We start from the raw sequence: 54,391 nt of genomic DNA, 5'->3' as shown, positions 1-54,391 counted from the left end.
ATCACTTTTGCGCATTTTCGCGGCGGCCACCCATAACCCCTGAATCCGCCGCCATCCCGCACCGTTGCGGGCTATTCACCTACCAGCCCGCTCTCTTCCCCCGTGCCAAAACGATCACCTCCCCACAAATTCCCCCGCTGCCGAGCCGGCCGGGGTTGGCGTGTGGTGGACGAAGGCGGGGTCCGGGGCCAGACCGCTATTGGGGTTGGGATTATGGTTTTCATCCCCGGCCTGGCCACCCCAGGAAGTATTTTTCCCCGTGGAATACACCACTGCGGCGGCGCTGTCGGTGATTTTGCCGCTGCTGTCGCAGGCGGCGTTGGCCGTTCCCGCCGCCACGATGGTGCTGCTGCCCGTGCAGATGCTGAGCAAGGGATTGGCTCCCATGTGGGCTGACAACGCGGCCAGGGTCGCGGTGCGCAAACCGTTGGCGGTGACGAACACGCCCGTGCTGATGCCGCCGAAATTGGCGCCGCTGACCGCGTAGCGCAGGGGTTGCTGCCAGCCATCCTGCATCCGCCCTTGGCCGTCGCTGGGGAGCCCCAGTTTGGCGGCCGGCAGGTAGCCGTAATAACCGCCATTACCGGCACTGCCGGCACAATCCTCCTGTCCCTGGGACGTCGTCGTGGCGGGACAGGGCAGTCGGCCATTGATGGCGGCGAAACCGGTCAGGGCTTCGCTGGCATCGGTCAGTCGATGCTGGGTTTCCTCCAGCGCCCGCATTTCCTGTTGGGTGGAGAGGGGGAGTGCCAGGCCACCGATCAACAGGGCGACGATGACCAGGACGATCGCCATCTCGGTTAGGGTGAAACCCCGTATTTCCTTATCGCAGTTCATCGCCGTACCGCCTGGAAGTTGCCGATATTGACCTGCTGGCTGCCACCCCCCTGCATGGAGGTGGTGAAGCCCAGGTAGATCTTCTGCATGGCCTCGCCATGGTCGGGTAGGTCGGTCAGGGCAATGCTGTCCGAGACCATGGATAGCCCGCTGGCACTGGTGTTGAGGGAAGGACAGAGCACATCCAGGTCCTGGCTCAGATTGGCGAAATCGCTGGACAAGCAGTTCATTCCCGAAAAACTCTTGGCCAGGTAGGCGACGATCTGGTACTTCCCTGTCTGGTTTGCAGGGGAATAGCTGCGGCTGATATCCAGCCGGACATAAACCCTGGTGCCGTTGGCGATGTTGCTGCTGGGGTGGGCCAGGCCCGGCGTACTGCTGGGATTACGCGGCGTTGCCATGCCGTCGCCCGCACCGTGGGTCACGTCGTCGCTGCCGTCATCGTCTACTCCCCAGTAGTCGATGGCGAAGTGCAGGGCGGGCGCAGTGGCTGGATCGTGACGGTCGATACCCAGGGGGCCGGGATTGCTGGTGGCGAAATCAAATTCGACGGCCATCTTGGGCGGGCGGATGGGCGCGACGGCGCCGTTATTGCCGGCATAACCCAGGGCATCGCCATGGCTGCCGCACATATTCGTCGACGGATTACGGCGTGTATCGGCATCGGCCAGGGTGAAAGTGAAGCCCTCACTGCGGGCGCTGACCACATAGTCGAAGTAAACCCGCAGTCCGCTGCCAAAGGGTTGTGGCAGTGGATACCAGAAGCAACCGTAATAGTTGAGGGGGCTGACGCTGCCGGAAGGACTGGGGGTGCCCAAGCGCAAGTTGGTGCCGGTGGTGGTAACGAGGGCGGCATAGCCGGTCACCCTCGGATTGGTGGCGCTCATCATGTCGCTGTTGCTGATGGGCTTGGGCGTGAGACACAGTACCAGGTCGGTCGTAGGGGACAAGTTGCTGAAGTTTTGCGGCGCGTTGTTCAGGCTGGTGGTGGTCCCCGCCAACAAGGGGAGCGCGCCGGCGGGTTCAAAGTAATGGGCGTCGCTCCGCAGGGAGCTCGGTCGTGGCGAGGCCGTGCCGTTGGCGACGGCGTCAGCGCTGCCAGCAAACAGCAGCAAGCCGTCGCAGGCTGCGCCGTTGAGGCTGTAGCAGTAGCTGTTGGCGGTGGCGCAGCGCAGATAGCGCAGGTGGTCCTTGAACGCGGCGTAGTCGTTGGCCAGGGCCGTGTTGCTGCCATAGACCAGGTTGGTCGGCATGGCGCGGTTGGGGGCAGTTGAATAGCTGTTCAGGTTATTGCTCAACTTGGCCTGGAGGTCCAGCAGCAAGGCGTTGATCCTGGCATCCAATGCGCTGCTCAAGTCCTTGCGTTTGAGGATCGATTGCCAGAGTTCCTTGGGCGTAATCCAGACCAGGCGGTCGTTGTTGCGACCTGGGACGTTCGCACCCTGGACCAGACGAAGGGGCGCGAGGGATTCGCCGGGGAAGGGCGCAGAAAGGGTGGGGTCTGCCCGGCGGGGATCCACGTCCACATATTGGGCATAAACCTCGGCCGCCGGATGGGCCGCCGAGACTCCGCAGGGCTGGGATGCGCCGATGCTGCGATCCTGGCCGGGAAGGGGTGGCCCGACGGCAAACACAACGGCCGCGGCACCGCCTCGGGGATCATCGGGAGCTTCCAGGATGGCATCCTGTGCGTCGCGAATATCGAATTGGCCTTGGGTGTCCCAGTTCAGGGCAGGCGCCTTGCTGGTGGCGGCCTTGAAGGCGCCCGACACCGCATACCAGAGGCATTGCCCGCTGCCGTCCTGATTGTCCGCGAGACCGAGGGTTTTATAAGGCAGCAGGCCGATAGTTGCCTTGCCGTCATTGCCGCCGCAGGCGGCGTCCGCAGAGTCGGCGTCACCGTCGCCATCGCTGTCGGGGCAGGGAAAGTAGCCGAAAACCTGGTTGGGATGGCTGTCGGGATAGGTGGCGGCGTAAGCCAGCAGGGCATCCTTGGCCCATTGCAGTTGTCGGCCGGTGGTTTCCGCTTCGTGACGTATCCACCCCTGTTGCCCCAGGCCGCCTGCGACGTCATAGAGCAGGGCCATCGCCAATAACGCCAGCAGGGCCATCAAGGCAATGCCCCGATGGCGTCGGGGGTGCAGCGGGCGACGGTGACCTTGGCCCATGGCGGACTGGGGAGATTCAGCGTTGGCGCTGAATCAGCAGGATGCCCGAGCCCAGCAGCGGACGTCTTTGTCCCGAGGGGCGATGGAAGCCTTCCCCGACGGCCAGGGTTTCGCCGCCGGTTTGCGTTGCCAAGCGGGCCTGATCGGGCGATGTTCCACGGGGGACCACCAGTGGCCCCACACTGCCCGGGGCGAGGCGTTGGCCATTGACCCAGACGGTCGTCGCTCCGCCGCCGCGACGGACGATGCCATCGAGGCGCAGGACCTCCCCGGTGAGGAGCGATGCCTCCCCCTGGGCGGATTGGCGTTGCCGATCCAACAACTGGCGCTGTTCCGGGGTGAGGAATAACCGGCCCAGGAGGGCGTTGGTTGCACCGGCCTGGGGTGGAAAAACACCGAGGCCCCAGGCCGCGAAGAAGGTAAACAGGGACCATCGATGACTCATCGTGCATCCTCCAGGGTGATCCAGTCCAATTGGCACTCGGCCCGCAGTGTCGCCAGTGTTGGAGCGGACTCGATGGGGAGGCGGGACAAATCACAACGGCGGGGGCGGACGAAGGCGGGCGCTGCTTGTGCCAGGTCGTCAAGCAGGTGCAGTAGATCCTCTTCGTGCAGCAGGTTGAGGCGTAGGGTCATGGTGCTGGATTTCCATTGGGCGCCCAGGCCCCTGGTGGACGGGGCGGCAATGTCCACGGGCCGTTGGGCGGCAAGTTCGTACTGAAGGTCCGGTAGTTTTCTGTCTTGGCGTATGCGATCAAGGGTCGCCAGCCACGCCCAGCGCTGCTCCGGGCCGACGATGCCCCGGCTTTCGAGGCGACCGTAGCCGGCGATGGCCCTCCGCAACTCGTTTTCCTCTTCCTGTAAGCGGGACAGCTTGTGGTGTAAGTCGCGGCTTTCTGCTGAGAGGCGTTGGGCTTCGTGCTGGATTTGGTTGTCGCGGTCACGGGCGGCGGTGAGGACGCCGGCACCGAGGCAGGTCGCCAGCAACAGCCGGGTCAAGCTGCCGCGCAGGGGTTTGAGTGTCGCGAGGGAAAGCGGCGGAGCCATGGTCAGTCCAGTCGCCGGATGAAGCGCAGGCTGAAGGCCTGTGCGGGGCGCTCATCGATGGTCGCTGCACGATCACGCAATACGCCTGCCGAAGCGTCGGTCTGGGCGTGGCGCCGGATGGCGACGTGGGTCCGTGGTGTCTGGGTCAGGGCCTGGGCAAGGCTTTCGATGTCATCTCTCTGATCCCGGTTAATCGTGACCGGCATGAGCTTGGCGTCGAGTTCCAAAATGGAAAACTGTCGTCCCGCCGTATCTTGACGGTTATTGGCAGGGGGGCGGACTGTTTGACTCAATCCAATATCTTCGTTCGGCGTATCGCTCAGCCGCCAGTGGATGTGCTCGAGTTCAATCCCGGGAAAATCGTCCAGCGCACGACTCAAGGGGGTCAGGACGCTGTCCAGGGAGGGGGAGTGCTTTTCTAATGAGAAAAACGAAGCCATCCGGTCGCGCAGGGCATCGAACCCGATCGGGACGGTCGGTAGTGTCGCCAGCATGGCTTCGTAGCGCTCGCGGTCTTGCTGGGCCGCGACGGCCATGTCCTGATTGCGTTGGGCCTGGGTATGGGCGTGGAGCAGAACGCCGACGGCGAGTAAGAGGCAGACGGTCAGTCCTGCCAAGGCGACGAGATCGAGACCGCGTCGTAGCCACCAGAGTCGATGGGGGCGGAGCAGGTCAGCGCTGGCGAATTGGGGCAGCCTTTGCCAATGCTGTTGCTCTGATAGCAGAACTTCTTCGCATAGGGAGTGATCGGCCGTGCTGGCGGGATGCAAGCGCCTGTATTCCTGCGCCAAGTCCAGGAAGATGAAAGACAAGTGATCCGTATCGTGGCAATGTTGGCGTAGCAGCGGGTGGTCGTCGCGATGGGCGAGCAAGAGGACCGGGAGTGGGGCCTGATCACCGGTGGGGGATTGGCCTGCCAAGTAGTGGCTGATCTTCATGGCTTCCGCCATGCAGTGGCGGGCGATGTCCTCGGCCGCCAGGGTGGCCATGGGCGTCAATCGTGAGAAGCGAACCTGGCCTTGCGCGCAATAAGTCTGGCGCAAACCGCCACGGCTCATGGTGAGTACCAGTTGCCCGACGCCCGCTGTCTGCCTGCGGCGATGCCAGGCGGCAACGAGAAAGGGCATCGAGTACAGTCCGCTACAGCGGCTACCGGTCGTCTTGAGTATCTCCAACCAGGGAGAAATCAAGGCGGTGCGGGGCAGGGCCGCCAGCAGAACCGATTCGTCCCGTCGACCCTGGCGGGATCTCCCCAGGGATAAGGTGGCTAAATGGGGTAGGCCATGGAAGCATTGTTCCAGGCGCCGAGCCAGCAGTGCCCGGCGATCGCGGCCATGGACGGGGGGAATCCGTTCCTCGCGGAATTCCTCGTCTACCAGGTCGGCCACCACGGTGAACCGGCTGTCCTCATGGCGGCGAAGATAGGTGGCAAAGGCTTCCCGGCCTGGTGCGTCGGCACCGAACGTTTCCTCCAGGGACAGGGCGCGCCCGTGTTTCCGATATGCCCGTAGTCCCAGGTCGTCGAGCAGCAACAGACGTCGTGGCGAGAGGAGGGCCATGGTTCTCAGATTTTCAGCCGGGCGATGGTGTCGTAGATGGGGCCCAGCACCGAGAGTATGATCCAACCTAGGAGAAGACCCACCAGCAAGGTCATCACCGGTTCGATCATGGCCTGTCCCCGCTCAATGGATTCCTTGACGTCCCGGCCGTAGAAATAGGCGATATTGGCCAAGGCCGTGTCGAGGGCGCCGGTGCCTTCGCCGATTTTGAGCATGCGGATGACCAAGGGCGGGAACAGGGGCAGTTGCTGGAATGCACCGGCGACGCTGTGCCCCTCGGCGATCAATGAGGCGGCCTGCTGCAAGCCCTGGCGTAGCACATGGTTGTTCACCACCTGTCCGCTGCTGCGCAGGGCATCGAGGATGGGAATACCCGCGCCGTACAACATGGCGAATACGGTGGCGAAGCGCGAGAGCAGGGCTTTTTTCAAAATACCCCCGATGAGCGGTAGCCCCAATTTGATGCCGTCGAGTCGATGCCGGAGTTGAGGGGACCGACGTGCCGCTTCGTACACGGCCAGGCCAGCAAGGATGGGTGTTGCCAGCACCAGCAGCCAGTGATGGACGATGAAGTCCGAGGTCGCCAGAAGGATTTTTGTTTGCAGGGGAATTTGCTGTCCCATGTGCTGGATGAAGATCACCATCTTGGGGACCAGATAGGTCATCATGAAAAAGAACACGGCCAGGACCACGACGCCGAGAAAACTTGGATAGAGGATCAGGCGCTTGGTCTGGGCCACCAACTCGTCCTGCCAACGTAAGGAAGACCCCAGGCTTTGCAGCACTTCGGGCAGGCGTCCGCTTTCCTCCCCCGCCCGGACCATGCTGACAAAGACCTCATCGAAAATCCTGGCTTGCTCACCCATGGCCTGGGACAGGGATTTACCGCCGCCAATGCCCTCGATCAGGCCGGCGATGACCTCCCGTCCCCGTATCGTTTCAAGGCTGTCGCGCAAGTCCACCAAGCTATCGGCGATGGGTACGCCGGCACGCCCCAGCTGTTCCAGGTGAAAACAAAGGTTGATCAACTCCCGACGGGACAGGTGTCCGCTGCCGCGCCAGGCCCGATGGCGGCAGGGGGAACCGACGATCAGGTCCAGGTCCATGCGGGCAAGGCGCATTTCCAAATCCGTCGAATTGATGGCTTCCAATCGGCCGACGACGACACGACCGTCCACCGTCATGGCTTTGTAGGCGTGCAGGGTCATGGACGTTGCTCAGTGTCGCCTGCCGAGGTCCACCACCCGGGCCACCTCGGCCAGGGTGGTAACGCCTTCCGCCACGCGGCGCAGGCCGTCCTCGGCGAGGGAGCGGAAGCCCCGCTCCTCCGCGACAGCGCGCATTTCCTGGGCCGTGGCGCGGCGGGCGATCAGGTCGTCCAATTCCTGGTCCATGGGCAAGAGCTCCATGAGGGCGATCCGCCCGCGATATCCCTGGAAGTCGCAGGCCTCGCAGCCGACGGCTGCGTAGTGCACGATGTCGGCCAGCATGGGCGATGCCATGGTGGCGGTTGTGTCCGCTGCGATCCGGCGACAGTGGTGGCAAAGCTTGCGAACCAGGCGCTGGGCGATGATGCCGATGATGTTGCCGGCCATGATGTCTGGCAGGATGCCGATGTCCAGCAGGCGGGGAATGGCGCCGATGGCGGAGTTGGTGTGCAGGGTGGCATAGACCTGGTGGCCGGTCATGGCGGCACGGAAGGCCATGTCGGCGGTGTCGCTGTCACGGATTTCGCCCACCAGGATCACATCGGGGTCCTGGCGCATCATGGAGCGAATGCCGTTGGCGAAGTCCAGCTTGACCGACTCGGCGATGGAGGTCTGGCGGATCATGGCCATGGGGTATTCCACCGGGTCCTCCAGGGTCATGATGTTCACGCCCTCCCGATTGATGTGGTGGAGCATGGAGTAGAGGGTGGTGGTCTTGCCGCTGCCGGTGGGGCCGGTGACCAGGATGATGCCTTCGGGACGGGCGATCATCCTGGTCAGCAACATCTGTTGCTGTGGGTCAAGGCCCAGGTGGTCGATGGGAACGATGCCGTTTTGCCGATCAAGAATCCGCAACACGAGATTCTCGCCGTGGATGGTGGGATGGGCGGCCACCCGGAAGTCCACGGGGCGTCCGTTGATGCCCAGGGTGATGTGGCCGTCTTGAGGGGCCCGGGTCTCGGCGATATTCATGCCCGCCATGACCTTGAGCCGTACCGCCATGGCCGGCCAATAGGATTTGTGCAGGGCCCGTATCTGACGCAGCATGCCGTCGATGCGGTAGCGTATGCGGAGGAAGCCGGCTTCCGGTTCGAAATGGATGTCCGAGGCGTTGCGTTTGACGGCATCCGTCAACAGCGCATCCATCAGGCGCACGACGGGTTGTTTGTATTCCTCCGTGGAGACTGCCAGGGAACGGTAGTCCACTTCCCCGGTTTCGATTTCGTGGAGGATGCCGTCAATCGAGAGCTCATGGCCGTAATACTGGTCAATGGCGCGGTAAATCTCCTGTTCGCCGGCCAGCAGGGGTTCGATGTGGGGCGTTCCTCCCAGTTGGATTTTTAAGCGATCAAGGGCAACGATGTCGTTCGGATTCGCGGTGGCGATGGTGAGCCGCTGCTGGAGCGCGTCGTAGGCCAGGGGAAGCAGGCCGTGGCGCTTGGCCAGTTCCTGCGGCACCATGCCAAGCGTCGCTGCATCGACGGTGACGCGGGCCAGATCTACCGCCACATGGCCCAGGGATTGCCCGAGGGCATCGCGCAGGGTTGCCTCCGTGATGAAGCCGAGTTCCACCAACAGCTTGCCCAGGGTTTGCGGCGATCTCTCCTGTTCCAGCAAGGCGATGCGCAGTTGATCCTCGCTGATCAGCCCCTGATCCAACAGGATTTGGCCGATAGGACGACGACTGTCGGTTCGCAGGGGGTAGGGGGTGTCCATGGGCGGCTTTCCGGTCAAGGGGAAAGAAGGCGTAGTCGTGCCTCGGCCTGTGATCGCTCGAAGGCAGGGGGCACGTGTTCCGCGACTGCCAAGGCCTGGGCGTAATAGCGGCGCGCCAAGGGCCACTGCGCCAATTGATCCAGGCTGACGGCCAGGTTGAACAGATAGTCGGGGTTGCCGGGCTCCCCTTCCACGGCCAGGGCATAGGCATGACGGGCGTCCTGCCAACGCCCCTGGCGGGCATATAGGTTGCCCAGACCGAAATACAGAATCGGTACACCTCCCTGATCGGCCAGTGCTGTCTTGAGATGGCTTTCCAGCAGCGGTGAGGCCATGCTTGGCCGTAGGCTCACCAGGGCGTTATGGGCGAGGCCGTTGCGCGGGTCGAGTTCCAGCACACGCTGGAACAGGGACAGTGCCTGGGCATCCTCCCCCTGGCGCAGGCGGCTTGCGGCCAGGCCCGTGAGCGCGTCGATATGGGTGGGCTCCCGTTTGAGCACTGCCTCGTAGTTTTTGATGGCAGCGTCGAGTCTGCCCTCTTGAAAGAACGCATAGGCACTTTCCAATAAGGGGTCGTGGGCCGGACGGAATTTCTCGATACGGATCGCCGTGGCCCCGGCAAAGACTGCGGCAGTCTGATTCCGTACTGGACTATGGCCTTGATCCTCATCACTGGATGCGGATCGGTAGGCGCTACGTCCCGACGCTTTCCGGGCAGCGGCGGATGAATGTCGTGGTGGTATGTCGTCGAGGCCCTGGTTCTTTACCCCGGCAGCACTGGCCGAGGAATGCGGAGGGACGAGCGGCCATGAAATGCCCGCTTGGGTCTTGCCTTCCAGGCTGGGCGTTCCGCCGAGCCAGAGGCAAAGGGCCAAGGTCCCGGTCACCAGAGAATTTTGGTGGGAGTACGTGCATCCTCGGCGTGCTTGTTTGGCATGGAAAACATTCAACACCGCCAGCCGGGCCAGGGTTTCCGGTGGAGGAATGCCATCGCTTCGAATTTGGATGGTTTTGCCAAGGGCATTCGCAAGTAGGCTCACGGTGTTCCCCCCTTGCGTCAGCGCGAGTCCTGGGGCATTGAAAAGAATTCCTTGCCCGGAAGATTGTCTTGCATGGCCTGAAAGTCACCCCTCAGGCTGGCTTCCTTGATGACAGTGGGCCTGAGAAAGACGATGAGCTCTGTTTTGTTCCGGCTGTCGTTGCGCTGTTGAAAGAAGTTACCGACCCCTGGCAGCCGGGACAGGCCGGGGATGCCGTCCCTTTGTTCATTGAGTTCATCCTCCATCAAGCCGCCCATCACCGCGATGTTGCCGTTGTCGATGCGCATCATGGATTCCATTTCCCGGGTGCGGATGACGGGAATCTTGCTGGTCACGCCAGCGGCCTTCAGGGCTGGATTGGGATCGTCCACATAGTCGACGATGCGCGAGATACTGGGGCGGATGTTCAACAACACGGTGTCCTGTTCCCCGATTTGCGGCGTCACGTTCATGACGAAACCCACGGGTACCGATTGCAGGGTGGTCGTGTAGGTGGTGGTGCTGGTGGTCTGGTTGGTCGTGGTGTCGGCCTTGATCGTGAAGTACACATTGTTGTCCACGACCTTGAGCACGGCTGTCTGATTGTTGATGACGGAAAGTTTGGGACTGGAAAGGACGCGGACGTTGCCAAAGCTTTCCAGCAGCTTGATCGTGCCGGAAAGGTTGCCCAGGCGGGAGGCGTTATTGCTGTAGGACAGTTCCAGAAAGCTGGCGGTGGGCGCGGTCAGGGCACCGGCTGCTCCTTGCTTGACGGTGAAACCGGCCCGTCCCAAGGCAAGCGCTGACCAATTGATCCCTTGCTGATAGTTGTCGGCCAGCCGCACCTCGGCGATGGTGGCTTCGATCATGACTTGGCGTCGAGCAGAAGCGAGCACCTGGTCGAGGAATTCCTGAATTTTTTCGTGCTGCCTGGCGGTAGCGCGTACGGTGACAACGCCTGCCTCGGCGTTGACGATGACGGCAGCCGCTTCTCGGAAGGTGCTACGCCGGACGAAGGTGGAGCCTTCTTCCTGGCTTGTGTCCACTCCCCCGTGGGAAGGGTTGAGATTTCCATTCTTGTGCTTGAGTGGGGATCCGTTCCTTTTTTCGCTTTCCACCGTTCTCTGATCCGTGCGCTCGATCAGGGTCTCGCTGGAGCCTTCCGGCAGGATCTTGTCCGTCTCGTGGAGGATGTCCTTGATGTTTTTTTCCAGGGTGCCCCAGAAGTGGTGCTGGGCCTTGTTCTCTATCCGCGTCAGGGAATTGTTGTTGCCACCGCTGGTGGGGCTCCCGGCCACCGTCGTCGTCCCGGCCATGCCCGGCGACGAGGCGATCTGGGTGGTGACCGTTACCGTGCCGCTGGTATCCCGGTTCATGTTGACGTAATCGACCCGGTAAGTGCGCAGGAAAGGCGTATCGGGCACGACTGCCAGGTTCTTGCCGTCCAATTCCCAGCGCATATCCACTTGTTTGGCGATACGCCCCAGTAGTTGTTGCAAGCTTTGGTCGATGGCGTTGAGGGTGACGTTGCCGTCGATGCCGGGATGGATATCGATGTTGAGCTTGGCATCCCGTGCCAAGGCAAACAATAAATCCTGGGCGCGAACGTTATTGACGACGACGCTATAGGTTTCGGTTTTGGTGCTTAGGCGTGGCCTGGGCAGCGACAACGTGGTTTGTACCGGTGCCGGAATGGTTCCCGTGACTAGCGGGAGGTCCTCGGTACTGAGATGGGCCGACGCGGGCCCCATGGCACGTGGCGTGGCGCAGCCCAGGACCAGGGAAAGGGGCAGTAGTACAGCGGCGGAGGAAAGTGGGAGCCGGGACACTGGAATCACCTTGTCGAGGGACATGGCCATGCCTGGATGGGCATGGATTTATGCCAAGGGGATTCAGCTTATCCTGTTATGCCAAGGGAATTTGTTGACCTTGGACAAATTTCGGCGGGTTTTCCGGATTGGGAACTAGCGAAGCTGTTTGATGGGCCGGGCGAAGGGATTACTGGATTGGATGGCTGGCGGCAGGTGGGCGATGGCCTGGTGGGCCTCCTGGGCGCTGCCGTAGTCGCCGTAGATGACGCCGAGGCGCATGCGGCCACTGAGGTCGGACTGGTAGCCGCGGGTCTGGCCCATGTCCAGGCCGGCAGTCTTGGCCTGGGTGAGGAAGGTTTCCACTTGCGGCATCTTGCTGGCATCCACGGAGAACAATTGGATGAACCAGCGGTCGGTCGGGGCGGTCTTGATCCACTGGCTACCCGAGGCCAGAGCGGTATCCCAGAGGGGATTGGTTGCGGCCGTCGGTGTGCTTGCCTGGGGCGTCGGCACGGCGGGTTTGGACGCTTCCGGGCTGGCGACGGGTGTCGTTACAGGTGCGGAGGGGGCGCCAGTTGCCACTGCAACCACCGGGGCGGCGGCGGGTGGTGTGACAGGTGCAGGCACGGCGGCCATGGGCGGTTGTTCGGCCGGGGCGGGTTGGGCCTGGGCCGAGGATGGTGCTTGGGGAGGCTCTCCATCCTGGCCGGAGAATTTGGTGAGGAGGTAGGTGGCGCCGATCAGGGTCAGGGCGATGGTGGCCGCCAGGTAGGGGCGCGCCTGCTGGGGGGGGCGGTAGCCGGGAAGGGTGGCGGGGCTAAAGTCACAGTCCTTGATGGCGGTGCGGACGTGTTTGGCGGTGATCTGGTGGGTGTTCTCGGAAAAGGCCGCCAGCAGGGTCTTGTCGGCGAGTATGTTGATGCGTCGGGTCAGTCCCAGGGAGGCCTCGGCGATGAGCCGGGTGGACTGGGGGCTGAAGACGTTGGGACCGCGATAACCGGCGGCCCGCAAGCGGAATTCGATGTATTCGGCTACGTCGTCCCGCACCAGGGGTTCCAGCAGGAAGTTGTGGGTGATGCGTTCCTTCAGCTGCCGCATGTCAGGCCGGGCGAGGATGTCGTTGATCTCTGGTTGGCCGAACAGCACCAGGTGCAGCAGCTTGTGGCGCTTGGACTCCAGGTTGGAGAGGAGGCGGATTTCCTCGAGGGCCTCGACGGGCATGGCGTGGGCTTCGTCCACCAGGATGACGACCCGCTTTTCCTCCCGGTTCAATTGGGTCAGGTGTTCCTGAAGCTGGCGCAGCACGGAGTTGGGGCGCATGCCCTCGGTCAGGTGGAGGTTCAGCTCGTCGGCGATGGCGTAGAGGATATCGTCCCGGGACAGGCTGGGATTGGCCAGGTAGACAATGGCGACGGAGGCGGGCAGTCGTTCCATCAACACCCGGCAGAGCATGGTCTTACCGCTGCCGACCTCGCCGCTGACCTTGACGATGCCTTCGTCATGGGTGATGGCGTAGAGCAGGGCGTCGAGGGTCGAGCCCCGATTGGCGCCGGAGAAGAAGAATTCCGTATGGGGGGTGATACGGAAGGGAAGCTCGTTCAGGCCGAAGTGATTGAGATACATCGGAATGTCTGAATAGAGGAACGATTGCTCGATGCCGACCACCGGGGCGCGGCCGGAGGGTAAAACCATGGTCCGGCGCTGCCCGAATCCGTCGCGGGCAAGGGCGGCGGCAGGGCGGTGGCGAGGCCCATGGCGGCCGATCATAGCCGAAGGTCAGTCATTAAGGGAAAAGGCGGCATCTGATAGAATCCAGCCTCTTTTACGTCAGGATTCGTTTCAGCCGTGTCTACCCAGCCGCTGGTCAAGATCAGCAACCTCAATTTCACCTACGACCGTCGGCCTGTGCTGACCGGGATCAATATGGAGATCCATCGGGGCCAGGTGGTGGCGATCATGGGCTCCAGCGGTTGCGGCAAGACCACCACCATGCGCCTGATCGGGGGGCAGTTGCGTCCCACTTCCGGCTCGGTGTCCATTGACGGCCAAGTGGTGCATGAGTTGGATGGCGACGGCCTCTACGCCCTGCGGCGACGGATGGGGATGTTGTTCCAGTTCGGTGCCTTGTTCACGGACATGTCGGTTTACGACAACGTGGCTTTCCAGATGCGGGAGCACACCGATCTGCCCGAGTCCCTGATCCACGACCTGGTGCTGATGAAACTCCACGCGGTGGGTTTGCGCGGCGTGCACAAGCTGATGCCCTCCGAGCTGTCGGGCGGCATGGCGCGGCGGGTGGCCTTGGCCCGGGCCATCGCCCTGGACCCGATGATCATGATGTACGACGAGCCTTTCGCCGGGCTGGATCCCATCTCCCTGTCGGTGGTGGGGCAATTGATCCGCACCCTGAACGACGCCCTGGGCGGCTGCTCCATCGTGGTGACCCACGATGTGCAGGAGTCCCTCAAGATCGTCGATTACGTCTATTTCGTTTCCGAGGGCAAGATCGTGGCCGAAGGCACCCCGGAGCAGATCAAACAGTCCCGGACGCCTTATGTACACCAATTCGTCTGGGGGGAGGCCGATGGCCCCGTTCCCTTCCATTATCCGGCGCCGCCCTATGGCGCCTCGTTGCTGCAAGAGGTAGCCCGTGCTTGAGAAAGTCGTTCGCGCTCTGCGCTCCCTGGGTCGTAGCGTCACGGACCGCATCTGGCGGCTGGGGTTTGCCAGCCGTTTCTTCCTGGCCATTTTTCTGTATTCGGGAACCGCGCTCCGCCGCTTTAATCTCACCATCCGGGAAATCTATTTCACCGGCGTCCTGTCCCTGATTGTTATTCTGGTTTCCGGCCTTTTCGTCGGTATGGTGCTGGGCTTACAGGGCTACGACACCTTGCAGCGGTATGGTTCATCCGAAGCGGTAGGGATTTTGGTGGCCGTTTCCTTGGTGCGGGAATTGGGCCCGGTGGTGGCTGGCCTGCTGTTCGCTAGCCGCGCAGGCTCCGCCATTACCGCCGAAATCGGCCTGATGAAGGCCACCGAGCAGCTTTCTGCCATGGAGATGATGGCGGTCAATCCCATTGCCCGCGTCGTGGCGCCCCGTTTCTGGGCTGGCGTGATTTCCATGCCCTTGTTGGCCGCGCTGTTTTCCGCCCTGGGGGTGTTCGGCGGCTATTTGATCGCAGTAAAGATGATCGGCGTGGACGAAGGCTCCTTCTGGTCCCAGATGCAGGCTTCCGTCGATTTTCGTGAAGATATTGTGAATGGCGTCATCAAGAGCTTTGTTTTCGGCGTCATCATCAGTTGGATTGCGGTATTCGAGGGCTATGATGCCGATCCGACTGCGGAAGGTGTTTCCGGCGCTACGACCCGCACAGTGGTGACCTCCTCCCTGGCCATCCTGGCGGCTGACCTTATCCTTACTGCAATCATGTTCCGAGGTGTTTAAATGAATCGTGCCACGCTCGACCTTTGGGTTGGTTTTTTTGTCGCTATCGGCATCGTCGCGCTGGGTTTCCTGGCCATGAAGGTCGGTAATCTCACCGGCGCCAGTAGCGGCGAGACCTATACCTTGCAGGCCAAATTCGACAATATCGGCGGCCTCAAGCCCCGGGGTGCTGTCAAGAGCGCCGGCGTCGTCGTGGGTCGTGTTTCCGCCATCACCTTCGACCCGGAAAACTATGTCGCCCAGGTGTCCATGCAGATCGACGCCCGTTACAAGTTCCCCCGGGATACCTTTGCCACGATCAACACCTCCGGCCTGCTCGGTGAGCAATACGTCGGTTTCGAGGTGGGCGGGGACACCGAAATGCTGAAAGCCGGCGATAGCATCAAGAAAACCCAGTCGGCGGTAGTGTTGGAAAAGCTCATCAGCCAGTTCATGTTCAACAAGGCTTCCGAGCCTGCCGCCGCCAAGTAAATGGCAAAATCGGGAAAATTTCAAAAAGGAAGGGGCTGTTCGTGAGGTCTAATCGAAACAAGCGCTTGGCAACGTTTGCCGCTTTGGCTGCCACCGCCGGGTTGTTGGGCGGCTGCGCCACCTCGGGGAATCCCAAGGATCCCATCGAAGGGTTCAACCGTGCCATGTTCGCCTTCAACGAAGGCCTCGACAAGGCAGTGCTCAAACCCGTGGCCCAAGGCTACGACGAAGCCCTGCCCACGCCCGCCAAGACCGGCGTGTCGAATTTCTTCGGCAATATCCGCGACGTCTTCATCGGCGTGAACAACCTGTTCCAGGGCAAGGTGCCCGAGGCTGCCAGCGATCTGGGCCGTGTCGTGGTCAACAGCACCATCGGCGTGCTCGGTCTGATCGACTGGGCCAGCGACATGGGGCTGGAAAAGCACGATGAGGACTTTGGTCAGACCTTCGGTCGTTGGGGTGTCGGTCCGGGCGCCTATGTGGTGGTGCCGGTCTTCGGCCCCCGCAACGTACGGGATACGGTGGGCTTGGTGGCTGACGTAGCGGCCGACCCCGTGGCCGACATGCATAATGTCGCTGCCCGCAACACCTTGATCGTGACCCGCTTGGTGAGCGACCGTGCCGAGTTGCTGCCGGCCGACAAGGTGATCGAGGAAGCTGCCCTCGACAAATATTCCTATATCCGTGACGCCTACCTGCAACGTCGTCGTAGCCTGGTCTACGATGGCGCGCCGCCGCGTAACACTGACGACGAGTGATTGACTGGAATCGGAAAATGAAAAGACTGTTTGCCCTGCTGGCCTGTGCTGCTCCCTTGTTCTTGTCCGCCCCGGCCCATGCCGATGACGCGCCTGATGTCTTGGTGAAGAACGTTTCCAATGAGGTCCTGGAAATCATCCGCAAGGACAAGGATATCCAGAACGGCAACACCAAGAAGGCCATCGAACTGGTGGAGGCCAAGGTGCTGCCCCATTTCAACTTCCAGCGCATGACCGCTCAGGCGGTGGGCAAGGACTGGCGCCAAGCGACCCCGGCTCAGCAGAAGGTGCTGTCCGACGAGTTCCGTACCCTGTTGGTCCGCACTTACTCCAATGCCTTGACCGCCTACAAAAACCAGACCATCGACTTCAAGCCGCTGAAAATGGCTGCTGCGGATACCGAGGTGACCGTGCGCACCGAAATCAAACAGCCTGGCGCCAAGGCCATTGGCATCAACTACGAGCTGGAGAAGAATGGCGCTGGTTGGAAGGTGTACGACGTGGTGATCGCCGACGTCAGCATGGTGACCAGCTACCGTGACCAGTTCCGCCAGGAAATCGCCAACAATGGCCTGGACGGCCTGGTGAAGTCCCTTCAGGCCAAGAACAAGGCCGCTGACACTCCCGTTGCCAAAAAATGATTCGTGAGGAAACCGGTCGCCTGGTGGTTGAGGGCGACATGAATCTAGGCTCCGCCAAGACCCTGCTGGAGGCCGGCAACCAGGCCTTGGTCAAGCTTGCCGAGGGTGGTAAGCCCGTGTTCGACCTGGCGGCCGTGACCGAGGTCGACTCCGCTGGCTTGGCCGTGGTTTTCGGTTGGTTGCGGGCGAGCAAGGCGCGCAACCAGACGTTGCAATTGATCAATCCTCCCCAAGGCCTGCTGAGCATGGCTGACGTCTACGGCGTCAGCGATCTGCTGCCCCTGGCCTGACGGTTCGCCGGCAGGCATTTATGACTCCGGCGATTGCGATCCGCCAGGTTGCCAAGCGCTATGGCGATCTCCAAGCCTTGGCCGGCGTCAGCCTGGACGTTGCCCAAGGGGAATTCTTCGGCCTGTTGGGTCCCAACGGGGCTGGCAAAACCACTTTGATTTCTGCCCTGGCCGGCTTGGTTGGGGTGGATAGCGGTTCCTTGGCGGTGATGGGGCACGACGTGCGCAAGGATTTTCGCCAGGCCCGTCGGCATTTGGGCGTGGTTCCCCAGGAACTGGTGTTCGATCCCTTCTTCACCGTGCGGGAAGTACTGCGCTTTCAGTCCGGGTACTTCGGCATTCGCCGCAACGATGATTGGATCGATGAGGTCTTGCACAATTTAGACCTGACCGACAAGGCGGATGCGGGCATGCGTTCCCTGTCCGGCGGCATGAAACGGCGCGTCTTGGTAGCCCAGGCCCTGGTTCATCGGCCGCCGGTGATCGTACTCGATGAGCCCACGGCGGGGGTGGATGTGGAGTTACGCCAGGCCCTTTGGCGTTTCATCCGCCGATTGAACGAGGAAGGCCATACCATCGTTCTCACCACCCACTATCTGGAGGAAGCGGAAACCCTCTGCGGCCGTATTGCCATGCTCAAGGGCGGGCGCATCGTGGCTTTGGATAGCACGGCCAATTTGCTGCGCCGTTTCTCCGCCCATGCCCTTCATGTCCGTTTGTCGAACGGGCAATCGCTGCCCCAGGATCTGGCCGTCGTGGCCCGATCCCTAGGCGATGGCTGGGTCATCCCCTTCGCCCAGGCGGACGAGGTGGAGGGAATCTTGGCACGGCTGCGTCAAGCGGGTTGTGCATTGGCAGATGTGACCGTGAGCCAGACCGACCTGGAAGAGGTCTTCGTCCGCCTGATGCAGGAAGATCGGCACAGCGAGGGGGCGGCATGATCAGTTTCCTGACCTTGCTCTACAAGGAAATCCTGCGTTTCTGGAAGGTGGGTTTCCAGACCGTGGCGGCACCGGTGTTGACCTCGCTGCTGTATTTGCTGATCTTTTCCCATGTGCTGGAAGACCACGTGCGGGTGTACGACACCTTGCCCTACACGGCCTTTCTGGTGCCTGGCTTGGTCATGATGGCGGTGTTGCAGAATGCCTTCGCCAATTCCTCTTCGTCCCTGATCCAGGCCAAGGTCATGGGCAGCATTGTTTTCATTCTGCTCCCGCCCATTTCGCCCTTGTCCCTGTTCAACGCCTATGTGCTGTCATCCACCATTCGCGGGTTTATCGTGGGGATCGGGGTGTTGGCGGTTACCTTGGCCTTCGCCCCCGTGGGATTCAACAGCCCGGTCTGGATTGTGGCTTTCATCCTGCTTGGCGGCGCTTTGATGGGGGCCCTGGGCATTCTGGCCGGGCTGTGGGCGGACAAATTCGACCAACTGGCGGCTTTCCAGAACTTCGTGATCGTGCCGTTGACCTTCCTTTCCGGGGTGTTTTACTCGATTCACTCCCTGCCGCCGTTTTGGCAAGGAGTGTCCCGGTACAATCCTGTTTTCTACATGATCGACGGCTTCCGCTACGGCTTTTTCGGTATTTCCGACGTGTCGCCTTGGCAGAGTCTGGCGGTTGTTTCCTTCTGCTTTGCCTGCATCGGGGCGGTCGCCTTGATTCTGCTCCAGCGCGGCTACAAGTTGCGGGCCTGATCGATCGGCCCTGAAAGAGAATTTCCATGCTCGACCCCCAACAAATCGAAACCTGGATCACCGAGGGCATGCCCTGCTTGTTTGCCCATGTGGAAGGCGATGGCCAGCACTTCGACGCGGTGATCGTCAGTGCCGAGTTCGCCGGACTCAATCGGGTCAAGCGGCAACAACGGGTGTTCGATACGGTACGGGACCATCTGGCGTCCGGCGTGCTTCACGCCTTATCCATGAAGACCCTGACGCCCGAGGAATGGGAAGCCAGCCGTGGATAAGTTGCTGATTGAAGGGGGCGTGGCCCTCAAGGGCGAAGTGGCGATTTCCGGTGCCAAGAATGCCGCCTTGCCGCTGCTTTGCGCCGCGTTGCTGACGGCGGAGCCCGTCACATTCACCAATGTGCCCGACCTCAACGACGTGGGCACCATGCTCAAACTGCTGGCCCAGATGGGGGTGGCGGTGGAGCGTTATGGCAACACGGTGATTCTCGATGCCTCCGGCCTCAACAATCCGGTGGCGCCCTACGAGATGGTGAAAACCATGCGGGCTTCCATCCTCGTTCTCGGCCCCTTGATGGCTCGCTGTGGGTCGGCCCGGGTTTCCTTGCCCGGCGGTTGCGCCATTGGCGCCCGGCCAGTGGACCAGCACATCAAGGGCTTGCAGGCCATGGGTGCGGAAATCACCGTGGACCAGGGTTACGTGCAGGCTCAGGGCGGCAAACTCAAGGGGGCCCGTCTGTTCACCGACATGGTGACGGTGACCGGCACCGAGAATTTGATGATGGCCGCATGTCTGGCGGACGGCGAAACCGTGATTGAAAACGCTGCCCGGGAACCCGAGGTGGTGGATCTGGCCAATTGTCTCGTGGCCATGGGCGCGCGGATTTCCGGCGCTGGAAGCGATGTGATCCGCATCCAGGGCGTTGCGTCCCTGCGCGGCACGACCCATCGCATCATGCCGGATCGTATTGAGACGGGTACCTATCTGTGTGCCGCCGCGGCCACTGGTGGCGATGTGACCCTGACCGGTACCTCCGCCGCCTACTTGGATGCCGTGATCGATAAATTGATGGACGCCGGCTGCGAGGTGGTGTGCCAGCGGGAGAGCATTCGCCTCAAGGCGCCGCAGCGGCTCAATGCAGTGTCCATCCGCACCGCGCCCTATCCGGCCTTTCCCACGGACATGCAGGCCCAGTTCATGGCCATCAACTGCGTGGCCAACGGCACGGCCGTGATCCGGGAGACCATTTTCGAGAATCGCTTCATGCACGCGGTGGAGTTGATCCGCCTCGGCGCGGACATCAAGATCGACGGCAATACCGCCGTCGTCACCGGTGCCGCCAGTTTGAGCGGGGCCACCGTCATGGCAACGGACTTGCGGGCCTCGGCGAGTTTGGTGGTGGCTGGCTTGGCGGCGAGAGGGGAGACCTTAATCGAACGCATCTACCATTTGGACCGGGGCTACGAAGGCCTCGAACAGAAGTTGGCCGGTCTCGGCGCCCGGGTGCGCCGGGTGAATTGAGGGCCTGGGCTAAAATCGCAACCTTTCCCTGATCGGACGGAATCCTCTGTGGACGGCATCACCATCGCGCTCTCGAAGGGCCGCATTTTTGAAGAGACGCTCCCCTTGCTGGCAGCGGCAGGGATCGTGCCGAACGAAAACCCGGAAAGCTCGCGCAAGCTCATCATCGGCACCAACCGGCCGGATGTACGGGTCGTGATCGTGCGGGCCTCCGACGTACCCACCTACGTGCAATACGGCGCAGCCGACTTGGGCATTGCCGGCAAGGACGTGTTGATCGAGCATGGTGGTGCTGGCTTGTACCAGCCCCTGGACTTGAACATCGCCAAGTGCCGCATGTGTGTTGCCGCGCCGGTCGGTTTTGACTATGCCGCAGCCGCCCGTCCTGGCGCCCGGTTGCGGATCGCAACCAAATACGTGAACACCGCGAAGGAGCACTTTGCGGCGAAGGGCGTCCACGTGGACCTGATCAAGCTTTATGGCTCTATGGAACTGGCGCCGCTAGCTGGTCTGTCCGAGGTCATTGTCGATCTGGTCTCGAGTGGCGCGACGCTCAAAGCCAATCAATTGATGGAAGTGGAAGAGATCATGGCGATTTCCTCCCGTCTCGTGGTCAACCAGGCAGCGCTGAAGGTCAAGCACGACCTGCTTCAGCCGGTGATCGAGGCTTTCGAAGGGGCCATCCAATGAGCACGCCCATTTTCATCCGTCGCATGAGCACCCGCTCGCCGGAGTTTCTCTCGGACCTTGATCGTTTGCTGGCGTTCGACAACAGCACCGATGCGGCCATCGAACAGGCCGTGGCTGACATCATCGCTAACGTGCGTCGCTTGGGTGACGAAGCGGTGCTGGATTACACACGGCGTTTCGATGGCTGCGATGCGGCCTCGATGATGGCCTTGGAACTACCCAAGGCCGAGTTGACGGCTGCCTTCGCTGCACTGCCAGCGGCGCAGCGCGAGGCTTTGCAGATGGCGGCAGAGCGGGTGCGCAGCTACCACGAGCGGCAAAAGGCGGACTCCTGGGAATACACCGAGGCGGATGGCACGCGCTTGGGGCAAAAGGTAACGCCTCTGGATCGTGTCGGCCTTTATGTGCCGGGTGGCAAAGCGGCTTACCCCTCATCGGTATTGATGAATGCCTTGCCCGCCAAGGTGGCCGGCGTAGGGGAACTGATCATGGTTACCCCGACGCCCAGGGGTGAAAAGAATCCGCTGGTGTTGGCGGCCGCACATTTGGCCGGTGTCGATCGTGTTTTCACCATCGGCGGTGCCCAGGCCGTGGCGGCCTTGGCCTACGGTACGCAAACCATTCCCCAGGTGGACAAAATCGTCGGGCCCGGCAACGCCTATGTCGCCAGCGCCAAGCGGCGTGTGTTCGGTACGGTGGGCATCGACATGGTGGCAGGACCATCCGAAGTGCTCATCATCGCGGACGGTACCACCGACCCAGACTGGGTGGCCATGGATCTTTTTGCCCAGGCGGAACACGACGAACTGGCCCAATCCATCCTCCTATGCCCGGATGCCGCGTACATCGAGCAGGTCATCCTCAGCATCGAGAAGCTGTTGCCGACCATGCCCCGCAAGGAAACCATCGCTGCTTCACTGAGCGGCCGGGGCGCACTGATCCATGTGAGCAATCTGGATGAGGCATGTGCCGTTGCCAACCGCATCGCCCCCGAGCATTTGGAATTGTCCGTGAAGGACGCCCAGACATTGGTGCCCAAGATTCGGCACGCCGGCGCTATTTTCATCGGCCCGTACGCCTCCGAATCCTTGGGAGACTACTGCGCAGGCCCCAACCATGTGTTGCCGACATCCCGCAGTGCAAGGTTTTCCAGCCCGCTGGGCGTCTATGATTTCCAGAAGCGTTCCAGCCTGATTGATGTTTCCGCCCGGGGCGCCGCAGGCCTTGGAAGCATTGCCTCCATTCTCGCGCATGGCGAAGGTTTAACCGCCCATGCGCGTGCAGCAGAACTTCGCCTAGAAAAGTAGTAAGCTTTTCCCGCAAGCAGCCAATTTTTTGGCAAAAAGCCTTGGCTTGGAAGAATTTGCCGGTATAATCTTTGGCTCGTTGGCTTGGTAGCTCAGTTGGTAGAGCAGCGGATTGAAAATCCGCGTGTCGGTGGTTCGATTCCGCCCCAAGCCACCACGCCCTTCAATGAAAGCGCCAGCCCATACGGTTGGCGTTTTTGTTTTACACGGTCAAAAGTTCGTGTTCCGGTGTGATCCTGTCATGCAGTAGGCCGTGACATCGCACGCAAATCTGTCAATCTGCCCCAAAAATACCAAATGCGATAACACATTTGTCATGCCATTGCAAATGATCAATGGTTGGGCTGCTACCGATTTCAAAGGCACCCAGTTAAGGTGTCACAATGAAACCAGAGGTGGTGAATGAGTACAAGAAAGATATTCACTCGGGAATTCAAGGTTGAAGCGGTCCAGCTGATGACGGAACGAGGTGTATCCGTCAGGCATGCGTCGCAGGATATGGATGTGGAAAAACCGTTCTGCGTCGCTGGGTTCGGGAACACAGTACCGAACCCAAGCAGGCATTTTCTGGTCAGGGAGTCATGAAGCCCGAGTAAGTAGAGATTGCGCGAGTGCGCAATGAAGTGGTCATGCTCAAGATGGAGTGCGATATCCTAAAAAGTCGCTGCCTATTTCGTCAAAGAGTCGATGTGAAGTATGGTTTCGTGGCGAGGCACACGAGGTGTTTGGCTGGTCAATTTGATTTCCGCGTCCTTCGGCGCCTGGCGCAGTGGTTTCTGTGCTTGGTTATGCCGCCACAGGAGCCGCCATAACCTTGTTGATGAGGTACTTCTCCCCCATTGGTACGTCAAATTTATGGACAGTGACAGCACTTATGGTGCCTGGCGGGTTTGGCGCGATGCCTTGGCGCAAGGACAGCGTTGTGGTCTGCACCGCATTGAACTACTAATGTGTCACAAGCCTTACGTGCTCGCCCACATCGGCGTGGTTTTCCTAAAGGCTCGAGGTGAGCGGCGCTATTGCAGACAAAGTCCTAGATTCCCAGTTTCAGGCGGATTGCTCGAATCAGAAGTGGGTGGCGGACTTCATCTATATCAGAATAGCGGAGGGCCGGCTGTATGTGGAGGGAGTCCTTGATCTGTTCTCTAGAAGGATCGCAGGCTGGTCCATGCAGACCAGCGTGACCTCGCAGTTGGTCGCGGATGCCTTGGTCATGGCTGTCTGGCGACGGGGCATGTCTTTGTCACGGCTTCCCTACTCGGATCAGGGGCGCCAATACACTAGCGAACATTTTCAGGGATTGCTTAAGGAACTGGGCATTACTTTGCAGCAAGAGTCGCGCAGGCAAGGTCTGGGGCAACTCTGCGGTAGAGAGCTTCTTCAGTTCCTTGAAGACCGACCGCACTGCCCGGAAAGTGTATCGGCCTCGGAAAGAAGTACGATCTGATCGTGTTTGATTGCATAATGTCATTTCACAATCAGGCGCGTCGTCGTTTCACCCTGAGATACGTCGATCCAGTACAGTTCGAGGAGCCTTTAGAGGCTAACTAAGTTGGTATCTTCTGAACTGGCTGCAGCCCATTTGGAGGTGGCGTGCACTGATATCTCGTTCATACCATGCACAGACTGGGTGAGTGAGCCCTCGACAACATCCACAGGCAGGGTTATCAGTGCCACCACCCGACACTCCCGTCCGAGAAACTCTGCAAAGGACTGCTAATCGTTGCGGTTGAGCCCCTGTTTCTGCGTTACCTGTTCATCCATTTGGGGCAGGAGGACTTAGTCAAAAGCTGGGGGCCCATTCGCTCAATTCAGGGTGTTAGCCGGCTGGCCAGATTCGGGGTCGAATCGGCGCAGGTGATGGTGGGGTGATTGAACTGCTGCAAAGCCAGGAGGCATCGGTTCAATCAGAACCGGAACGATTGTTCAAACAGGGGGAGCGCGTTCGTCTGACCGAAGCGCCGTTCCGGGCATCGAGGGCGGCTACAAATAGCCGATGGCGAGTGTCGGGTCATGTCGCTCTGATCGAGATTATGAGCAAGCCGGTGGCGGTGTGTGTCGCACAGGCCAGTTTACGCAACGCCGGCAACAAATCGGCCTCTCTATTGCCTGTTTGGCAAAACAGCCTTTCGCAAAGGCATTACAGTATGGCACAATTGTATTCGTCTGCGAACTTGCAGCAGCATCCTTCGCGACACTTTATTGCTCCGCTCTCCCTGCTAAAATCTCCTAGCCGCACTTGCTGTTGGTGAGGCGGTATGGCGGTAGCATGTCAAAATTACTTTGAGCCTCGCGTCCCCACTTCAGAAATTGGCTGGTCTCCAGGAGGAAACCCAGTTACGAAGTCCTGAGCCGTTTGCATTGCGGCGCCCTAAGTCAGTCAATGTAAGCTAGTCAGGGATTTAGGCGTGGGGCTTGGCGCGTCAATTTTTATTTTCAGGCGCTTTGGGGTAAGGGCTTAGGGATTTTCTGAAAAGCCTGTCCAATGGCATATGTTAAGCAGAGGCTTCATCATTGTGTATTTCCGAATGTCAAAACTTAAGCATTCATCGGCCAATCTGCTAGAGGTTACCGTCTCTCAGCCTAGCATCTTGGTTTGCTGTTGGGTGTGATGTCCAGTTCCACACTAAACGGCACAGAGTCCGATGGATGGGCACGATTTTTACTCGAAAAAATCGCTGCAAGTGTTGCTGAGCGGCGAGGGCAAAATGGGAGATGCAGCGTCGCGCTGACAGGTGGTCGAAGTGCTGAACGACTTTATCGAGTTGGGGCTGCTTCGCACGACTTTTTGGCGAGAATGCAAAATGTAGATTTCTTTTTTGGAGATGAGCGATGTGTGCCGCCCGATCATGCTGACAGTAATTACCGATTGGTTATGGATACGTTATTTGCCAGTGGGTTGCCAAAAGGCGCTTACGTTCATCGCATAGAGGCTGATAGCGCCAATTTGGAAGAGGCGGCAGATAGGTATGGCAGTCGCCTTCCGTCGTCTATTGATGTGTTGCTGCTCAGTATGGGAGAAGATGGGCATATTGCTTCGATCTATCCCCGAAGCCCTGCCATTGTCGAGTCCAAGCGGCGAGTCATTCCCGTAAAAGGTTCAAGGCCTCCGTATTTGCGATTGACCCTTACGCCCACTACGATCCAAAAGGCTCACCATGTTTTTGTATTGGCATTAGGGCCGCAGAAGCGCGCGATATATGAGGAAGCCTTGCGTAAGCCGTTAGATGTAGATCAGATTCCAGCTAGGTTGGTACTGAGTCGGGAATGGACGTTTGGCCCAGCGGTATAGTGAGCTTCCCCGAAATTTCGTCCTTCAGGAGAGCTGGGATAGCGAAGAAGGAGGGGGGGGTGTTCAAGACCTCGAAGCAGGAATACGTGGCAGAGTTCAAGGGGCTGATTGTCAAGCGGGTGAGGGCTAGGCAAGGAGGGGTGACGTGGGGGTTGACCTGAATCTGGTTGAGCAAGCACCGGGTAACCTTGTCAAGAGCGCCAACTCGAAAATGACTGAGAAAAACCGAGGTAGAGATTTTCCTGCGAGCAAGGGCGGGGGGGGGGGCAATGACTCATTCGCGAGAACGGTGTACGTGCCCGGCACAAGCGATGCTTTAAGGAGGCAACGGGCTCGGCGCAGTCTGCTGATAGTCCCAAACCTGCTGGACAGGGACTTCACGTCGGCAGATCCGAATCAGGTGTGGACGGCCAATCTGACCCACATCTTGACGGCTGAGGGATTGCTCTGCCTAGTCGCGGTGCTCGACCTACTCAATCGGAAGGTCATCGGCTGGTCCTTGAAGCCCAGGATGATGGCCGATATCGTGATCGATGCAGATGCACTGACCATGACGTGGTTCCGCTGCAAGCCGATAGCGGGACAGATGCAACATTCGGGCAGAGGATGCCAGTATGTAAACCACCTTTTTCAGGCGCGGCTGAAGGAATACGGGGTGGCCTGTTCGATGAATCACAAAGGGAATCGCATAGGGCTATGCGCCCACCGAGTGCTTTTCAACAGATCCAAGAATGAGCGAGTGCGTGGCACCCACTACGAAGCCAAGATGAAACCATTGCCAACGTCTGATTACATCTAACTGTTCTAAAACCACAGGTGCTGGCATTCCACGCTCGGCTACGCCTCGCTACAGAAATATCTGAACGACTGGATCAGGCGTCAGCATGGGTAAGAATTGGCGGTGTAATGCCGTAGGGTTGGAACGCGAAAAACAGAGGAGGGCTCAATAATGATTGACCAGAATGGCAGGATTTTTATCGCGGGCCATAAAGGTATGGTGGGTAGTGCGATATTTCGTACCTTGGTTGCTCAAGGTGTTCCCGCCGGTCAGATCATTACGCGCACGCATGCCGAACTTGATCTGTGCGATCAGCAGGCAGTGAATGAATTCTTTGCGATGGAGCGACCCGCACAAGTTTACTTGGCTGCAGCTAAGGTTGGAGGCATTCACGCCAACGCCACTTACCCAGCGAACTTCATTTATGCAAACCTCATGATTCAGGCGAATGTAATCCACGCAGCCCATCTTCACGGCGTGCAGAAATTGTTATTCCTTGGCAGCGGTTGCATCTATCCAAAACATGCAGAGCAGCCGATAACTGAGGACACGTTGATGTCGGGGCCGCTCGAAACTACAAGCGAACCGTATGCGGTTGCAAAGATCGCCGGCATCAAGCTTTGCGAGAGTTACAATCGACAATATGGTCGTGATTATCGTAGTGTGATTCCTGCCAATCTTTACGGCCCCGGCGACAACTACCACCCGGACAACAGCCACGTAATACCAGCCCTGATCCGACGCTTCCACTTTGCCAAGGTCGAGAGTGTTCCAGAGGTCGCCATCTGGGGCAGCGGCACGCCGCGCCGCGAATTCCTATACGTAGACGACATGGCTTGCGCGAGTGTGTTTGTCATGAACTTGGACAATGCCAGCTACCAAACCCATACCCAGCCAATGCAGAGCCATATTAACGTGGGATTTGGCGGCGACGTGACGATCAGCGAACTTGCTGCTACCGTGTCCCGTATCGTGGGCTATGCCGGTCGCATTACCTACGACACGACCAAACCCGATGGTGCTCCGCGCAAGTGGTTGGACAGCCGCCGGCTCAGCACGCTGGGCTGGAACGCAGCTGTGCCGCTGGAGCAAGGCTTGGAGTTGGCTTACCAGGAATTCCTGCTGTCCCACGCATAATGGCCAACTGGTTCCGCATCCTGTTGTTCGACAAGTCCGTCATCATGTGGGCTGCGTTGATGTACGGGGAGCATAGAACACTATGTGTTTAAGTGCGCGTGCTGGATGTACTGGGCTTGGCTCGTCGTTGCGCTCAGAAACTTCGGCAGCATTTTTTGCCACAATATCAAGGCAATTGAACAACGAAACGCGGGTGAATGGAAATTCGTTTTTGATAGGCAATCAGGCCAGCCTCTCACTCGCCCCACGGACTCGCCACCCTGCCGTCCAAAGCAATGAAAGCGTAGAAATGGCGAGGGGGTTATCATGACCCAGCTCTGGTTTCATCTCAGCCCTCGGCGGCGGATCCAGTTAATGTCCGTGCTCGCGCTGATGCTGATTGTCGGGGTGGCCGAAGTTGCCAGTCTCGGGGCGGTACTGCCCTTCCTTTCTGTTATGGTCGCAGCCGATAGCACATTGCGGACAATAAAATTTGGAGCGGCTATTGCGGACTTGGCAACAAATATGCATATCAGTTCAAGCCTACTGGTGGCGGGGCTTTTTTGCGTAATATTGACTCTAGCGTCCGCACTGCGTGTTGCGTTCTTAGTGATCAGTACCCGTCTTGCAGGGGCTATAGGATCTGATCTGAGCATTGAGGTGTACCGACGGGTGCTGCACCAGCCCTACAGCGTACATGTGGCTCGCAACGGTAGCGAGATCATTGGCGCGATTGTAGGGAAGGTCAACACCACAGCCAATGTCGTATACCAGCATTTGGTGCTGGTCTGCTCGGCCTTTCTGGTTTTTGGGCTCATTGTCGCCTTAATCGCCATCGACGCGCGGGTTGCGATCATCTCTGGATTATGCCTCGGTTCCGGGTACCTGATCGTCGGAAAGATTTTCCGGCGCATGCTACGCCGTAACAGTCAGCAGATCGCTGAACAACATGTTGCACAGTTGAAGAACCTGCAGGAAGGCCTGGGCGGGATTCGTGACGTATTGCTTGATGGCTCCCAAAATATTTATTGCAAGTCGTTCAAGGGAGCTGACCGAAACTTGCGAAAGGCGCTAGCTGACAATGCCATCATTTCGGGGAGTCCTCGCTACCTGATGGAAAACGTTGGCATCATTTTAATCGTCGCTCTGGCCTATGGTATGAGTGCGGAATCTGGAGGATTCGTCGAGGCGTTGCCGGTCCTGGGGAGTCTGGCACTAGCGGCCCAACGTCTATTACCCGCGATGCAGCAGAGCTTTGCAGCATGGGCCATTATTGCCGGTAGCCATGCCTCGGTGTTGGATACCATTGCCATGCTGGAGCAGCCACTTCCGGCAGATTTGGCGCTACCACGCCCTGATCCGTTGGCACTGGATGACTGCATTGAACTTGATGCCGTTTCATTCAGGTATACGGCGACCGGTCCGAACGCGCTCAATGAGGTGTCGCTACGCATTCCACGGGGGGCACGAGTAGGTTTTATCGGGGAGACCGGCTGTGGCAAGAGTACCCTGGTAGACCTGATCATGGGCCTGCTGGTACCTACCTCCGGATGCATTCGCGTCGATGGGGTGCCGATTACTGGCACCTTGGTGAGGGCTTGGCAGAGCGCCATCGCACATGTTCCCCAGAGTATCTTCCTGTCGGATGCCTCGGTCGCCGAGAACATTGCCTTTGGCGTGGAGTTCCATGCCATTGATCTCCAGCGCGTGAAAGAAGCGGCTCACCGGGCGCAGATTGCAGAGTTCATCGAGAGTCGAAGCGAAGGATATGCGCAGGTCGTGGGTGAACGTGGGGTACGTCTTTCCGGTGGGCAGAGGCAGAGGATAGGTATTGCTCGGGCGCTCTATAAGCAGTCGGCCTTGCTGGTTCTGGACGAGGCTACAAGCGCGCTGGACAGCGCAACCGAACAGGCCATCATGGACTCAGTGAACTCGCTGGATAGCGGGCTTACGATATTGATGATCGCGCATCGTCTCAGCACCTTGAAAGATTGTGACATTATCTACAGATTAGAAAACGGCCGAGTTGCTGCGCAGGGCACCTATGACAAGATGATTGATCCCAGTCCTTCGTCTCGATGCGAGACTCGGTCGCAGACCTGACAACACTCCGTCAATCCATTTGCTGAATTCCATAAGGCTCTAACATGATCATTGTGCGTACCCCGTTCCGCATCTCATTCTTTGGTGGCGGCACAGATTATCCGGCCTGGTACCGAGCGCACGGAGGGGCCGTTCTTGCCACGACCATCAATAAGTACTGCTATATCAGCTGTCGTTACCTGCCGCCGTTCTTCGACCACAAGCACCGTATCGTGTACTCTCGCATCGAGAACGTGCGCGACATTTCGGAAATCGAGCATCCGGCGGTACGGGGTGTCCTTGACTATACCAAGATGGAACATGGGCTGGAGATCCATCACGATGGAGACCTTCCTGCGCGTTCTGGGCTTGGTTCCAGTTCATCATTCACTGTAGGTTTGCTGCACGCGATTGCCACCCTGCGTGGTCAGTATGTGGGCAGCGAGTTTCTGGCCCGGGAAGCCATCCATGTGGAACAGGACGTCATTGGGGAGAATGTCGGCTCGCAGGACCAGGTCTCGGCGGCGTATGGTGGCTTCAACAGGATCGACTTCCTCCGGAATGGTGGCTTTGAGGTCAACCCGGTCATCATCGAACAGGCCCGCGCGGAGGAGTTGCAGAGCCACCTGATGTTGTGTTTCACCGGCATCTCGCGCATCGCGTCGGAAGTGGCCAAATCGAAGATCGATAATTTCGACAATCGGCAGCAGGAACTCCATGCCATGCGTGCCATGGTGGACGAGGGGATGCGGATTCTCCAGGATGGCAAAACCTCCATCGAAGAGTTTGGCGCCCTGTTGCACGAGGGTTGGCTGGCCAAGCGCAAGCTGTCCGACAAGGTTTCAAGTAGCGAGATCGATGCCATCTATGAAGAGGCGCGTCGGGCTGGGGTACTTGGTGGGAAATTGCTGGGAGCTGGCGGCGGCGGGTTCCTCCTGCTCTTCGTGCGGCCGAAGGATCAGGCAGTTGTCCGGGAACGACTGCGCCATCTCGTCCACGTTCCCTTTGAATTCGACTACTCGGGCAGTCGGGTGGTGCTATATCAACCCAACGGATTGCAGTAATCCGTACATGGGCAGGATGATCTTTCCATGATGATGAATGACATTGAACTTGCGACAAAAGCAAAGTCGGTCTGGCTAGAGACCTTGCGGGTTCACCGCAAGGCGCCTGAAACACGCATCGCCTCCTCGCTCTCGCCAGTCGAGATTTTCGTGGCGCTGTATTACGGTGGCGTGCTCCGGTTTGATCCAAAGGATCCAAGGGTGCAATGGCGGGACCGCTGCATCATCAGCAAGGGGCATGGATCGATCTGCATGTACCCGATACTGGCTGACTTGGGCTACTTCCCGGCAGAGGAGCTTGCCAGGGTGTGTCAGGCCGGCGGATTCCTCGGAGGAATTCCCGATCCGGTTATCCCGGGCTACGAGACCGTGAACGGTTCCCTGGGGCACGGCCTGGGAGTGGCGACCGGAAGCGCGCTGGCGTTGAAAAGTAAGAAGAGCGACAGCAGCATCTTCGTGGTTACCGGCGACGGCGAGTTGCACGAAGGTTCGAACTGGGAGGCCATCATGTTTGCTTCCCATAATCGACTGGATAATTTGAATCTGGTGATAGACAACAACCAAATCAGTATGCTGGGGCGCACGGACAACATCGTGTCACACCAATCTTTGGTTGGTCGACTGACGGCCTTCGGTTGGGATTGCCGCGAGGTCGATGGACATGACGTCGCCGCCGTCAGGGAGGCGCTGCTCCAGATGAAGGAATTGCATGATGGCCAGCCCAAGGCACTAATCGCGAATACGAAGAAGGGCCACGGCGTTCCCTCCCTGGAGGGACTCGATCTGGCGCATGTGATGAACCCCAATGCGGCCTGGCTAGAACAGATTCTGGAGTTGAACAATGAGTGAGAAACCGAGAGCTATGCGCGATGCGTTCCTGGAGCGCATCCACGGTGCCATGCAGGTCGATGAACGGATCTTCTTCGTCACTGCCGATTTCGGCTCGCCGGTGCTGGATAGGATCCGCTCGGACTTTCCGGAGCGCTTTGCCAACGTGGGTATCGCCGAGCAGAACCTGATTAATATCTCGTCCGGGTTGGCGATCGAAGGCTTCAAGGTCTTCGCCTACGCGATTGCGCCGTTCATCACCATGCGGTGCTACGAGCAGATCCGGGTCAACCTGTGCCTTCTTTCGGAAGTGCGCGCTATGAATGTGACGTTGATTGGTGTAGGTGCCGGCTACAGCTACGTAGTGTCCGGCCCCACGCATCAGTGTTACGAAGATCTGTCCATCATGCGGGCCCTGCCCAGCATGTCCATCTATTCGCCCGCCGACCATGTCTCGAGCGCGGCGATATTCGACGAATGCCTGAATACCGACGGATTGAAATATCTCCGCCTGGATGCGCAGGTGCTGCCGGTCATTCATTCTGTGCAGAAGCTCCCGGCTGTAGGATTCCATGCCCTGCGCGGCGGCGACACGGTGTGCCTGCTAGCCACCGGTTACATGCTGCATGTGGCGATCAAGGTGGCCGATCGCCTGGCACTTCAAGGCGTATCCGTGGGTGTGGTCGACATGGTGTCGATCACGAAATTTGACCAGGATGCCATGGCAGAGCTGCTGGGTGGCTACCGGGGACTGGTGACAATGGAGGAAGGCTTCCGCGGGCGTGGCGGCATCGACAGCATGATGTTTGAATTCCTAGCACGCCGGAACCTGCCTGTACGCATGCTCAATATCGGTGTCGAACCCGCCTACCGATTCGAACTGGGTACGCGAAGCGAGCTGCATGAGCAGGTCGGTATCGGTGAAGCTGCCGTGACAGAATCAGTCAAGAACTTCCTGGCCGAGGTGATCGCGCCGACAAGCAGCCGGGGCTGAGTTGTACCCCTATTAGTCAAAGGAACCTGATCCAATGAAATTTCCCCTGATGCGCAACAACATATTGCGGTCCGATCTTGACGCGTTGATCGAATACCTGAAACAGGATGATCCTATCCTGACGCACGGTGCGAATGTCCGTGCGTTCGAAGCGGAATGGTCCGAGTGGCTGGGCATGAAGTACAGCGTGTTCGTCAACTCCGGCGCATCCGCCAACCTTCTGACCATGGCGATACTGAAAATCCGCCATCCGGAGGGCGGCGAGGTGATCGTTCCCCCCCTGACCTGGGTATCCGACATCGCTTCCGTGATGCAGAACGGCTTTACCCCGGTGTTTGCGGATATCGATCCAGTCTCGCTGGCGATGGATCCGGCAGAAATTCTTGCCAAGATCACCGGCAAGACCCGTGCCGTCTTCCTGACCCATGTGCAGGGATTTGACGGACTTACCGATGAACTGGTCGCCGAACTCAAGCAACGCGATATCCCCCTGATCGAGGACGTGTGTGAATCCCATGGCGCGACCCACAATGGGCAGCGTCTGGGCAGCATCGGCTGGATTTCGAACTTCTCCTTCTATTACGCGCACCACATGAGCACCATCGAGGGCGGGATGGTGTGTACCAATGATCCCGAGGTGTACCAGCAGGTGCGCATGCTGCGCTCCCACGGCATGGTGCGAGAAACGACGGATGCCGATCTGAGGGTAGCCTTCCAGACGCAGTATCCCCAGTTGAACCCGGACTTCATTTTTGCCTATCCGGCCTACAACACGCGCAACACCGAGCTGGGGGGGATCCTGGGGCGCCACCAGTTGCGCAGGCTGGACGCCAATGTCAAGCGCCGCACCGAAAACATGCTGCGATTCCTCCGCCAGATCGATGCAACCAAGTACCGGACTGATTTCAAGATCGAAGGTTCAAGTAACTATGCTTTCAACCTAGTGCTGCGCGAGCCCGATGAAGAGTTCGTTCAGCGCCTGATGAAGAAGATGAGAGAAAACGGTATTGAATTCCGGCGTGGCAGCGCCGGCGGTGGCAACCAGATTCGCCAGCCCTACCTCAAGGGTGTGGTCCCTGCGGATCACCACCTGCAGTTCCCGAATACCGAGCACATCCATTTCTATGGCTTCTATATCGGCAACTTCCCGGACCTGAGGGACGAGGAAATCGACGAACTGTGCGCCATCTTGAATGCGGTCTGATACGGGTGTGAGTAAGGTGCATGTTGCTGTCATTTTGGCCGGAGGGCTGGGGACCCGCTTGCGTAGCGAAGTGCCGACCCTGCCCAAACCGATGGCGCCGGTAGCGGGGCGGCCATTCCTCGAGCACCTGATGCTCTATTGGCGTGCACAGGGAATCGACCGTTTCGTGCTTTCGGTCGGCTATAGGCATGAGGCAATCCAGGGCTATTTCGGCAATGAATTCCAAGGTGCTGCGGTCGAATATGTCATTGAATCTGAGCCCCTGGGAACGGGCGGTGGCGTGTTGCTCGCTGCGCAAAAGCTGGATTCTGCAGAAAGGTTCCTGCTGCTCAATGGCGATACATACTTCGCGGTGGTACTGCCGACCCTGGAGGCATTTGCCCTGACCCATGACACTAACTGGTGCTTCTCCCTGTTCAGGACGCAGGAGGCCGGCCGCTATATGGGCATGGACATCGGTCCTCAGGGGCAGGTCCGGGGGGTGAAATCCAGCTCCGGCGAAGTCGGCGGGCTTGCGAACGGTGGCGTCTACCTGGTGCATCCACGAGCCCTGGCTGGGCTGGTCTACCGAGCTGGCATGGCCGCTTCGTTGGAGGACGACCTCTTCGAGGCCGCCCTGCGTGCGGGACAGCCGATGTTCGGGCTGGAGTTCGGTGGGACTTTCATAGATATCGGGGTGCCGGTCGACTACCGCCGGGCACCCCAAGTACTAGGGTTGGAGGTTGAGGAATGAACGCTATTGAACGGCTGAGGAAAAACGTGCTGGCCGCCGTGGAGGCCAAGCAATTGTTGTTGCAAGATGAGGCTACGCTGACGATTTTTTCTAAGGCGGTGGATACCGTCGTCGGCTGTTACAAGGCGGGCGGCCGCATCTACATTGCGGGTAACGGGGGATCGGCGGCCGACGCGCAGCATCTGGCTGCGGAATTCGTCAGCAAGCTCAGCCGTGACAGGGCGCCCTTGCCGGCCGAGGCGCTCACGGTGGATTCGTCCATCCTGACGGCAATAGGAAATGACTACGGATACGATAAGGTGTTTTCACGGCAACTGGCCGGCAAGGCGACGGCGAATGACGTTTTCCTGGGTATCACGACATCGGGCCAATCCCCCAACATATTGCTGGCGCTGCAGGAGTGCCGACAGTTGCAGATTCCCTCTCTGGCATTTTGCGGACGTGATGGTGGTGCGGCGATAACAGCGGCCGACTATTGCATCATCGCGCCGGGGAAAGCCACCAGTACTATTCAGGAAATACATATCGTGCTTGCGCACACCCTGTGCGAATGCGTGGAAGTCGCCATCTTCGGCGAATGATTAACAGTTGAACAGAGGACTAGAAATGAGCTACAACATTCTCGTGACCGGCGGCGCCGGCTATCTGGGGTCTACCATGGTGCCAGACCTGTTGGCTGCCGGTCATAAGGTGACCGTGCTGGACAATTTCATGTTCAAGCAGTCCAGCCTGAACCACGCTTGCCACCATCCGAATTTCAACGTGGTCAAGGGTGATATCCGGGTCGAGTCCACGGTGGCGCCGCTGCTAGCGAAGGCCGATATCGTGATACCACTGGCCGCGTTGGTCGGTGCGCCGATCTGCTCCCTTGATCCAGTAGGCGCAACCACCACCAACCACGATGCCATTGCGCTGATGCTTCGGCTCCTGTCCCAATCGCAGATCGTCCTGATGCCGACCACGAACAGTGCCTACGGTACCGGGGATGAAAACAATTTCTGCACGGAGGACTCCCCGCTGCGCCCGATATCGCAATATGCGATTGAAAAGGTGGCAATCGAAAAGGAGTTGATGCAGCGAGAAAATGCGATCAGCTTCCGGTTGGCCACGGTGTTCGGTATGTCTCCCCGGATGCGCATCGACCTGCTGGTCAACGACTTCACCTACCGCGCGGTGCATGACCGTTTCGTGGTGCTGTTCGAGAGCTCGTTCAAGAGAAATTACGTCCATGTGCGTGACGTTTCCAGGGCATTCCAGCATGCCATCCAGAATTTCGACAGGATGAAGGGGCAGGTCTACAACGTGGGCCTGAGCGAAGCCAACGTATCCAAGCGAGAACTCTGTGAGTACATCCAAAGGCAGATCCCGGACTTCACGTTCATCGATGCGCCCGTGGGCAAGGATCCGGACCAGCGGAACTACATCGTCTCGAATGCGAAGATTGAAGCCACTGGCTTCAAGACTTCAGTCACGTTGAGTGCTGGCATCGCTGAATTGATCAAGGGCTTCACTATGATCAAGAACACGAAATACGGCAACGTATAAGTCGTCGAATCCTGGCCTGCCGCTCCAAGTGAACTTCTCCGAATTTTCCGCGAGGGCTGTGGCCAGGCTCCGTGGGTATTCAGGCCGTGCGCTCCGGTTTTCGAGCGCAACGCCCAAGCGCCTGTTTTCACGTTCGCTGGCATCGCTGCTGGCTTTGCGCAATGGCATGGGAAGTGCGCCGGCAGGCGCACGGCACCGGCAGAAGCCGCATCTCCTGATACTCCGCAATAGACACTATGCAAGCAATTCCGCGCAGGTATCGACCGAACAGATCCACCTGGACCAAACTCTACAGGCATGCGGATTGGCGACCTTCGAGGTGCTCACCTATGACGCAGACCTCGGGACATGGCCGCGCGTAGATCTTCAGCTTTTCCGTGCCTGCCAGGCACGACGCCCGGACGCCATCGTATTGAGTTCCTGGTGGGATACGCCCCGGCAGCCCAGCGTCCATGTATTGGGGCTCATCCGTCGCCTTTTCGGCATCCGCCTGGGTGTCATCTGGTGGGATACTTGCAGCAGCGCCTTCTGGCGTGCGGCGCGTCCGTACCGGGATCTGTTCGACGTCCACGTGGTGCTGGACAACCCGATGCTGCATTTCGCTGATCAGGATGATGTCTTCCGGGACAAGATCCTGAAACTCTGGCCCCCCCAGGACGAAGGACTCTACCACCCACGGGGCGTGAAGGATATTCCGGTCAGCTTCATGGGGCAGGTATCTGCATACCGGTCCTATCGCAGGGAAGCCATTGAGCACCTTGTCGCACAGGGTGTCCCGGGGAAGTTCTACACGAATGACCGCGGACAGCAGGTGACCCATGCGGTGTACGCGGACGTGATGGGACGGTCGGCCATGTCGATCAATTTCTCCTACAGCGTTGACTGTCACCAACTGAAGTCCAGGGTGTTCGAGATACTGTTCAGCGAAGCGCTGCTCCTTGAGAGTGAAAATGAACAGACGGCGGCGATGTTTGAGCCGATGAAGGATTACGTCCCTTTCAATTCCAAGTTGGACCTGGAGCAGAAAATCGCGTATTACGCGGCGCACGAGGAGGAGCGGGTCCGCATCGCCAGGCAAGGTAGGAAGACAGCAATGGAAAAATATCGCTCATCGGAGTTCTGGCGTCTTTTCCTGGCACGCCTGATGAACGATCAGGGACATTGAAGGCAGGCTATGGACCTTTCAATCATTATCCCGACGATGAACAGGCCTGACCTGTTGCTGCGCCTGCTTGGCTACTATTTCGCGGTGGGGTTCGATGGCTGCATTCTGGTAGGTGACAGTTCCAGTGAAGCATTGTTCATGCAGGCGTCCAGGGACATGGAAAAATTCCGGGGAAGATTGCATATCCATCATGTGCATTTACCCGGGCGGTCCGTGGCCGCTGCGGTCATGGAGATGAATGCACATGTGGCCACGCATTATGTCTGCTTGGTCGCAGACGATGATTTCATTGTTCCTGCGGGCGCGGAGCAATGCATTGCATACCTCGACGGCAACCCAGACTATGTGGCCGCGCATGGTGTTGGAATATTGATTGCGAGTACCTCGGGCCGGGCAGACGAGATAACCGGTGCCTCTGCCTATCCGCAGACGGTGAGGGAAGAGTCCGGCGCAGCACAAAGGCTGCTGGCTCACCTAGCGCATTACCGTGTGGTCCTGTTCTCCGTGCATCGGGTGGCGACTTGGCGCCGCATGTTCGCGCAGACCCCCATCCCGGCGCTCGCACCGGGGTTGGGGGACAAGACATTCGCGGACGAACTGCTTCCATGCTGCCTTTCCGTGGCCATGGGAAAAGTCAAGGAAGTCGACGGCCTTTACCTAGTGCGCCAGGTGCATGACGAGCGCTATCTCCTTCCGAACTGGTTTGCATGGATCAACACTGCAAGTTGGCAGGGAAGCTACCAGTATTTCCGGGACCAGCTGGCGGACGTCCTGCAGGCCCAGGACGGGGTGTCTGCCGAGTCGGCGAGAAGCAGCGTCGACGAGGCCTTCCGCCGTTACATCAGCGCCATGGCGGCTGCGGATCACCAAGTACCATCCCAGATACGCGCTTATGCAAGACAGGTCAGGGTGATGCGATGGCTCTGGGGCAGTTTGCAGCGCATGAGGGAGCGCGTGACAGGCGGGCGGGTTGTTTCCCTGCAAAGCCTGCAGTGGCCGAGGTCGCTCTATCACGCCGATTTCCTGCCGGTGTATAGGGCAGTGACCCAGCGCGATGCGGCCAGGTAATCACAGGTATCAGCGCCAGCCATGGGGCATGGGCGCATATTTTGAAAGTGGCAAATGAAAGCAGTAGTGATCGGCGTCGGGAGAATGGGCCGTCGCCATATCAGTGCAATCCGTCGCAACGACTGGCAGCTTGGGGGCATCTACGACCTCAGTTCTGAGTCCCTGCGCTTGGCCAAGGAAGAACATGGACTCGCAGACAACCAGTTGTTTGCTGATCTGGACCAGATGTACAAAGTCTGCGCACCGGATGTCGTCGTGATCGCCACCAACGCAGACACGCACTGCGTCCTGACCTGCGAGGCCGCCCGGCGCGGCGCGAAGTTCATCCTAGTGGAAAAACCCATGGCGGTGTCTCTGGAAGAGTGCGACCGCATGATTGCCGCCTGCGCGGCGACTGGCGCCAAGCTGGCGGTGAACCACCAGATGCGGTTCATGTCCCAGTACGCCGTACCCAAGGCCATGGTCACATCGCCCGCCTTTGGCGGCCTGTGCAGCATGACGGTGATCGGCGGCAATTTCGGCTTTGCCATGAACGGCTCCCACTACTTCGAGGCTTTCCGCTATCTCACCGAGGAAATCCCGGTCGAGGTGTCGGCCTGGTTCTCGCCGGAAATCGTGCCCAATCCGCGCGGGCCTCAGTACCGGGATCGCGCCGGATGCATACGCGCGGTCACGGCATCCGGCAAACGGCTGTACATGGATGTCGGCGCCGACCAGGGCCACGGCTTCGGCGTCACCTATGCCTGCCGCCTGGGGGTGATCTCGGTCGATGAACTTGTCGGCGAAATCAGCAGTTCGGCCCGGGAGGCGCAGTACCGGGACCTGCCGACCACGCGCTACGGCATGCCCAGCGAGAACCGGCGCGAACCCCTGGCGCCGGTGGACCTGGTGGAAATGACGGCCTGTGTGCTCAAGGCGCTGGTGGAGGGGCAGAATAGCGTCACCGGAGAGGCCGGGCGCCAGGTCATCGAGTTGCTGGTGGCGGCACATGAGTCGGCGGAGCAGGGGGGCGCTCCGATGCGCCCGGGCGACGGCCTGGACCGCACGCGTGTCTTCCCGTGGGCTTGAGCGACAGGCGTTCGGAAAAATTTTTTGCATTGGCGGTGGCGCCAGTTTTCTAGGTGACAATGGTGATGACGAACAGTATTTGCAAGGTCGCGATCGTGGGCGCAGGCTACATGGCGCGGGAACATATCCGTGCTTTTCAGGACGTACCTGGCGTCACGGTGGCAGGCATCTACAGCCGGACCCGGGAGCGGGCTCAGGATCTGGCGCAGGAATTCGGGATTGCGGTGGTCTGTGACTCGGTCGCCGAACTGCATGCCAGGACGGGCGCGGACTTGGTTGTCGTGGCCGTGCGCGAGTTGGCGGTTAATGCGGTGAGCCAGGCCTGCTTTGAATTCCCATGGACCGCGCTGATCGAAAAGCCAGCAGGCTACAACCTGGAAGATGCCCAGGACATCGAGGCTGCTGCCTGCAAACACGGGCGGCGTGCCTACGTGGCACTCAATCGGCGGCACTATGGGGCGACCCAGGTGGTGCTGCAGGACTTGGCCAGCCAGGATGGGGCGCGACTGATCCGGGTCCAGGACCAGGAGGCGCCCACGGCAGCGTTGGAATCGGGGCAGCCCGAGCTGGTGGTGCGCAACTGGATGTTCGCCAACTCGATCCACCTGGTCGATTACTTCAGCCTCTTCGGCCGTGGCGCCGTCACCAGTGTGGAGCCCACCCTGCGCTATGACCCCAAGCGGCCACGCTATGTGGCGGCCACCATCAAGTTCGACTCCGGCGACGTCGGCCTCTATGAGGCCATCTGGGACGGGCCGGGCCCCTGGACGGTCTGCGTCAATACTGACGCCAAGCGCTGGGAGTTGCGGCCGCTGGAAAAGGCGGCCTCCCAGCTGGCGGGTACCCGTGTCCTGCAGCCCGCCGACGACCATCCCTGGGACAGCCAGTTCAAGCCGGGCCTGCGCCGCCAGGCCCAGCAGGCGGTACTGGCGGCCCTGGGCCAGCCAGCGGACTTGCCGACGCTGCAGGATGCGCTAGCATCCATGCGGTTGACCCAGGCGATCTACTCTTGACGACAGGCAGGCCGTGAAAAAGATACTTGTTACCGGTGCCGATGGGTTCATCGGCTCCCACCTCACAGAGGCACTGGTGCGCAGCGGCCATGACGTGCGCGCTTTCGTGCTCTACAATTCCTTTAACTCCTGGGGCTGGTTGGACCAGTGCGGCGCCGACGTGCGCGGACGGTTCGAGGTGTTTGCCGGCGACATCCGCGACCCACATGGGGTACGTACCGCCATGACCGGCTGCGATACGGTGCTGCACCTGGCGGCACTGATCGCTATCCCTTATTCCTACCATTCGCCGGACACCTATGTGGATACGAATGTCAAGGGCACGCTCAACGTGGTGCAAGCCGCGCGGGACCTGGGCGTGTCCAAGGTGGTGCATACCTCGACTAGCGAAGTCTATGGCACAGCGCGATTCGTTCCCATCACCGAAGACCATCCGCTGCAGGGGCAGTCGCCGTATTCTGCCAGTAAGATCGGCGCGGACCAGATCGCCCTGTCATTCCACAGTTCGTTTGGCACACCGGTAAGCGTGCTGCGGCCCTTCAATACCTACGGCCCCCGGCAGTCCGCGAGAGCGGTGATACCGACGATCATCACCCAACTCGCTGCCGGTAAGGAGCGGATTAAGCTCGGCGCGGTCCATCCGACCCGGGACTTCAACTATGTCAGCGACACGGTTGCCGGCTTCATTGCGGCGATGCGCTCGGAGCAGGGCTTGGGCGATGTGATCAATATCGGCAGCAATTTTGAGATCTCCATCGGCGACACCGTACGGGCGATCGCCGAGGTCATGGGCCGCGAGGTTCAGATCGAGGCGGATGACCAGCGCTTACGGCCCGAGAAAAGCGAAGTGGAGCGTCTGTGGGCCAGCAATGTGCGTGCCGCGGAGTTGCTGGACTGGCGCCCCGCCTATGGCGGCAGGGAGGGCTTCCGGCGAGGCCTGGCGGAAACGGTCGCGTGGTTCCAGGAGCGTGAGAACCTGAGCCGTTACAAGGCGGACATCTACAACCTGTGATGACCATGTCCACTTCCTTGCCAGACCTGGTCGTCGCGGCAGTGCGCAATGTGACGGGCAACGGCCCCGTGGCCTTACATGAGCCCAGCTTCCAGGGTAATGAGTGGACGTATCTGAAGGAGTGTCTGGACACGGGCTACGTCTCCTCGGTGGGCGCTTTCGTGAACCGGTTCGAGGCCGATCTGGCCGCCTATACCGGCGCACGGCATGCCGTCGCGGTGGTCAATGGTACTGCCGCGCTGCAGGTGGCTCTGCACTTGGCCGGAGTGCTGCCTGGCGAGGAGGTTCTGGTGCCTGCGCTGACATTCGTGGCAACGGCCAGCGCTGTCATGCACGGCGGTGCGGTGCCGCATTTCGTGGACAGCGAAACTGGCACGCTGGGCATTGACCCAGTGCGCCTGCGCGAATATCTGGCGCAGGCCACGGAAATGCGGGGTGGGCTGTGCTGCAACAGGCGAAGTGGCCGTGTCATACGTGCTTTGGTGCCCATGCACACCTTCGGGCATCCGGTGGACATCGACGGCCTGATAGCTGTGGCGCATGACTTCCAATTGGAGGTCGTGGAGGACGCAGCGGAATCGCTGGGCAGCACCGTGAATGGCCGGCATACCGGAACCTTTGGAAAGCTGGGTACGCTCAGCTTCAACGGCAACAAGACGATCACCACTGGCGGCGGCGGTGCCATACTTACAAATGATCCCGAGATGGCGCGACGGGCAAAGCACCTGACCACCACGGCCAAGGTGCCGCACCGCTGGGAATATGTGCACGACGAAATCGGCTTCAACTACCGTATGCCCAACATCAATGCGGCACTGGGTTGTGCCCAGTTGGAGCAGATGCCGCGCATGCTGCAGAGTAAGCGCGCGCTATACCACCGGTACGTGCAGGCGTTTTCCGATGTGCCGGGCGTGGGCATCGTTGGTGAGCCACAGGCTTGTACCAGCAATTTCTGGCTGCAGACCCTGCTGCTGGATACCGACGTCGCGGATCAGCGTGATGCCATCCTGCAAGCTACCAATGATGCCGGCCAGATGACGCGCCCGGCTTGGCGCCTGCTGCACCGCCTCCAGCCCTACCAGAACTGCCCCCGCATGAATCTTGCGGTGGCAGAGTCGCTGGAGCAGCGGCTGATCAACCTGCCCAGCAGCGCCGGCCTGGGGGGGGCGTGATGGCTATTGCGCTCCTGTTGGTCGGGGCAGGCGGGCATGCGCGTGCCTGCATGGACGTCATCGAGCTGGACGGCCGCTATAGCATTCAGGGGCTGGTCGGATTGCCCGAAGAAGTTGGAACAGCCATCCTGGGGGTGCCGGTGCTGGGCACCGACCAGGACCTGCCAGCGCTGGCCCGCAAGTTCGGTGCGGCGCTGGTCACCGTCGGGCAGGTCAAGAGTCCGGATATGCGCATGCGCCTATTTACGCAGTTGCAGGCTTTGGACTATGACCTACCGTCCATCGTGTCGCCGCGTGCCCATGTGTCGCGCCATGCAACCGTCGGCGCAGGTACCATCGTCATGCACGGGGCCGTGGTCAATGCCGCGGCCACCGTGGGGCGCAACTGCATCATCAACACGCAGTCCCTAGTTGAGCATGATGCACAGGTCGGGGACCATTGCCATGTCGCCACCAGCGCCATCATCAATAGCGGCGTGCGGGTGGGCGAGGGGAGTTTTGTCGGCAGCGGCAGCACCGTCCGGCAGATGATCCGTATCGGGCAGCGGTGCGTGGTTGGCATGGGCCAGCGGGTCGTGAAGGATTGCCCGGATGGCGCATGGCTACCTGCACGAAAGGACATGCCATGAGGACACTGATCATTGCCGAGGCCGGGGTGAACCACAATGGAGATCCGGAGTTGGCCCGGCAACTGGTGGATGTGGCGGCACAAGCTGGCGCGGATATTGTCAAGTTCCAGACCTTCAAGGCGGAGCGCCTAGTCACTGCCGCTGCCGTGAAGGCCCAGTACCAGGCCAGATCGACGGGGGTGCAGGAAACTCAGTTCGAGATGCTCAGCCGGCTGGAGCTCAGTCATGCTATGCACTTGGAACTGATGGCCCACTGTGCCCAGCGGTCGATCCAGTTTCTTTCCACCGGCTTTGACATTGCGAGCTTGGATATGCTGGCGGAACTTGGCATGGGATGCATCAAGGTGCCATCCGGTGAGATCACCAACCTACCGTATTTGCGCCACGTGGGGCAGTATCGCCTGCCCGTCATCCTGTCCACGGGCATGTCCGACCTAGCGGAGGTGGCTGCTGCCATGGAGGTGTTGGTACAGGCCGGCACCGCGAGAAGCGACATCACCATCCTGCATTGCAGTACCGAGTACCCTACGCCCATGGCCGACGTCAACCTGCGTGCTATGCTGACGTTGGGCCGGGAGCTGGACGTTCCGGTGGGTTACTCCGACCATACGGTGGGTATCGAGGTGGCGATTGCCGCAGTGGCGCTGGGTGCTACCGTGATCGAGAAGCACTTCACACTCAGTCGGGAGCTCCCCGGCCCGGACCACAAGGCCAGTCTGGAGCCGGATGAGTTGCGTGCCATGGTGACGGCCATCCGCAACATTGAGCAGGCCATGGGGGATGGTATCAAGCGGCCCTGCCCGAGCGAGATCAAGAACTTGCCGCTGGTGCGCAAGTCGATCGTTGCTGCGCGCGCGATCGTGCCGGGAGAATCGTTCAGTGAGGCCAACCTCGCGGTGAAGCGCCCCGGTACAGGTATGTCGCCCATGCTGTGGGACAACGTGGTCGGCCGTCGCGCGCAGCGCGCCTACGCGCCGGATGAGCCCATAGAGCCATGAAGCGCAAGATCTGTGTCGTGACGGGCTCCCGCGCAGAGTACGGACTGCTGCGTTGGGTCATGCAGCGGGTGCGCGACAGCGCTGCGCTGGAGCTGCAGGTGCTGGTGACCGGCGCGCATCTTTCGCCGGCATTCGGGGAAACCTACCGGGAGATCCAGGGCCATGGGTTTCGCATAGACCGCATGGTAGACCTGCACCTAAGTGTGGATTCAGAGGCGTCGATCGCGCAGGCCATGGCGCTGGGCCTGAGCGGTTTTGCTGCAGCATTGCAGGAACTGCGGCCAGACCTGCTGCTGGTGCTTGGCGATCGTTACGAAATATTTGCCGCCGCCGCAGCGGCAATGGTGTGCCGAGTGCCCATTGCCCATCTGCATGGTGGTGAAACCACCGAGGGTGCCTTTGATGAGGCGATCCGCCACTCCGTGACCAAAATGTCGCACCTCCATTTCGTGGCGGCACCCGAGTATCAGCGGCGTGTGGTGCAGCTTGGTGAAGATCCGGCCAGGGTGTATCTGGTCGGGGGGTTGGGTATAGACAGCATCCTGCAGTACCCGGCGCTGACGCGGACCGAGTTGTGCCGAGCCCTAGAATTTGAGTTGCGCCCGCGCAACCTGTTGGTCACCTTTCATCCGGTGACGCTGGAGGATTCAACTGCGCAGGCCCAACTGGCCGAGCTGCTGCAGGCGCTGGACGGGATGGAGGATACTGGACTGCTGTTCACCATGCCGAATGCCGATCCCGGGGCACTGGCCCTGACTGAGCAGATCATGCGCTTTGTGGCGGACCGCCCGCACGCGCGTCTGTATGCTTCGCTGGGGCAGCAGCGATATTTTTCCTGCCTGCGCCAGGTAGATGGCGTGGTCGGTAACTCCTCCAGCGGCCTGCTGGAGGTACCCAGCTTTGGCAAGGGGACCATCAATATCGGCGACCGGCAGCGCGGACGACTGATGGCTGATAGCGTGATCCAGTGTGAACCCGATCGGGACAGTATTGCCGCTGCGCTCCAGACTCTATATTCGCCGGAATTCCAGGGGTGCCTTCAGCATGTACGCAATCCTTACGGGGAGGGCGGTGCAAGTGAGAAAATAGTAGCTGTGCTGGAAAAGTGCTCGCTGGTCAATATCCTGAAAAAATCGTTCCATGACATCCCCTACTGAAAGCCATCGCTATGGTCGTTGATCGTTGGCGCCGGGCGCTGCTGGACAAGAATGCCTCACTGCAACAGGCAATTCGAGGCCTGGAGGAGTCGGCAACGCAGATCGTGCTGGTCGTGGACGACCAGGGCATATTACTTGGCACCCTGACCGATGGCGACATACGGCGCGGTCTGCTGCGCGGAGTGGAGCTCGATAGTCCGGTCGAGTTCATCATGCACCGCGATGCGCTGGTGGTGCCGCCGCAGATGAGCCAAGAAATGGCACTGCATCTGATGCAGGTCAATGTGATCCACGCTCTGCCGATCGTCGACACCTCACGGCGGGTGGTCGGACTGCATCTGCTCAAGGAACTACTGCTGCCGGCCCATAGGGCGAACCCGGTGGTGATCATGGCCGGAGGCCGGGGCACCCGGCTGAGACCCCATACCGAAAACTGTCCCAAGCCGCTGATCCAGGTTGGTGGTAAGCCAATGCTGGAGCACATCATCGAGCGTGCCAATGCCGAGGGATTTCGCAATTTCATCCTGGCAATCCATTACCTTGGGCACATGATCGAGGACTATTTCGGCGACGGCAGTCGCTGGGACGTGCGCATCGATTACCTGCGGGAGGACGTGCCGTTGGGTACTGCAGGCGCGCTGAGCCTGCTGGAACCCGCGCCGCAGATGCCGTTCTTGGTGACCAACGGGGATGTGCTGACGGATATCCGCTACGGGGAGTTGCTGGACTTTCATTGCCGCCATTCGGCGGCGGCCACCATGGCGGTTCGTCAGCATGAGTGGCAGCATCCCTTTGGCGTAGTGCATATCAAGGGCGTCGATATCATCGGATTCGAGGAAAAGCCGATCGCCCGCAGCCATATCAACGCTGGGGTCTATGTTCTTGAACCCGTGGCGTTGCGTACACTGGTCCGGGGCGAGCATTGCGACATGCCTACGCTGTTCGGCCGCCTGCAGGAGCAGGCCTGCCGCACGATCGTCTATCCGATGCACGAGCCCTGGCTGGACGTGGGGCGTCCAGACGACCTGGAACGCGCGCATCAACTTAACCTGGAAGGGAAATAATCCGATGGAAAACACAGCCACACCGGCGGTGCACTGGTGCAGCAATTGCCTGAGCATGTCCACACGTCCGCGCATCAAGTTTGATGCGCGCGGCTGGTGCAACGCCTGCCAGTGGAGTGAAAAGAAGCAGACGCTGGACTGGCCCAGCCGCCAGAAGGAACTCGAGGCTTTGCTGGCGCGCCACCGGCGCAATGACGGAGCGTTCGATTGCATCGTGCCGGTTAGCGGCGGCAAGGATGGTTCGTACGTGGCCTATAACCTCAAGCACAAATACGGCATGAATCCGCTGGCCATGACGGTGACGCCGGCACTGGCGCTTCCCCTGGGTGAGGAAAACCTGAAGTCCTTCGTGGCCAGTGGCTACAACCATCTCTCAATCAATCCGGACCAGCATGCAATGCGGACTCTGAACAAGACCGGATTCCTCGAAATGGGTTTCCCCTACTACGGTTGGCTGATTGCAATTCAGGCGGCCATTGTACGCATGGCCGCGGTCCACCGTATCGGCCTGATCTTCTACGGCGAAGATGGCGAAGTCGAGTACGGCGGAACCACAGAAACCGACAAGAACCCGATATATGACGTCGGCTACATGAAGAAAGTCTACCTGGAGGGAGGGTATGACAAAGTGTTGCAGAAATCCGGTCTCAAGGATGAGCAACTCTATTTCTTCCGGTTCCCTTCAGACGCGGAGTTGCAGGGTGGAAAGATCGACATTACCCACTGGTCCTATTTTGAGAATTGGGATCCCTACCGCAATTACCTAGTGGCCAAGGAGTTCTGCGGCCTAAAGGAGGCGGACGGCTCCAATGCCGGTACGTTCACCAACTTTGCCCAGAATGACCAAGCGCTATACGCACTTCATACCTATCTGATGTACCTGAAATTCGGATTTGGGCGCGCCAACCAGGACGCTAGCATCGAGGTGCGGCGCGGTGCCATGGACCGGCAGCAAGCGGTCAACCTAGTGCGCCTTTACGACGGCCATTACCCGGAAGAGTTCATGGGGATGTACCTTGACTACTACCAGATGACGCAGCAGGAGTTCGATGCCGTCCTAGACCGCTGGGTCAACAGGGAACTGTTTGACAAGGTGGACGGACGTTGGAGACCGCAGTTTCAGGTACGCTGACCATGCTAGTATGTGTTATTGACTTGGGCGTAAGCAACATCCGTTCGCTCATGTCTGCACTGAATTTCCTGGGGGTGACGCACAGGGTCACTAGTAGCACGGCGGATTTGGCGTCCGCCACCCATGTCATTCTGCCGGGCGTTGGTGCCTATGACGCCGCGATGCAGAGAATGAACCTGCTGGGGTTGGCACCGACACTTCGGATTCATGCTCGAGAGCGGCGACTGCCCATCCTGGGGGTCTGTCTGGGAATGCAACTGTTGTTCGAGGGAAGTGATGAAGGCCAGTTGCCGGGCTTGGGCATCATGCCGGGGTATTTCCGGCTGCTCCAGGCTTCTCCGACCAAGGGAAGCAAGGTGCCGCATGTCGGTTTTTCGCCGGTCCATGGATTCCACCCCCAAGGATTGTTCGCCGGTTTCGACGGTGCCCCGTATTTCTATTTCACCCATTCCTACGCGATGCTTGAGGTTAGGTCGCAATGCAACATTGCCTGGTGCGAACATTCAAAACCGTTTGTGGCCTCTTTCCAGATGGACAACGTATGTGGCGCACAGTTTCACCCGGAAAAGAGCCAATCCGCTGGTTTGCGCCTGCTCAGCAACTTCCTTGAACTGGGCTACACCGCACCATGACCCGCCGCCTGATATTCACCTTGCTGCATGACTCGGGGCAGTTCATGCTGAGCCGGAACTTCCGACTACAAAAGGTCGGCACGATCAACTGGCTGTTCGACAACTACGACTTTGCCAAAGTGTCGCACGGGTTGGACGAACTGATGGTGCTGGACGTGACCAAGGGTCCGCGCAACGCCTCTGAGTTCTGCGAGAAAGTCCAGCATATTGCCGGTCGCTGCTTCATACCGCTGACTGTAGGCGGTGGTATCGATAGCTTTGAGGTGGCGCAACAATACATGGGCAGTGGCGCGGATAAGCTACTAGTTAACAGTGCCTTCGGATCTGCGCCCGGAATGTGCATGGAGCTGGCAGCACATTTCGGCCGGCAGTGCATCGTGGCCGGCATTGACTACCGCATAGACGCCCAAGGCCGGCGCACCGTCTTTACTCAGGGGGCCACGCAGGGCGTGGGCCAGGATCTCTCGGACTGGGTGGACCATGTGCTCGCGTGCGGCGCGGGGGAGTTGCTGTTCCAGTCCGTCGACCAGGACGGTACTGGCATGGGCCTAGACATGTCCGTGCTGCAATCCCTTCGCATGCAACCCGAGGTGCCGTGCATCCTGATGGGCGGTGTGGGTAAGAGCAGTCAGATCATCGCGGCCATGCAGCAGCCTGCAGTAGATGCCGTAGCCACGGCCAACCTCTTCAATTTCATTGGCGCCGCCTTCCTGGAAGCGCGCCAGGCGATCGTCCATGCCGGTGTTCCGATCCCACAATGGGACGACAGGGACTACGCCATGCTGCGCAACAGATTTGCGGGGGCCTAGCCATGGATGCACCTAACCGCATCCTAGTCGTTGGCCTGGGCAGCATAGGCCGGCGGCATGCACGCCTAGTCCGTCAGGCCCATCCGCAGACCCGTGTTGCCGCGTTGCGCCGTACTGGCCAGGCCGATCTGGAGGACGGTCTGGTTGACATGGTATTCCATTCAGTGGCTGATGCCATGGACCGGTTCGCGCCCCAGGTGGCTATCATCGCCAACCCCGCCAGTTTGCATCTGGATTATGCCATGGAGCTGGCGCTGGCCGGCGTGCACCTGCTGGTCGAAAAGCCGCTGGCACCTTCGAAGGCCGGGGTTGCGGAGCTGATCGCGGTGTGCCGCCGGCAAAAAGTGGTACTAGCGGTAGGCTACAACTTGCGGTTTTCTGCATCGCTGCGGGAGTTTCGCAACCAGCTTTCGCGCGTGGGTACGTTGTGCTCTGTGCGCGCTGAAGTAGGGCAGTATCTGCCGAGTTGGCGCCCGGGCGCAGATTACCGCGAGGGTGCGTCGGCATCGCGGGCGTTGGGCGGCGGGGCGCTGCTGGAACTCAGCCATGAGATGGATTACCTATGCTGGGTTTTTGGCGATGCCGCTTGGGTCAGTGCTCGCATGGGCCGGCAAAGTACACTGGAAATCGATGTGGAGGATACGGTGCACCTAGTGCTGGGGCTAAACCGCCCAGAGGCGACTGCTCCACTGATGGTGCGGCTGGACATGGATTTCTTGCGTCATGACACCGTGCGCCAGTGCATAGCGATAGGTACCGCCGGCAGCCTGCGCTGGAACGGCTTCGCCGGTACGGTAGAGTTCTTTGCCGAAGGCGCGTCAACCTGGCAGACGGTGTTCTCGCATACGCCGGTGCGGGACGAGACCTACATGCTCCAATGGCAGCACTTCCTGGAATGCGTGCTTACCGGCGCTGCGCCGCTGGTCGACGGTGAAGCTGGCTTGCAAGTACTCAAGCTGGCGGATGCAGCGAGGTTGTCGTCCGACCTGTCTCGCGTCGTCACACTGGAGTGACTAGTCGCGCCGCTTTCATCCATAAGGGTCGAACATGCAAAACATAGCGCTCATTTGTGCCCGCGGGGGCTCCAAAGGGTTGCCAGGGAAGAACATCCGGCTGCTCGGCGGTCGGCCGCTGATCGGCTGGTCCATCGCGCAGGCGCGGGCAGTTCCCGCGATTAGCCGGGTGATTGTGTCCACCGACTCCCCGGAAATTGCCGAGGTGGCACTACAGCAGGGAGCCGAGGTGCCGTTCATGCGTCCGGCAGAACTCGCGCAGGACAACAGTCCCGAGTGGCATGTCTGGCGCCATGCGCTCGACTACCTCCGCACAGACATGGGGACCTACCCCGACAGCCTAGTGGTGGTGCCGGCAACGGCGCCCCTGCGAGATGTCTCGGACATCGAGCGTTGCCTAGACGTGTTCCATGGCGGCGAGATCGACATGGTGATCACGGTCACCCAGGCGCAACGCAGCCCCTACTTTAATATGACACGGCTGATGCCGGATGGTTGCGCCGGGCTGCTCATCCCCCCGCAGGGCCGGATTTTTCGGCGCCAGGATGCTCCAGAAGTGTTCGACATGACAACTGTGGCCTATGTTGCTCGGCCGCAATTCGTGATGGAGCACAGCGGGATTTTCGAAGGTCGGGTGCAGCAGGTGCTGATACCGCATGAACGAGCCATCGACATCGACACGCCGCTGGATTTCAGGATCGCCCAGTGCCTGCTGGAAGACAAGGAGGAAAAACACCATGGGTAGACTTTCGCAGCAAATGGACATGGCCGGCCGCCGGGCGCTGATTACCGGCGCGGCCGGCGGCATCGGCGGCGTCATGGCGGCCACCTTGGCGGAGATGGGCGCGGACCTGGTTCTGGTGGACCGGCCCGGAGCGGTCTATGCCAAGGAAGTCAGCGAGCTATCGCAGCAGTTTGGGGTGCAGGTCACCTTTGCCGGGTGCGACCTGGAGCAGGAATCTTCGCGCCAGGAATTGATGACGCTGGTGGCGCGGGGGAGCGAACAGTTGCATGTTCTGATCAACAATGCCGGCTTTGTCGGTACCACGGGGCTACAGGGATGGGTCACCGAATTCGAGCAGCAATCGGTGCAGACCTGGCGTCGGGCCCTTGAGGTAAACCTGACGGCTGGTTTTGACCTAGTCAAGGGGATGGCACCCTTGCTGCGCAACAGCAGAAAGGGCTCTGTGATCAACGTTGCTTCCATCTACGGAGTTCTGGGGCCCGATTACAGTCTGTACGAAGGCACGTCCATGGGCAATCCAGCGGCTTATGCCGCATCCAAGGGGGGGCTGATCCAGCTGTCACGCTGGCTGGCGACCACGTTGGCTCCCTCGATCCGGGTCAATACGATTTCTCCGGGCGGTGTGGCCAGGGATCAGGCTTCAGAATTCGTGCAGCGGTATACGGCGCGCACCCCGCTGGGGCGGATGGCGACCGAGGACGATTTCCGTGGCGCAGTGGCGTTCCTGGCCAGCGACATGTCGGCCTATGTGACCGGGCAGAACTTGATGGTGGATGGCGGATGGGCTGCCTGGTAACGAGGCCGACCTGTCGGTGCTACCGCTGCGTGCGCCCATGAACAGCAACGAGGTCAACAACGCGTTTTCTGAGGAGGCAAGGCGTTGCCACGCCAGGCTCGCGCAGCGGCTGTCCGGCGTGGGGGCTGTGACGGCAACGATCCTGGCAGACCGGTTGGTACAGCGGGTACTGGAGCTAGGCCGGCTGCCCTACGCACAACAGGCCCTGCAGGGACACTTGAAAGAGGGAACGGTGCTCGACATGGGCGCTGCTCGCCTACAGACGGGTTCCGGGAGGGTCCTACTGAGCCTAGGGCAGTGGGGGCGGGGCGTTCTGCAGTTCCTAGCACATTGGATGTACTGTCTGATCGCCATGCTGTGGGTGCGACCATATGCGGTGGCTCGCGGGCCCGTGACGCTGGTGACAGGAATTGGCGAGGAGTCATTGGCTGACGGGGGGGGCGACACGGAGTTCGCAGCGTATTGCCGCAATGGCCCCATCGCACCACTGCGGGACGCGGCGCAGCTCTACATCCAGACTGCATCGCCGGGCAGGAGGTCGACGGATCCCCGTATCCGGTATGTGCGCCGGCCCCTGTTTGAACTGATACGGTGCGCCAGATTAGGTCTGCCGGGGCGGTTACAGGCGCTGGCCGAACATTTCCAGGCGTTACCACGTTTCCTGGCGGCTGCGGCACGCCGACCGGAGCTCGCGCTGCTGGGGCGAGACTTTGCCTATATTGTGCCTGCGATGGCCGTGGACAACGCGGCAGGCATGGCAGCGGTGGTGCTGACCTGCACCAGCATCTCCGAGCAGTCACTCTGGGGACGCTGCCTGCGGCATGCCCGGGTGCACATGGTCTGGTATGCGCAAAATTGGAAACCGGTAGTCTTTAAGGAAGGCGGCGTGGAGTCGGACATTCCGTTCCTGCGCTGGATTCGGGCGGACGTACACTGGGTGTGGACAAAGACTTTTGCTCGCTACCTCTCGAATGTGAATGGATGCAGCGAAGTTCGGGCAGTGGGGCCCATCATCTGGCGGCTGCCAATAGAGGGTGGCAATACGATCTCTCAGACCCTGTACCTTGGGATATTCGATATTTCGCCCTACGATGACCAAGTGGCGCTGTCCTATTGTGAGTCCCCCAATTTCAATGGACCTGCCAACCTCACACGTTTTGTACAGGCGCTGCTTGCGGTGCGGCGACGGCTGGAGGATCAGCTCGGTGCGAAAGTGGTTCTTCGCTTTAAGACTAAGCGCGGCTACAGAGCTGCATATGACCGCAAGTATTTTGATTTCATTGAATCATTGGCGGATGGCGGTCAGATTGAAATGGTGCATTACGCAGCCAATTTGTTTCAGATGATCTCGCAATGCCACGCTGTGATTGCCTATCCGTTTACTTCGCCCCCCTATGTTGCTGCGGAGCTAGGTGTGCCTTCGACATTTTTTGACCCCACACAGTGCATACTGCAGGAACACTTCGCAGACGAGGGGGCCGCGGTGGCCTTCGCAGGCAACGACATCGAACTTGAAAACTGGTTGCTTGACTGTCTTAAACCCGCTGTATTGAGTGCTGGCGAACTGGTGGCCTCCGGTAGGGCGCTTTGGCATAGTTATGAGCACGTATGATGTCGGGAGTTAGAAGTTGTTTGTTGTTTGGCTTTCAGTTTTTTGTCAGAAACCGGCAACGCGAATCAATGTAAATTGTATCGGGCCAATTTCAGATGGAACTACTTAAGATCGGCATCGCCGGCTTCGGCGTTGTAGGCAAGCGCCGACGTGACTGCATTGCACGCAGGTCCGACATGCAGGTTGTGGCAGTATGCGACCAAACCTTTGGCGGCGACGGCGTGCTGCCAGACGGTACTCGTTACTACCCGTCCTACCAGCGCCTGCTGGAAGAGGACCTAGATGCCCTGCTCGTTTGTCTTACCAATGACATTGCGGCCGAGGTCACCATTGCTGGCTTGGAACGCGGATTGCATGTGTTCTGCGAGAAGCCGCCAGGGCGCAGCGTGGCAGACATCGAGGGGGTGATGGAGGCGGAGCGTCGCCATCCGGGTCGCAAGCTGATGTATGGTTTTAATCACCGCTACCATGAGTCGGTACAGGATGCACTGCGCATCCTGCGCAGTGGCGAGTTGGGCCGAGTTATCAATATGCGTGGGGTATATGGCAAGGCTAAGCTGATTACCTTTAACCAGCCAGATTGGCGCACCCGCAGGGAAATTGCGGGCGGCGGTGTGCTGCTGGACCAAGGTATCCATATGGTGGACCTGATGCGTCTTTTTGGCGGCGAATTCTTGGACGTGTTCAGTTTTATTTCAAACAGCCACTGGGGCTACGACGTGGAGGACAACGCCTATGCGTTGATGCGGTCCCGCGAAGGCGTGGTAGCAATGCTGAATTCCTCAGCCACCCAATGGCGACATAGGTTCCATCTTGACATCAATTTGGAACGCGGTAGCTTGATCCTGGGGGGGATTTTGTCTGGCACCAAGAGTTATGGAGCCGAAACCCTCACAGTGGTGCGCGCCGACCCGGATAACGATGCCGGGGATCCGAAAGAGCAGACCACAAGATACAATCGGGATCCTTCCTGGGACGAGGAGATCGCCGCCTTTGGCGAGGCGGTGCTGGGTGATAAACCGGTGCAGAGCGGTACCTCGAGCGATGCTTTACGCACGATGCAACTTGTCTTCAGAATTTATTTTTCCGACCCGCAGTGGCGTCAGCGCTACCAGATCCCCTCTCCAGGGAACTGAAGGCCTTGGGCGGTTATCGCGGGTTGTTTTATAGGGCTTCAACGACGAATGAATAATATCGACAGTTTCTACACTGCTGATCCGGTGGCTTTCGCCAAGGAGTATTTAGGTTATGTCCAGAAGGTGTTGGCAAGCATTGAACCTGGCGCTGTGGGGCGGTTTGTTCAGATACTACTGGCGGCCCGTGAAAACGGCGCAACGGTGTTCTTCATTGGCAACGGCGGCAGCGCCGCAACGGCCAGCCACTTCGCCAACGACTTGGCCTATGGCACCAACGAGTACCAAAAGCCATTCCGGGCATTGAGCCTGACCGACAATGTTCCAGTGCTGACGGCCATTGGCAACGACAATGGCTACGA

54 protein-coding genes, 1 tRNA gene and 1 pseudogene (1 of these 56 cut by a window edge) are annotated in these 54,391 nt (G+C 59.8%); 46 read left to right on the top strand and 10 right to left on the bottom strand.

Annotated features, from left to right (window positions below):
• Nucleotides 1-114: 114 nt before the first annotated feature.
• The 10 genes from ACYQ2U_RS11755 to ACYQ2U_RS11710 form a co-directional block, all read right to left on the bottom strand.
• A complete protein-coding gene (locus ACYQ2U_RS11755) occupies nucleotides 115-837 on the bottom strand; it encodes a type II secretion system protein (RefSeq protein ID WP_459950556.1) in 723 nt (240 codons plus the stop codon).
• Nucleotides 834-3,005, bottom strand: a complete 2,172-nt coding sequence (locus ACYQ2U_RS11750; protein ID WP_459950555.1) for an L-type lectin family protein — start codon at nucleotides 3,003-3,005, stop codon at nucleotides 834-836. Before ACYQ2U_RS11750 ends, ACYQ2U_RS11755 begins: the two co-directional genes overlap by 4 nt.
• Nucleotides 3,006-3,021: 16 nt before the next feature.
• Nucleotides 3,022-3,450, bottom strand: coding sequence for a hypothetical protein (locus tag ACYQ2U_RS11745; protein WP_459950554.1), 429 nt, complete (start codon nucleotides 3,448-3,450; stop codon nucleotides 3,022-3,024).
• Nucleotides 3,447-4,052: a hypothetical protein gene (locus ACYQ2U_RS11740; RefSeq protein ID WP_459950553.1), complete on the bottom strand. Its 606-nt coding sequence runs from the start codon at nucleotides 4,050-4,052 to the stop codon at nucleotides 3,447-3,449. The genes ACYQ2U_RS11745 and ACYQ2U_RS11740 overlap by 4 nt, the downstream gene beginning before the upstream one ends.
• 2 nt (nucleotides 4,053-4,054) lie before the next feature.
• Nucleotides 4,055-5,584, bottom strand: a complete 1,530-nt coding sequence (locus tag ACYQ2U_RS11735) for a hypothetical protein (RefSeq protein WP_459950552.1) — start codon at nucleotides 5,582-5,584, stop codon at nucleotides 4,055-4,057.
• 32 nt (nucleotides 5,585-5,616) lie between these two features.
• Complete coding sequence (locus ACYQ2U_RS11730; protein WP_459950551.1) at nucleotides 5,617-6,819, bottom strand: type II secretion system F family protein; 1,203 nt, start codon at nucleotides 6,817-6,819, stop codon at nucleotides 5,617-5,619.
• A gap of 9 nt (nucleotides 6,820-6,828) precedes the next feature.
• Nucleotides 6,829-8,535, bottom strand: a complete 1,707-nt coding sequence (locus ACYQ2U_RS11725; RefSeq protein WP_459950550.1) for a GspE/PulE family protein — start codon at nucleotides 8,533-8,535, stop codon at nucleotides 6,829-6,831.
• Nucleotides 8,536-8,549: 14 nt separating this feature from the next.
• The gene (locus ACYQ2U_RS11720; RefSeq protein WP_459950571.1) at nucleotides 8,550-9,422 is read right to left on the bottom strand and encodes a tetratricopeptide repeat protein; all 873 of its coding nucleotides are present in this window, start codon (nucleotides 9,420-9,422) and stop codon (nucleotides 8,550-8,552) included.
• A gap of 170 nt (nucleotides 9,423-9,592) precedes the next feature.
• Nucleotides 9,593-11,407 (bottom strand): pilus (MSHA type) biogenesis protein MshL, encoded by a 1,815-nt coding sequence (gene mshL / locus ACYQ2U_RS11715; protein WP_459950549.1) that lies wholly within the window; start codon nucleotides 11,405-11,407, stop codon nucleotides 9,593-9,595.
• A 111-nt stretch (nucleotides 11,408-11,518) separates the two neighbouring features.
• On the bottom strand, nucleotides 11,519-13,057 hold the full coding sequence (locus tag ACYQ2U_RS11710; protein WP_459950548.1) for an AAA family ATPase: 1,539 nt from the start codon (nucleotides 13,055-13,057) through the stop codon (nucleotides 11,519-11,521).
• A gap of 153 nt (nucleotides 13,058-13,210) precedes the next feature.
• Between ACYQ2U_RS11710 and ACYQ2U_RS11705 the strand changes: the two genes are divergently transcribed.
• From ACYQ2U_RS11705 to ACYQ2U_RS11480, 46 genes and pseudogenes are all read left to right on the top strand, one after another.
• Nucleotides 13,211-14,023: an ABC transporter ATP-binding protein gene (locus ACYQ2U_RS11705; RefSeq protein ID WP_459950547.1), complete on the top strand. Its 813-nt coding sequence runs from the start codon at nucleotides 13,211-13,213 to the stop codon at nucleotides 14,021-14,023.
• Entirely contained in the window at nucleotides 14,016-14,810 is a 795-nt protein-coding gene (gene mlaE, locus ACYQ2U_RS11700; protein WP_459950546.1) for a lipid asymmetry maintenance ABC transporter permease subunit MlaE, read from the top strand. Before ACYQ2U_RS11705 ends, mlaE begins: the two co-directional genes overlap by 8 nt.
• Nucleotides 14,811-15,281 (top strand): outer membrane lipid asymmetry maintenance protein MlaD, encoded by a 471-nt coding sequence (mlaD, locus tag ACYQ2U_RS11695; RefSeq protein ID WP_459950545.1) that lies wholly within the window; start codon nucleotides 14,811-14,813, stop codon nucleotides 15,279-15,281.
• A 41-nt stretch (nucleotides 15,282-15,322) separates the two neighbouring features.
• Entirely contained in the window at nucleotides 15,323-16,039 is a 717-nt protein-coding gene (locus ACYQ2U_RS11690; protein WP_459950544.1) for an MlaA family lipoprotein, read from the top strand.
• 17 nt (nucleotides 16,040-16,056) lie between these two features.
• Nucleotides 16,057-16,680 (top strand): MlaC/ttg2D family ABC transporter substrate-binding protein, encoded by a 624-nt coding sequence (locus tag ACYQ2U_RS11685; RefSeq protein WP_459950543.1) that lies wholly within the window; start codon nucleotides 16,057-16,059, stop codon nucleotides 16,678-16,680.
• Nucleotides 16,677-16,970 carry an STAS domain-containing protein gene (locus tag ACYQ2U_RS11680; RefSeq protein ID WP_459950542.1) on the top strand — a complete coding sequence of 98 codons (294 nt, stop codon included), beginning with the start codon at nucleotides 16,677-16,679 and terminating at the stop codon, nucleotides 16,968-16,970. The genes ACYQ2U_RS11685 and ACYQ2U_RS11680 overlap by 4 nt, the downstream gene beginning before the upstream one ends.
• 20 nt (nucleotides 16,971-16,990) lie before the next feature.
• Entirely contained in the window at nucleotides 16,991-17,911 is a 921-nt protein-coding gene (locus ACYQ2U_RS11675; protein ID WP_459950541.1) for an ABC transporter ATP-binding protein, read from the top strand.
• Nucleotides 17,908-18,663 carry an ABC transporter permease gene (locus ACYQ2U_RS11670; RefSeq protein WP_459950540.1) on the top strand — a complete coding sequence of 252 codons (756 nt, stop codon included), beginning with the start codon at nucleotides 17,908-17,910 and terminating at the stop codon, nucleotides 18,661-18,663. The genes ACYQ2U_RS11675 and ACYQ2U_RS11670 overlap by 4 nt, the downstream gene beginning before the upstream one ends.
• Nucleotides 18,664-18,689: 26 nt before the next feature.
• Nucleotides 18,690-18,935, top strand: coding sequence for a BolA family protein (locus tag ACYQ2U_RS11665; protein ID WP_459950539.1), 246 nt, complete (start codon nucleotides 18,690-18,692; stop codon nucleotides 18,933-18,935).
• Nucleotides 18,928-20,178: a UDP-N-acetylglucosamine 1-carboxyvinyltransferase gene (murA, locus tag ACYQ2U_RS11660; RefSeq protein WP_459950538.1), complete on the top strand. Its 1,251-nt coding sequence runs from the start codon at nucleotides 18,928-18,930 to the stop codon at nucleotides 20,176-20,178. Before ACYQ2U_RS11665 ends, murA begins: the two co-directional genes overlap by 8 nt.
• A gap of 48 nt (nucleotides 20,179-20,226) precedes the next feature.
• Nucleotides 20,227-20,868, top strand: a complete 642-nt coding sequence (gene hisG / locus ACYQ2U_RS11655; RefSeq protein WP_459950537.1) for an ATP phosphoribosyltransferase — start codon at nucleotides 20,227-20,229, stop codon at nucleotides 20,866-20,868.
• On the top strand, nucleotides 20,865-22,175 hold the full coding sequence (hisD, locus tag ACYQ2U_RS11650) for a histidinol dehydrogenase (protein ID WP_459950536.1): 1,311 nt from the start codon (nucleotides 20,865-20,867) through the stop codon (nucleotides 22,173-22,175). The genes hisG and hisD overlap by 4 nt, the downstream gene beginning before the upstream one ends.
• Nucleotides 22,176-22,256: 81 nt before the next feature.
• Nucleotides 22,257-22,332 (top strand) — tRNA-Phe (locus tag ACYQ2U_RS11645).
• 245 nt (nucleotides 22,333-22,577) lie between these two features.
• Nucleotides 22,578-23,726, top strand: a pseudogene (locus tag ACYQ2U_RS11640) (IS3 family transposase).
• A 99-nt stretch (nucleotides 23,727-23,825) separates the two neighbouring features.
• A complete protein-coding gene (locus ACYQ2U_RS11635) occupies nucleotides 23,826-24,047 on the top strand; it encodes a transcription termination/antitermination NusG family protein (protein WP_459950570.1) in 222 nt (73 codons plus the stop codon).
• The gene (locus ACYQ2U_RS11630; RefSeq protein WP_459950535.1) at nucleotides 24,044-24,427 is read left to right on the top strand and encodes a hypothetical protein; all 384 of its coding nucleotides are present in this window, start codon (nucleotides 24,044-24,046) and stop codon (nucleotides 24,425-24,427) included. Before ACYQ2U_RS11635 ends, ACYQ2U_RS11630 begins: the two co-directional genes overlap by 4 nt.
• 359 nt (nucleotides 24,428-24,786) lie before the next feature.
• Complete coding sequence (gene pgl, locus ACYQ2U_RS11625) at nucleotides 24,787-25,467, top strand: 6-phosphogluconolactonase (protein ID WP_459950534.1); 681 nt, start codon at nucleotides 24,787-24,789, stop codon at nucleotides 25,465-25,467.
• A gap of 145 nt (nucleotides 25,468-25,612) precedes the next feature.
• The gene (locus tag ACYQ2U_RS11620) at nucleotides 25,613-26,266 is read left to right on the top strand and encodes a DDE-type integrase/transposase/recombinase (protein WP_459950533.1); all 654 of its coding nucleotides are present in this window, start codon (nucleotides 25,613-25,615) and stop codon (nucleotides 26,264-26,266) included.
• A 150-nt stretch (nucleotides 26,267-26,416) separates the two neighbouring features.
• Nucleotides 26,417-27,382, top strand: a complete 966-nt coding sequence (locus ACYQ2U_RS11615; protein WP_459950532.1) for a GDP-L-fucose synthase family protein — start codon at nucleotides 26,417-26,419, stop codon at nucleotides 27,380-27,382.
• Between the two features lie 306 nt (nucleotides 27,383-27,688).
• Complete coding sequence (locus ACYQ2U_RS11610; RefSeq protein ID WP_459950531.1) at nucleotides 27,689-29,464, top strand: ABC transporter ATP-binding protein; 1,776 nt, start codon at nucleotides 27,689-27,691, stop codon at nucleotides 29,462-29,464.
• 44 nt (nucleotides 29,465-29,508) lie between these two features.
• A complete protein-coding gene (locus ACYQ2U_RS11605; RefSeq protein ID WP_459950530.1) occupies nucleotides 29,509-30,507 on the top strand; it encodes a GHMP family kinase ATP-binding protein in 999 nt (332 codons plus the stop codon).
• Nucleotides 30,508-30,534: 27 nt separating this feature from the next.
• Complete coding sequence (locus ACYQ2U_RS11600) at nucleotides 30,535-31,356, top strand: transketolase (protein WP_459950529.1); 822 nt, start codon at nucleotides 30,535-30,537, stop codon at nucleotides 31,354-31,356.
• Complete coding sequence (locus tag ACYQ2U_RS11595) at nucleotides 31,349-32,329, top strand: transketolase family protein (protein ID WP_459950528.1); 981 nt, start codon at nucleotides 31,349-31,351, stop codon at nucleotides 32,327-32,329. The genes ACYQ2U_RS11600 and ACYQ2U_RS11595 overlap by 8 nt, the downstream gene beginning before the upstream one ends.
• A gap of 34 nt (nucleotides 32,330-32,363) precedes the next feature.
• The gene (locus tag ACYQ2U_RS11590) at nucleotides 32,364-33,533 is read left to right on the top strand and encodes a DegT/DnrJ/EryC1/StrS family aminotransferase (RefSeq protein ID WP_459950527.1); all 1,170 of its coding nucleotides are present in this window, start codon (nucleotides 32,364-32,366) and stop codon (nucleotides 33,531-33,533) included.
• Nucleotides 33,534-33,540: 7 nt separating this feature from the next.
• Nucleotides 33,541-34,266: a sugar phosphate nucleotidyltransferase gene (locus ACYQ2U_RS11585; RefSeq protein WP_459950526.1), complete on the top strand. Its 726-nt coding sequence runs from the start codon at nucleotides 33,541-33,543 to the stop codon at nucleotides 34,264-34,266.
• A complete protein-coding gene (locus ACYQ2U_RS11580) occupies nucleotides 34,263-34,847 on the top strand; it encodes a D-sedoheptulose-7-phosphate isomerase (RefSeq protein WP_459950525.1) in 585 nt (194 codons plus the stop codon). The genes ACYQ2U_RS11585 and ACYQ2U_RS11580 overlap by 4 nt, the downstream gene beginning before the upstream one ends.
• Before the next feature lie 25 nt (nucleotides 34,848-34,872).
• On the top strand, nucleotides 34,873-35,811 hold the full coding sequence (locus tag ACYQ2U_RS11575; RefSeq protein ID WP_459950524.1) for an NAD-dependent epimerase/dehydratase family protein: 939 nt from the start codon (nucleotides 34,873-34,875) through the stop codon (nucleotides 35,809-35,811).
• A 28-nt stretch (nucleotides 35,812-35,839) separates the two neighbouring features.
• A complete protein-coding gene (locus ACYQ2U_RS11570) occupies nucleotides 35,840-36,976 on the top strand; it encodes a glycosyltransferase family protein (protein ID WP_459950523.1) in 1,137 nt (378 codons plus the stop codon).
• Nucleotides 36,977-36,985: 9 nt separating this feature from the next.
• On the top strand, nucleotides 36,986-38,044 hold the full coding sequence (locus ACYQ2U_RS11565; protein ID WP_459950522.1) for a TIGR00180 family glycosyltransferase: 1,059 nt from the start codon (nucleotides 36,986-36,988) through the stop codon (nucleotides 38,042-38,044).
• Nucleotides 38,045-38,098: 54 nt separating this feature from the next.
• Nucleotides 38,099-39,112, top strand: a complete 1,014-nt coding sequence (locus ACYQ2U_RS11560) for a Gfo/Idh/MocA family protein (RefSeq protein WP_459950521.1) — start codon at nucleotides 38,099-38,101, stop codon at nucleotides 39,110-39,112.
• 65 nt (nucleotides 39,113-39,177) lie between these two features.
• A complete protein-coding gene (locus tag ACYQ2U_RS11555) occupies nucleotides 39,178-40,125 on the top strand; it encodes a Gfo/Idh/MocA family protein (RefSeq protein ID WP_459950520.1) in 948 nt (315 codons plus the stop codon).
• A gap of 13 nt (nucleotides 40,126-40,138) precedes the next feature.
• Nucleotides 40,139-41,137, top strand: a complete 999-nt coding sequence (locus tag ACYQ2U_RS11550; protein WP_459950519.1) for an NAD-dependent 4,6-dehydratase LegB — start codon at nucleotides 40,139-40,141, stop codon at nucleotides 41,135-41,137.
• Between the two features lie 5 nt (nucleotides 41,138-41,142).
• Entirely contained in the window at nucleotides 41,143-42,309 is a 1,167-nt protein-coding gene (locus ACYQ2U_RS11545; protein WP_459950518.1) for a LegC family aminotransferase, read from the top strand.
• Nucleotides 42,309-42,938, top strand: a complete 630-nt coding sequence (locus ACYQ2U_RS11540; protein WP_459950517.1) for an acetyltransferase — start codon at nucleotides 42,309-42,311, stop codon at nucleotides 42,936-42,938. Before ACYQ2U_RS11545 ends, ACYQ2U_RS11540 begins: the two co-directional genes overlap by 1 nt.
• Entirely contained in the window at nucleotides 42,935-43,936 is a 1,002-nt protein-coding gene (gene neuB, locus ACYQ2U_RS11535) for an N-acetylneuraminate synthase (RefSeq protein WP_459950516.1), read from the top strand. Before ACYQ2U_RS11540 ends, neuB begins: the two co-directional genes overlap by 4 nt.
• A complete protein-coding gene (gene neuC, locus ACYQ2U_RS11530) occupies nucleotides 43,933-45,093 on the top strand; it encodes a UDP-N-acetylglucosamine 2-epimerase (protein WP_459950515.1) in 1,161 nt (386 codons plus the stop codon). Before neuB ends, neuC begins: the two co-directional genes overlap by 4 nt.
• Before the next feature lie 11 nt (nucleotides 45,094-45,104).
• Nucleotides 45,105-46,157, top strand: a complete 1,053-nt coding sequence (locus ACYQ2U_RS11525) for a nucleotidyltransferase family protein (RefSeq protein WP_459950514.1) — start codon at nucleotides 45,105-45,107, stop codon at nucleotides 46,155-46,157.
• A 4-nt stretch (nucleotides 46,158-46,161) separates the two neighbouring features.
• Nucleotides 46,162-47,289 (top strand): N-acetyl sugar amidotransferase, encoded by a 1,128-nt coding sequence (locus ACYQ2U_RS11520; protein WP_459950513.1) that lies wholly within the window; start codon nucleotides 46,162-46,164, stop codon nucleotides 47,287-47,289.
• 2 nt (nucleotides 47,290-47,291) lie between these two features.
• Nucleotides 47,292-47,921, top strand: coding sequence for an imidazole glycerol phosphate synthase subunit HisH (hisH, locus tag ACYQ2U_RS11515; protein WP_459950569.1), 630 nt, complete (start codon nucleotides 47,292-47,294; stop codon nucleotides 47,919-47,921).
• On the top strand, nucleotides 47,918-48,730 hold the full coding sequence (locus tag ACYQ2U_RS11510; protein WP_459950512.1) for a HisA/HisF-related TIM barrel protein: 813 nt from the start codon (nucleotides 47,918-47,920) through the stop codon (nucleotides 48,728-48,730). The genes hisH and ACYQ2U_RS11510 overlap by 4 nt, the downstream gene beginning before the upstream one ends.
• Complete coding sequence (locus ACYQ2U_RS11505; RefSeq protein ID WP_459950511.1) at nucleotides 48,679-49,743, top strand: Gfo/Idh/MocA family protein; 1,065 nt, start codon at nucleotides 48,679-48,681, stop codon at nucleotides 49,741-49,743. Before ACYQ2U_RS11510 ends, ACYQ2U_RS11505 begins: the two co-directional genes overlap by 52 nt.
• Before the next feature lie 34 nt (nucleotides 49,744-49,777).
• Nucleotides 49,778-50,488, top strand: a complete 711-nt coding sequence (locus tag ACYQ2U_RS11500) for an acylneuraminate cytidylyltransferase family protein (RefSeq protein WP_459950510.1) — start codon at nucleotides 49,778-49,780, stop codon at nucleotides 50,486-50,488.
• Nucleotides 50,481-51,284: an SDR family oxidoreductase gene (locus tag ACYQ2U_RS11495; RefSeq protein ID WP_459950509.1), complete on the top strand. Its 804-nt coding sequence runs from the start codon at nucleotides 50,481-50,483 to the stop codon at nucleotides 51,282-51,284. The genes ACYQ2U_RS11500 and ACYQ2U_RS11495 overlap by 8 nt, the downstream gene beginning before the upstream one ends.
• A 37-nt stretch (nucleotides 51,285-51,321) precedes the next feature.
• Nucleotides 51,322-52,896 carry a hypothetical protein gene (locus ACYQ2U_RS11490; protein WP_459950508.1) on the top strand — a complete coding sequence of 525 codons (1,575 nt, stop codon included), beginning with the start codon at nucleotides 51,322-51,324 and terminating at the stop codon, nucleotides 52,894-52,896.
• 95 nt (nucleotides 52,897-52,991) lie between these two features.
• A complete protein-coding gene (locus ACYQ2U_RS11485; RefSeq protein WP_459950507.1) occupies nucleotides 52,992-54,032 on the top strand; it encodes a Gfo/Idh/MocA family protein in 1,041 nt (346 codons plus the stop codon).
• Between the two features lie 48 nt (nucleotides 54,033-54,080).
• Nucleotides 54,081-54,391: the 5' portion of an SIS domain-containing protein gene (locus ACYQ2U_RS11480; RefSeq protein ID WP_459950506.1), read on the top strand. Its footprint extends 298 nt past the window's final position; the window shows 311 of its 609 coding nt (coding positions 1-311); its start codon is at nucleotides 54,081-54,083; the stop codon falls past the right edge of the window.

It is taken from the genome of Denitratisoma sp. agr-D3 (genome assembly GCF_054658675.1).
This window is presented reverse-complemented; position numbering and strand designations above follow the sequence as displayed.

Coding starts and splice junctions, on each gene's coding strand:
- ACYQ2U_RS11755 (WP_459950556.1), bottom strand. CDS start 837: ATGAACTGCGATAAGGAAATACGGGGTTTCACCCTAACCGAGATGGCG.
- ACYQ2U_RS11750 (WP_459950555.1), bottom strand. CDS start 3,005: ATGGGCCAAGGTCACCGTCGCCCGCTGCACCCCCGACGCCATCGGGGC.
- ACYQ2U_RS11745 (WP_459950554.1), bottom strand. CDS start 3,450: ATGAGTCATCGATGGTCCCTGTTTACCTTCTTCGCGGCCTGGGGCCTC.
- ACYQ2U_RS11740 (WP_459950553.1), bottom strand. CDS start 4,052: ATGGCTCCGCCGCTTTCCCTCGCGACACTCAAACCCCTGCGCGGCAGC.
- ACYQ2U_RS11730 (WP_459950551.1), bottom strand. CDS start 6,819: ATGACCCTGCACGCCTACAAAGCCATGACGGTGGACGGTCGTGTCGTC.
- ACYQ2U_RS11725 (WP_459950550.1), bottom strand. CDS start 8,535: ATGGACACCCCCTACCCCCTGCGAACCGACAGTCGTCGTCCTATCGGC.
- mshL (WP_459950549.1), bottom strand. CDS start 11,407: ATGTCCCTCGACAAGGTGATTCCAGTGTCCCGGCTCCCACTTTCCTCC.
- ACYQ2U_RS11710 (WP_459950548.1), bottom strand. CDS start 13,057: ATGGTTTTACCCTCCGGCCGCGCCCCGGTGGTCGGCATCGAGCAATCG.
- mlaD (WP_459950545.1), top strand. CDS start 14,811: ATGAATCGTGCCACGCTCGACCTTTGGGTTGGTTTTTTTGTCGCTATC.
- ACYQ2U_RS11685 (WP_459950543.1), top strand. CDS start 16,057: ATGAAAAGACTGTTTGCCCTGCTGGCCTGTGCTGCTCCCTTGTTCTTG.
- ACYQ2U_RS11680 (WP_459950542.1), top strand. CDS start 16,677: ATGATTCGTGAGGAAACCGGTCGCCTGGTGGTTGAGGGCGACATGAAT.
- ACYQ2U_RS11675 (WP_459950541.1), top strand. CDS start 16,991: ATGACTCCGGCGATTGCGATCCGCCAGGTTGCCAAGCGCTATGGCGAT.
- ACYQ2U_RS11670 (WP_459950540.1), top strand. CDS start 17,908: ATGATCAGTTTCCTGACCTTGCTCTACAAGGAAATCCTGCGTTTCTGG.
- ACYQ2U_RS11665 (WP_459950539.1), top strand. CDS start 18,690: ATGCTCGACCCCCAACAAATCGAAACCTGGATCACCGAGGGCATGCCC.
- hisD (WP_459950536.1), top strand. CDS start 20,865: ATGAGCACGCCCATTTTCATCCGTCGCATGAGCACCCGCTCGCCGGAG.
- pgl (WP_459950534.1), top strand. CDS start 24,787: ATGTCCAGTTCCACACTAAACGGCACAGAGTCCGATGGATGGGCACGA.
- ACYQ2U_RS11615 (WP_459950532.1), top strand. CDS start 26,417: ATGATTGACCAGAATGGCAGGATTTTTATCGCGGGCCATAAAGGTATG.
- ACYQ2U_RS11610 (WP_459950531.1), top strand. CDS start 27,689: ATGACCCAGCTCTGGTTTCATCTCAGCCCTCGGCGGCGGATCCAGTTA.
- ACYQ2U_RS11605 (WP_459950530.1), top strand. CDS start 29,509: ATGATCATTGTGCGTACCCCGTTCCGCATCTCATTCTTTGGTGGCGGC.
- ACYQ2U_RS11600 (WP_459950529.1), top strand. CDS start 30,535: ATGATGATGAATGACATTGAACTTGCGACAAAAGCAAAGTCGGTCTGG.
- ACYQ2U_RS11595 (WP_459950528.1), top strand. CDS start 31,349: ATGAGTGAGAAACCGAGAGCTATGCGCGATGCGTTCCTGGAGCGCATC.
- ACYQ2U_RS11590 (WP_459950527.1), top strand. CDS start 32,364: ATGAAATTTCCCCTGATGCGCAACAACATATTGCGGTCCGATCTTGAC.
- ACYQ2U_RS11580 (WP_459950525.1), top strand. CDS start 34,263: ATGAACGCTATTGAACGGCTGAGGAAAAACGTGCTGGCCGCCGTGGAG.
- ACYQ2U_RS11575 (WP_459950524.1), top strand. CDS start 34,873: ATGAGCTACAACATTCTCGTGACCGGCGGCGCCGGCTATCTGGGGTCT.
- ACYQ2U_RS11565 (WP_459950522.1), top strand. CDS start 36,986: ATGGACCTTTCAATCATTATCCCGACGATGAACAGGCCTGACCTGTTG.
- ACYQ2U_RS11560 (WP_459950521.1), top strand. CDS start 38,099: ATGAAAGCAGTAGTGATCGGCGTCGGGAGAATGGGCCGTCGCCATATC.
- ACYQ2U_RS11555 (WP_459950520.1), top strand. CDS start 39,178: ATGACGAACAGTATTTGCAAGGTCGCGATCGTGGGCGCAGGCTACATG.
- ACYQ2U_RS11545 (WP_459950518.1), top strand. CDS start 41,143: ATGTCCACTTCCTTGCCAGACCTGGTCGTCGCGGCAGTGCGCAATGTG.
- ACYQ2U_RS11540 (WP_459950517.1), top strand. CDS start 42,309: ATGGCTATTGCGCTCCTGTTGGTCGGGGCAGGCGGGCATGCGCGTGCC.
- neuB (WP_459950516.1), top strand. CDS start 42,935: ATGAGGACACTGATCATTGCCGAGGCCGGGGTGAACCACAATGGAGAT.
- neuC (WP_459950515.1), top strand. CDS start 43,933: ATGAAGCGCAAGATCTGTGTCGTGACGGGCTCCCGCGCAGAGTACGGA.
- ACYQ2U_RS11525 (WP_459950514.1), top strand. CDS start 45,105: ATGGTCGTTGATCGTTGGCGCCGGGCGCTGCTGGACAAGAATGCCTCA.
- ACYQ2U_RS11520 (WP_459950513.1), top strand. CDS start 46,162: ATGGAAAACACAGCCACACCGGCGGTGCACTGGTGCAGCAATTGCCTG.
- hisH (WP_459950569.1), top strand. CDS start 47,292: ATGCTAGTATGTGTTATTGACTTGGGCGTAAGCAACATCCGTTCGCTC.
- ACYQ2U_RS11510 (WP_459950512.1), top strand. CDS start 47,918: ATGACCCGCCGCCTGATATTCACCTTGCTGCATGACTCGGGGCAGTTC.
- ACYQ2U_RS11505 (WP_459950511.1), top strand. CDS start 48,679: ATGGGACGACAGGGACTACGCCATGCTGCGCAACAGATTTGCGGGGGC.
- ACYQ2U_RS11500 (WP_459950510.1), top strand. CDS start 49,778: ATGCAAAACATAGCGCTCATTTGTGCCCGCGGGGGCTCCAAAGGGTTG.
- ACYQ2U_RS11495 (WP_459950509.1), top strand. CDS start 50,481: ATGGGTAGACTTTCGCAGCAAATGGACATGGCCGGCCGCCGGGCGCTG.
- ACYQ2U_RS11490 (WP_459950508.1), top strand. CDS start 51,322: ATGAACAGCAACGAGGTCAACAACGCGTTTTCTGAGGAGGCAAGGCGT.
- ACYQ2U_RS11485 (WP_459950507.1), top strand. CDS start 52,992: ATGGAACTACTTAAGATCGGCATCGCCGGCTTCGGCGTTGTAGGCAAG.